The organism is Bradyrhizobium symbiodeficiens, from assembly GCF_002266465.3.
Classification (GTDB): Bacteria; Pseudomonadota; Alphaproteobacteria; order Rhizobiales; family Xanthobacteraceae; genus Bradyrhizobium; species Bradyrhizobium symbiodeficiens.
In genome coordinates this window covers 2476680-2534350 of sequence record NZ_CP029427.2, presented here as the reverse complement: position 1 = coordinate 2534350, position 57671 = coordinate 2476680, and the positions used below count along the sequence as shown (strand labels likewise).

The 57671-nt window shown below is 65.2% G+C and carries 48 protein-coding genes and 2 pseudogenes (2 of these 50 cut by a window edge); 20 read left to right on the top strand and 30 right to left on the bottom strand.

What is annotated here, in order from left to right; genetic code table 11:
- On the bottom strand, nt 1-57 hold the 5' portion of the coding sequence (locus CIT39_RS11565; protein WP_162308450.1) for a B12-binding domain-containing radical SAM protein. Its footprint begins 1530 nt before the window's first position; only the first 57 of its 1587 coding nucleotides appear in the window; the start codon lies at nt 55-57; the stop codon falls past the left edge of the window.
- Nucleotides 58-202: 145 nt separating this feature from the next.
- Nucleotides 203-1585 carry an ethanolamine ammonia-lyase subunit EutB gene (locus CIT39_RS11560; RefSeq protein WP_094975824.1) on the bottom strand — a complete coding sequence of 461 codons (1383 nt, stop codon included), beginning with the start codon at nt 1583-1585 and terminating at the stop codon, nt 203-205.
- Nucleotides 1586-1903: 318 nt separating this feature from the next.
- Between CIT39_RS11560 and CIT39_RS11555 the strand changes: the two genes are divergently transcribed.
- Nucleotides 1904-3643 (top strand): methyl-accepting chemotaxis protein, encoded by a 1740-nt coding sequence (locus tag CIT39_RS11555; protein ID WP_094975234.1) that lies wholly within the window; start codon nt 1904-1906, stop codon nt 3641-3643.
- Nucleotides 3644-3711: 68 nt separating this feature from the next.
- Here the strand turns inward: CIT39_RS11555 and CIT39_RS11550 are convergent, their stop codons facing one another.
- From CIT39_RS11550 to CIT39_RS11515, 8 genes are all read right to left on the bottom strand, one after another.
- On the bottom strand, nt 3712-4593 hold the full coding sequence (locus CIT39_RS11550; RefSeq protein WP_244607564.1) for an alpha/beta fold hydrolase: 882 nt from the start codon (nt 4591-4593) through the stop codon (nt 3712-3714).
- Nucleotides 4594-4834: 241 nt separating this feature from the next.
- Nucleotides 4835-5227, bottom strand: coding sequence for a response regulator (locus tag CIT39_RS11545; protein ID WP_094975236.1), 393 nt, complete (start codon nt 5225-5227; stop codon nt 4835-4837).
- A gap of 247 nt (nt 5228-5474) precedes the next feature.
- Nucleotides 5475-6689 (bottom strand): acyl-CoA dehydrogenase family protein, encoded by a 1215-nt coding sequence (locus tag CIT39_RS11540; RefSeq protein ID WP_109853899.1) that lies wholly within the window; start codon nt 6687-6689, stop codon nt 5475-5477.
- A 177-nt stretch (nt 6690-6866) separates the two neighbouring features.
- Complete coding sequence (locus CIT39_RS11535; protein WP_094975238.1) at nt 6867-8078, bottom strand: ABC transporter substrate-binding protein; 1212 nt, start codon at nt 8076-8078, stop codon at nt 6867-6869.
- Nucleotides 8079-8193: 115 nt separating this feature from the next.
- Nucleotides 8194-8769, bottom strand: a complete 576-nt coding sequence (locus CIT39_RS11530; protein ID WP_094975825.1) for an HdeD family acid-resistance protein — start codon at nt 8767-8769, stop codon at nt 8194-8196.
- A gap of 226 nt (nt 8770-8995) precedes the next feature.
- Entirely contained in the window at nt 8996-9895 is a 900-nt protein-coding gene (locus tag CIT39_RS11525; protein ID WP_094975239.1) for an alpha/beta fold hydrolase, read from the bottom strand.
- A 108-nt stretch (nt 9896-10003) separates the two neighbouring features.
- On the bottom strand, nt 10004-10831 hold the full coding sequence (locus tag CIT39_RS11520; protein WP_094975240.1) for a metal-dependent phosphohydrolase: 828 nt from the start codon (nt 10829-10831) through the stop codon (nt 10004-10006).
- Nucleotides 10832-11054: 223 nt separating this feature from the next.
- Nucleotides 11055-11954 carry a LysR family transcriptional regulator gene (locus tag CIT39_RS11515; RefSeq protein ID WP_094975241.1) on the bottom strand — a complete coding sequence of 300 codons (900 nt, stop codon included), beginning with the start codon at nt 11952-11954 and terminating at the stop codon, nt 11055-11057.
- A 151-nt stretch (nt 11955-12105) separates the two neighbouring features.
- Here CIT39_RS11515 and CIT39_RS11510 point away from each other — a divergent pair, with 151 nt between their 5' ends.
- The 5 genes from CIT39_RS11510 (at nt 12106) to CIT39_RS11490 (ending at nt 17481) form a co-directional block, all read left to right on the top strand.
- On the top strand, nt 12106-13257 hold the full coding sequence (locus CIT39_RS11510; RefSeq protein ID WP_094975242.1) for an ABC transporter ATP-binding protein: 1152 nt from the start codon (nt 12106-12108) through the stop codon (nt 13255-13257).
- Entirely contained in the window at nt 13250-14197 is a 948-nt protein-coding gene (locus tag CIT39_RS11505; RefSeq protein ID WP_094975243.1) for a carbohydrate ABC transporter permease, read from the top strand. Before CIT39_RS11510 ends, CIT39_RS11505 begins: the two co-directional genes overlap by 8 nt.
- Before the next feature lie 320 nt (nt 14198-14517).
- A complete protein-coding gene (locus CIT39_RS11500; RefSeq protein WP_244607621.1) occupies nt 14518-15282 on the top strand; it encodes a carbohydrate ABC transporter permease in 765 nt (254 codons plus the stop codon).
- A 28-nt stretch (nt 15283-15310) separates the two neighbouring features.
- Nucleotides 15311-16591 (top strand): ABC transporter substrate-binding protein, encoded by a 1281-nt coding sequence (locus tag CIT39_RS11495; RefSeq protein WP_094975244.1) that lies wholly within the window; start codon nt 15311-15313, stop codon nt 16589-16591.
- A 65-nt stretch (nt 16592-16656) separates the two neighbouring features.
- Nucleotides 16657-17481, top strand: a complete 825-nt coding sequence (locus CIT39_RS11490; RefSeq protein ID WP_094975245.1) for a phosphodiesterase — start codon at nt 16657-16659, stop codon at nt 17479-17481.
- Nucleotides 17482-17679: 198 nt separating this feature from the next.
- Here CIT39_RS11490 and CIT39_RS11485 read toward each other — a convergent pair whose 3' ends face one another.
- Entirely contained in the window at nt 17680-18549 is an 870-nt protein-coding gene (locus CIT39_RS11485; RefSeq protein WP_094975246.1) for a LysR family transcriptional regulator, read from the bottom strand.
- A 126-nt stretch (nt 18550-18675) separates the two neighbouring features.
- Here CIT39_RS11485 and CIT39_RS11480 point away from each other — a divergent pair, with 126 nt between their 5' ends.
- The 3 genes from CIT39_RS11480 (at nt 18676) to CIT39_RS11470 (ending at nt 20247) form a co-directional block, all read left to right on the top strand.
- Nucleotides 18676-18978: a pirin family protein gene (locus tag CIT39_RS11480; protein WP_244607563.1), complete on the top strand. Its 303-nt coding sequence runs from the start codon at nt 18676-18678 to the stop codon at nt 18976-18978.
- 79 nt (nt 18979-19057) lie between these two features.
- Entirely contained in the window at nt 19058-19423 is a 366-nt protein-coding gene (locus CIT39_RS11475) for a pirin family protein (RefSeq protein WP_244607562.1), read from the top strand.
- Nucleotides 19424-19620: 197 nt separating this feature from the next.
- Nucleotides 19621-20247: an isochorismatase family protein gene (locus tag CIT39_RS11470; protein WP_094975247.1), complete on the top strand. Its 627-nt coding sequence runs from the start codon at nt 19621-19623 to the stop codon at nt 20245-20247.
- Nucleotides 20248-20403: 156 nt separating this feature from the next.
- Here CIT39_RS11470 and CIT39_RS11465 read toward each other — a convergent pair whose 3' ends face one another.
- The 9 genes from CIT39_RS11465 to hpaR form a co-directional block, all read right to left on the bottom strand.
- Entirely contained in the window at nt 20404-21282 is an 879-nt protein-coding gene (locus tag CIT39_RS11465) for a transglutaminase family protein (RefSeq protein ID WP_094975248.1), read from the bottom strand.
- Nucleotides 21279-23801: a circularly permuted type 2 ATP-grasp protein gene (locus CIT39_RS11460; RefSeq protein ID WP_094975249.1), complete on the bottom strand. Its 2523-nt coding sequence runs from the start codon at nt 23799-23801 to the stop codon at nt 21279-21281. Before CIT39_RS11460 ends, CIT39_RS11465 begins: the two co-directional genes overlap by 4 nt.
- A gap of 27 nt (nt 23802-23828) precedes the next feature.
- Nucleotides 23829-27098, bottom strand: a complete 3270-nt coding sequence (locus CIT39_RS11455; protein ID WP_094975250.1) for a transglutaminase family protein — start codon at nt 27096-27098, stop codon at nt 23829-23831.
- A 199-nt stretch (nt 27099-27297) separates the two neighbouring features.
- On the bottom strand, nt 27298-28602 hold the full coding sequence (locus CIT39_RS11450) for a methyl-accepting chemotaxis protein (RefSeq protein WP_162308449.1): 1305 nt from the start codon (nt 28600-28602) through the stop codon (nt 27298-27300).
- A complete protein-coding gene (locus tag CIT39_RS11445) occupies nt 28580-29101 on the bottom strand; it encodes a PAS domain-containing protein (protein WP_094975252.1) in 522 nt (173 codons plus the stop codon). The genes CIT39_RS11450 and CIT39_RS11445 overlap by 23 nt, the downstream gene beginning before the upstream one ends.
- A gap of 181 nt (nt 29102-29282) precedes the next feature.
- Nucleotides 29283-30806: a UxaA family hydrolase gene (locus CIT39_RS11440; protein WP_094975253.1), complete on the bottom strand. Its 1524-nt coding sequence runs from the start codon at nt 30804-30806 to the stop codon at nt 29283-29285.
- A 98-nt stretch (nt 30807-30904) separates the two neighbouring features.
- On the bottom strand, nt 30905-31681 hold the full coding sequence (locus CIT39_RS11435) for an HpcH/HpaI aldolase family protein (protein WP_094975254.1): 777 nt from the start codon (nt 31679-31681) through the stop codon (nt 30905-30907).
- 142 nt (nt 31682-31823) lie between these two features.
- Complete coding sequence (locus tag CIT39_RS11430) at nt 31824-32909, bottom strand: malate/lactate/ureidoglycolate dehydrogenase (protein WP_094975255.1); 1086 nt, start codon at nt 32907-32909, stop codon at nt 31824-31826.
- A gap of 155 nt (nt 32910-33064) precedes the next feature.
- Nucleotides 33065-33607: a homoprotocatechuate degradation operon regulator HpaR gene (hpaR, locus tag CIT39_RS11425; RefSeq protein WP_094975256.1), complete on the bottom strand. Its 543-nt coding sequence runs from the start codon at nt 33605-33607 to the stop codon at nt 33065-33067.
- A 111-nt stretch (nt 33608-33718) separates the two neighbouring features.
- Here hpaR and hpaH point away from each other — a divergent pair, with 111 nt between their 5' ends.
- The 6 genes from hpaH (at nt 33719) to CIT39_RS11395 (ending at nt 40125) form a co-directional block, all read left to right on the top strand.
- Nucleotides 33719-34525, top strand: coding sequence for a 2-oxo-hept-4-ene-1,7-dioate hydratase (gene hpaH / locus CIT39_RS11420; RefSeq protein ID WP_094975257.1), 807 nt, complete (start codon nt 33719-33721; stop codon nt 34523-34525).
- A gap of 32 nt (nt 34526-34557) precedes the next feature.
- Nucleotides 34558-34956: a 5-carboxymethyl-2-hydroxymuconate Delta-isomerase gene (locus tag CIT39_RS11415; RefSeq protein ID WP_094975258.1), complete on the top strand. Its 399-nt coding sequence runs from the start codon at nt 34558-34560 to the stop codon at nt 34954-34956.
- Entirely contained in the window at nt 34949-36487 is a 1539-nt protein-coding gene (hpaE, locus tag CIT39_RS11410; RefSeq protein ID WP_094975259.1) for a 5-carboxymethyl-2-hydroxymuconate semialdehyde dehydrogenase, read from the top strand. Before CIT39_RS11415 ends, hpaE begins: the two co-directional genes overlap by 8 nt.
- 127 nt (nt 36488-36614) lie before the next feature.
- Nucleotides 36615-37598, top strand: coding sequence for a 3,4-dihydroxyphenylacetate 2,3-dioxygenase (gene hpaD / locus CIT39_RS11405; RefSeq protein ID WP_094975827.1), 984 nt, complete (start codon nt 36615-36617; stop codon nt 37596-37598).
- 3 nt (nt 37599-37601) lie between these two features.
- Entirely contained in the window at nt 37602-38471 is an 870-nt protein-coding gene (locus tag CIT39_RS11400) for a fumarylacetoacetate hydrolase family protein (RefSeq protein ID WP_094975260.1), read from the top strand.
- Between the two features lie 25 nt (nt 38472-38496).
- Nucleotides 38497-40125 (top strand): thiamine pyrophosphate-dependent enzyme, encoded by a 1629-nt coding sequence (locus CIT39_RS11395; RefSeq protein WP_094975261.1) that lies wholly within the window; start codon nt 38497-38499, stop codon nt 40123-40125.
- On the opposite strand, the gene CIT39_RS11390 is transcribed toward CIT39_RS11395, so the two are convergent.
- The 5 genes from CIT39_RS11390 to CIT39_RS11370 form a co-directional block, all read right to left on the bottom strand.
- Nucleotides 40103-41344, bottom strand: coding sequence for an MFS transporter (locus CIT39_RS11390; RefSeq protein ID WP_094975262.1), 1242 nt, complete (start codon nt 41342-41344; stop codon nt 40103-40105). The two genes, CIT39_RS11395 and CIT39_RS11390, sit on opposite strands and share 23 nt — an antisense overlap.
- Nucleotides 41345-41399: 55 nt before the next feature.
- Complete coding sequence (gene alkB, locus CIT39_RS11385) at nt 41400-42053, bottom strand: DNA oxidative demethylase AlkB (protein WP_094975263.1); 654 nt, start codon at nt 42051-42053, stop codon at nt 41400-41402.
- Nucleotides 42054-42062: 9 nt separating this feature from the next.
- Nucleotides 42063-42809, bottom strand: coding sequence for a 2OG-Fe(II) oxygenase (locus tag CIT39_RS11380; protein WP_094975264.1), 747 nt, complete (start codon nt 42807-42809; stop codon nt 42063-42065).
- Between the two features lie 177 nt (nt 42810-42986).
- Nucleotides 42987-43673, bottom strand: a complete 687-nt coding sequence (locus CIT39_RS11375) for a DUF2848 domain-containing protein (RefSeq protein ID WP_094975265.1) — start codon at nt 43671-43673, stop codon at nt 42987-42989.
- Complete coding sequence (locus CIT39_RS11370; protein ID WP_094975266.1) at nt 43666-45015, bottom strand: amidase; 1350 nt, start codon at nt 45013-45015, stop codon at nt 43666-43668. Before CIT39_RS11370 ends, CIT39_RS11375 begins: the two co-directional genes overlap by 8 nt.
- A 178-nt stretch (nt 45016-45193) precedes the next feature.
- Here CIT39_RS11370 and CIT39_RS11365 point away from each other — a divergent pair, with 178 nt between their 5' ends.
- The 4 genes and pseudogenes from CIT39_RS11365 to CIT39_RS11350 all read left to right on the top strand — a co-directional run bounded on the left by CIT39_RS11365 (nt 45194) and on the right by CIT39_RS11350 (nt 49054).
- Nucleotides 45194-45607 (top strand): Zn-ribbon domain-containing OB-fold protein, encoded by a 414-nt coding sequence (locus tag CIT39_RS11365; protein ID WP_094975267.1) that lies wholly within the window; start codon nt 45194-45196, stop codon nt 45605-45607.
- Between the two features lie 3 nt (nt 45608-45610).
- Nucleotides 45611-46750, top strand: coding sequence for a thiolase C-terminal domain-containing protein (locus tag CIT39_RS11360; RefSeq protein WP_094975268.1), 1140 nt, complete (start codon nt 45611-45613; stop codon nt 46748-46750).
- Between the two features lie 159 nt (nt 46751-46909).
- Entirely contained in the window at nt 46910-47824 is a 915-nt protein-coding gene (locus CIT39_RS11355; RefSeq protein ID WP_038947755.1) for an SDR family oxidoreductase, read from the top strand.
- 116 nt (nt 47825-47940) lie between these two features.
- Nucleotides 47941-49054 (top strand): annotated as a pseudogene (locus CIT39_RS11350) (SMP-30/gluconolactonase/LRE family protein).
- 132 nt (nt 49055-49186) lie between these two features.
- Here CIT39_RS11350 and ppc read toward each other — a convergent pair.
- On the bottom strand, nt 49187-51979 hold the full coding sequence (ppc, locus tag CIT39_RS11345) for a phosphoenolpyruvate carboxylase (protein ID WP_094975270.1): 2793 nt from the start codon (nt 51977-51979) through the stop codon (nt 49187-49189).
- 859 nt (nt 51980-52838) lie between these two features.
- The gene (locus tag CIT39_RS11340) at nt 52839-54227 is read right to left on the bottom strand and encodes an Lpg1974 family pore-forming outer membrane protein (RefSeq protein WP_244607561.1); all 1389 of its coding nucleotides are present in this window, start codon (nt 54225-54227) and stop codon (nt 52839-52841) included.
- 389 nt (nt 54228-54616) lie between these two features.
- Between CIT39_RS11340 and CIT39_RS11335 the strand changes: the two genes are divergently transcribed.
- On the top strand, nt 54617-55378 hold the full coding sequence (locus CIT39_RS11335) for an outer membrane protein (RefSeq protein WP_094975272.1): 762 nt from the start codon (nt 54617-54619) through the stop codon (nt 55376-55378).
- Between the two features lie 831 nt (nt 55379-56209).
- Here CIT39_RS11335 and CIT39_RS11330 read toward each other — a convergent pair.
- The 3 genes and pseudogenes from CIT39_RS11330 to CIT39_RS11320 all read right to left on the bottom strand — a co-directional run.
- Nucleotides 56210-56614 (bottom strand): YccF domain-containing protein, encoded by a 405-nt coding sequence (locus CIT39_RS11330; RefSeq protein ID WP_094975274.1) that lies wholly within the window; start codon nt 56612-56614, stop codon nt 56210-56212.
- Nucleotides 56615-56695: 81 nt separating this feature from the next.
- On the bottom strand, nt 56696-57490 hold the full coding sequence (locus CIT39_RS11325) for an enoyl-CoA hydratase/isomerase family protein (protein ID WP_094975275.1): 795 nt from the start codon (nt 57488-57490) through the stop codon (nt 56696-56698).
- Between the two features lie 99 nt (nt 57491-57589).
- Nucleotides 57590-57671 (bottom strand): annotated as a pseudogene (locus tag CIT39_RS11320) (acyl-CoA synthetase); it runs 1462 nt beyond the window's last position.

Sequence of the window (57671 nt, the reverse complement as noted above, 5' to 3'; positions counted from 1 at the left end):
GTAGCGCGGAAACACACATAGAATCCGCCGGGACGTTCCGTTACTTGCAGCTCGCATCAAAGCTCCCCCGCCACACTCGATCTGGTTGCGGAAATTGCCAGCCAGACACATAGCGTAATGCTGTCGCCGGAATTTCTCAATATTGTGGCGTGACCATAATCCCGGGAGGCGCAGATAGTTTCCTGAAGGAAAATTTGGCGCCTCAGGCGATCAGCCGCGAGGCAAAATCGGGCAGCAGGCCTGCATCGCCGGCCAGACGGAAATCGGCGCCCGCAAGACCCGACCGCACGAGCCAGTCGTCGAATTCCGGGGCACGGCGCAGACCGAAGACGTCTCGGACATAGAGCGCGTCGTGAAAGGACGTCGACTGGTAGTTCAGCATGACGTCGTCGGCACCAGGGATGCCCATGATGAAGGTGACGCCGGCGGCGGCGAGCAGCGTCAGCAGATTGTCCATGTCGTCCTGGTCCGCCTCGGCGTGGTTGGTGTAGCAGATGTCGATTCCGAGCGGTAGGCCAAGCAATTTGCCGCAGAAATGGTCCTCCAGCCCGGCACGGATGATTTCCTTGCCGTCATAGAGATATTCCGGGCCGATGAAGCCGACCACGCTGTTGACCAGCAGCGGGGCAAAGGCGCGGGCGACTGCATAGGCGCGCGCCTCGCAGGTCTGCTGGTCGACGCCGTGATGGGCGCCCGCCGACAGCGCCGAGCCCTGGCCGGTCTCGAAATACATCACGTTCTGCCCGACGGTGCCGCGCCGCTGCGACAACCCGGCCTCCTGTGCCTCCTTCAGGAGCGCCAGGTCGACGCCGAAACTGCGGTTGGCGGCCTCGGTGCCGGCGACCGACTGGAAGACCAGATCGACCGGCACGCCCTGCCCGATCAGCGACAGCGTCGTCGTGACATGGGTCAGCACGCAGCCTTGCGTCGGGATCTTCAGCCGCGTGATGATCTCGTCGAGCAACCGCAACAATTGCGCGATGACGGCCGGATCGTCACTGGCCGGGTTGATGCCGATGCAGGCATCGCCGGCGCCCAGCAGGATGCCATCGAGGATCGAGGCGGTGATGCCCCTGGCATCGTCGAACGGATGGTTGGGCTGCAGCCGCGTGCTCATCCGCCCCTTCAGGCCGATGGTGTTGCGGAAGGCTGTGACGACCTCGCATTTCCGCGCCGCCAGGATCAGATCCTGGTTGCGCATCAGCTTCGACACCGCGGCGGCCATCTCCGGCGTGATGCCGCCCGCCAGCTTGCGCAGGACCTCCGGCGTGGCGGCATCGGACAGCAGCCAGTCGCGGAAGCCGCCGACCGTCAGGGATGCCACCGGCGCGAAGGCCTTGGCGTCGTGGCTGTCGATGACGAGGCGGGTGACCTCGTCGGCCTCATAGGGGATCACGGCTTCCTGCAGGAACTGGCCGAGCGGAACGTCGGCCAGCGCCATCCGCGCCGCAATCATCTGCTCGGCGGTGCCGGCGGCGATCCCGGCCAGCCGGTCACCGGAGCGCGGCGGCGTCGCCTTGGCAAGGAGATCGCGCAGGTCCGGGAAGGTGTGGGTCGTGGCGTCGATGGTGTGGCGGTAGACCAAGGGCCTCTCCGGGGTGCGTCGGCCGGTGGCCGAGTCCAAAGCGATCTGAAGGCGATCCCGATCTCAGGAATACGCGCTTGGCGGCCAGCATGCACGCCGACCTTTTGGGGCACCCCCGCGAATTGACGGAGCGATTTTCCGGAAACCGATCAAACACAGACAAGCAGCTGAAATCCTTGGTCATTCCGCCAAACCGGCGTCCCTCCCCGCGGCTCCCGCGTTAACGCCGCGTCCATCTTCGTTCTGCATAGTTTTGCATTAAATTCGAACGACCCCCGCTCACCGGCCGCTTCAGGCCATTCCGGGCCCCTGAACATCATGACATCAGACCGATCTGGGAATGCCGCCAAGCTGGCCGGCCGTTTCACGCTTGCCGCCAAGCTCTATGCGATCTTCGCGCTGTTCGCGCTGCTCACGGCGGCGATGGCGATGCTGTCCGACTACAACAGCCGCCGCGGCGCCGACCTGACCAGCGCGATCGAGACGGCGAACGCCGCCGCGCTGAACGTCGAGCGCGTCAACTCGCTGGTCTATGCGGTGGTCATGGAATCCCGCGGCGTCTACATGTCGACCGAGCCCGCCGTGGTGAAGAAATACGGCGAGGGCCTGCTCAAGTTCAACGCGCAGATCCTGGACGTCGTGAAGCGCTGGGAGACCATCGTCAAGGCCGACGATGCCGAGCAGTTCGCCACCTTCAAGAAGCGCATCGAGCAGTTCGTCGAGTTCCGCAAGGAGCTGGTGCGACGCGGCGTCGAGATCAACGCGGCCGCGGGCCGGGAATGGGGCGACAACGATGCCAACCGCGCGGTGCGCTCGGCGCTGAACAAGGACCTCGAGGCGCTGTCCAAGGTCTATGCCGGACGCGCCAAGCAGATCGCGCGCGAGACGGAGACCAATCGCACCCTGTCCTTCGTGCTGACCTGCCTCGGCGGCGTGGCGCTGGCCCTGGTCGTGATCGGCATCATCATCATCGCCCGCTCGGTCGCCCGCCCGCTCGCCACGATCACCGCAACCATCAAGCAGGTCGCCGACGGCGCCGAGAATGTCGTGGTGCCCCACTCCGACCGCGCCGACGAGATCGGCGCGCTCGCGCGCGCGATCCAGGTGTTCCAGGAGGCGATGGGCCGCAACCGCAACCTCGCCTCCGAGGTCTCGCAGGGCTCCGCCGCGCGCGAGGAGCGCGCCCGCCACATCGAGCAATCCGTCGAGGAATTTCGCGGGGCGATCGGCGCTATCATGCGCGGCCTCAGCGACAACGCCTCCACCATGCGCAAGACCGCGCAGACCATCACCCGCGTCACCGCAGACGCCTCCAGCCGTGCCGGCACGGCGGCGAACGCCACCGAGCAGGCCTCGCACAACGTCACGGCGGTGGCAGGCGCGGCCGAGGAGCTGTCGGCCTCGGTGGTGGAGATCGGCCGCCAGGTGCGGCAGAGCGCCGGCGCGGTCGAGCAGACCGGCCAGCGCACCGAGAAGTCGATCTCCGAGATCGAGAGCCTTGCCGCAGCCACGCAGCGCATCGACGGCGTGCTGAACCTGATCCAGGCCATCGCCGAGCAGACCAATCTGCTGGCGCTCAACGCCACCATCGAAGCCGCGCGCGCCGGCGAAGCCGGTCGCGGCTTTGCCGTGGTCGCCCACGAAGTGAAGGCGCTCGCGGGCCAGACCGCCAAGGCCACCGCGGAGATCAGCGAGAACGTCGCGATGATTCAGGCCTCGACCCGCAACGCGGTCGATGCCGTGCGCGAGATCGGCGGCGCGGTGCGCGAGATCAACGAGGTCACCTCCGCGATCGCCGGCGCCATCGGCCAGCAGGACGCCGCCACGCGCGAGATCTCGTCCAACGCGCAAAGTGCAGCGCAAGGCAACGAGACGCTGGTCGCCAACATCACCTCGCTGCGCGATGCCATCGGCGAGACCGATACGGCAGCCTCCTCCGTGCTGACCGCGGCGGGGAGCCTGACCGAAACCGCGGACACGCTGTCGCGGGAAGTGGAGAAGTTCTTCCAGAACTTGCGGTCGGGAGCCGCAGACGGCCGTATCGCCAAGGCGGGATGATCAAGGCGGGATGACCGCACGTCCGCCACGTCGAACACCATCGCCGAAAACGGCCAACCAGCTCGCCGTCATTTCCCGTCGAGGAAAGCGCGCACCTTGCTCACGGTCTGCGCCGGCTGCTCCTCCATGATCCAATGTCCGGAGCCGGTGATGATGCCGCCGTCGACCTTGGTGCCGACCTCGCGGATGACCGCGACCTGCTGATCGCCAAAGGACTTTTCGGCGCCGAGGGCGAGGATCGGCATGTTCAACTTGTTCGCGGCGAAAACCTTGTTGTCCTTGGCGTCCTGCCCGAACGCCGCGAACTGCTCGAAGGCGTAATGCATGTTGCCAGGCCGTGCGTAGAGCTTCGCATAATGGTTGCGCGTCGCCTCGTCGATGGCCTTGGGATCGGCCGACAGGTCGTTGTAGAACCGGTCGAGATAGATGCGCTCGCGGCCCTTGACCAGGCGATCGACGTCGGGGCCGCGGAAGTTGAAATGCCACAGCATGGGGCTTTTCAGGATTTCGTCCCAGGGACCGATGCCCGGCAGCGGCGCGTCGATGACGACCCATTTGGTGATGCGATCGGGATATTGCGCCGCGAGCGCATAGCCCACCATGTTGCCGATGTCGTGCGTCACCAGATCGGCCTTCTGGACGTTGAGCTTGTCCATGACCATGGCGATGTCGACGCCCTGGTTTTTCTTGTCGTAGCCCCCCGCGGGTTGCGACGAAAGCCCCATCCCGCGCAGGTCGGGAACGATCACGGTGTGGTCCTTGTAGAGCGCCTTGGCGAGCGGCGCCCACATGTCGCCGGTATCGCCGAAGCCATGCAGGAGCACGACTGCCGGTCCCTTTCCGCCGACGCGGACATGCAGGGTGACACCATTGACCGAAATGCGTTCGATCCTGAAAGCCGCGGGAAAGGGCTCGACGGCTGCAAGAGCCGATGGGCCGCTACAGATCATCAACAAGGTCAGGAGAGAGACAAGAACGGCCGCGATGGATCGCGCGCCGGACGACCGGCCGGCTGGGGCAGAACTGTGCATTGTCGAGTTGCTCGCTGATATGCCGAGCGCAACAACGTCGGCAGTGCCTGCATCACATTAGTCGCCCCACCATAAAGCACCATGCTACCTTTGCACAACTGCTCCTAACGCTCAGCTCGCCAGCTTCTTCTCTTTTGCGAATGGGCTGAGGCACTCCGCCTCATTCGTGAGGCGGCGGCGTCTGGTTGAGGAGCTGCGACACGGCTGTCACGACTTGCGCTGGTGCGAATGGCTTTTGCAAAAGCATGCTGTTCGGCACACCGTGCGAAGGCCACTGATCGGCACCTGCTCCGGTCATGTAGATCACCGGCATATCGGGATTGAGCTCTCTGGCGCGTTTCGCGACGTCCCATCCCGTGAGCGCGCCTTGAAGATGAATGTCCGTGACCAGCGCACGGTAATTGTTCTCGTCGCCTTGGAGCAGGGTCACAGCCTCTTCCCCCGATGAGGCAACCTCGCTTTCAAAGCCACCCTCGGAAAGCGCGCCCTGAACCAAATCTTGAATGAGGAAGTCGTCCTCAACGACGAGAATTACCAAGACAGGACCCTGCACGCCTCAACCCTCCAGCCGCCACCACGCGGGCGTTAAGTCCAAAAGTGAACATTTGTTCCCGTGAGGCAAGGCACGCTTGGTCAGCCCGAACCAGTTCGCCGCAACCGCAGTGGCAGCTTGGCAGCCCTTTCAATCACGAGATGAACGACGCGGCGCTTCACGCGCGGCGCGCAGTGCAGCCTCGACCCGCCGGCGCGCGCCGTGCATTGCATTCACATCCAAGCGCGGACGGTGGACGCTGACGTCCCTAGCCCATCACCCCCCCGCGCTTGATCAGCTCCTTCCCCACCGCCGCCAGATGAACCTGGTCCGGTCCGTCGCCGATGCGGATGAAACGGGCGTAGACATAGGCGCGGGCCAGGAACGTATCCTGCGAGACGCCGGCGGCGCCGTGGATCTGGATGGCGCGGTCGATGACGCGGGCGGCCATGCCGGGCACCACGATCTTGGCCGCCGCGATCAGGTCGCGCGCGGCCTTGTTGCCCTCGCGGTCCATCTTGTCGGCGGCCTGAAGCGTGAGCAACCGTGCCTGCGCGATCTCGCAGAAGGAGTTGGCGATGTCCTCGCGCACCGAGCCCTGCTCTGCGAGCGGCTTGCCGAAGGCCACGCGGGAGACGGCGCGCCCGCACATCAATTCGAGCGCGCGCTGGGCGCAGCCGATCAGCCGCATGCAATGGTGGATGCGGCCGGGCCCTAACCTCCCCTGCGCGATCTCGAAGCCGCGTCCCTCGCCGAGCAGGATGTTCTCGACGGGCACGCGGACGTTCTCGTAGACGATCTCGGGATGGCCGCTGGGGGCGTCATCATAGCCATAGGTGAGCATGTCTCTGATGATGCGGACGCCCGGCGTGTTTCTGGGCACCAGGATCATGGATTGCTGGCGGTGGCGGTCGGGATCGTCAGGCGCGGTCTTGCCCATCACGATCAGGATCTCGCAATCCTCGTTCATCGCGCCTGATGTGAACCATTTGCGGCCGTTGATGACGTAGTCGTCCCCGTCGCGCGTGATGGCGCACTGGATGTTGGTGGCATCGCTGGAGGCGACCTGCGGCTCGGTCATCGAGAAGCCGGAGCGGATCCGCCCCTCCAGCAGCGGCTTCAGCCAACGCTCCTGCTGCGCCTTGGTGGCGTAGTTCGCGAGCACCTCCATGTTGCCGACGTCGGGCGCGGAGCAGTTGAAGACCTCGGGCGCCCACAGGATGCGGCCCATGATCTCCTTCACGGGGGCATATTCGAGATTGGTCAGACCCGGTCCGTGCTCGCCGGAGAGAAACAGATTCCACAGCCCCTGCTCCCGCGCCAGCCGCTTCAGGTCCTGCAGCACCGGCGGCGTCTTGTAGCGCGAAGCTTCCGGCTTCACCTGCTCGTAATAGAGCTCCTCGACCGGCTCGACATGCGCTTGCATGAAGCGCCGAACGCGCTCCTGCAGCTCCAGCGAACGGGCGGAGTGTTGGAAGTCCATTTTAATCCTCCGCTCGCCGACCATCGCGCCGGTGTCGTAGGGTGGGCAAAGCGAAGCGTGCCCACGATTTCTCTCGATCATAATTGATAGGTGGTGGGCACGGCGCAAGGGCGCCTTTGCCCACCCTACGATTCCGAGCTCGCGGAGAGAGCCCACTCACCCGGTTTGCTCGCCCCCTCACGTCCCTTTCAACAGCTCGCTCGCGACCACCCAGTCGTTGCCGTCGAATTGCAGCATGTAACCGTCCTTGATCGGACGGAAATCCTGCGGCGTGGTGTTGAGGGTGATGCCGGGCATCAGCAGCGACAGCGGCACGTTCTTGAGGTTCGCGGCCTGCGCCATGATGTTCTCGCGCGTCAGATTGTCCTTGCACTGCTTGAGCAGCACCACCAGCGCCTCGGCGACGGTGTAGCCGTAGAGGCCGGCAACGTTGTTGACGTCGGCATTGGGCAGGCGCTTCTTCATGAAGTCGATATAGGCCGTCATCGCCGGATCGTTCTTCGGCTGCTCGACGAAGGGCTTGAGGGAGCCGAGCGAGAGCACGCCCTTGCCGGCGTCGAGGCCCGCCGGCACCATCACGGTCGCCTTGTTGGCGCAGCCGCTGGCGAGGAAGCGCGTCGGCTGCCAGCCGACCTCGTGCGCTTTCCGGATCGCCTGCGCGCAGGCGCGCGGCGTCACCGAATAGATCATGAAGACGTCGGCCTTGGTGTTCGCCAGCGTCAGCACCTGGGAATCGACCGTGGGATCGGCGACCTCGAAGCTCGAGGCCATCGCGATCGCCTTGTCGGCGTCGGCGCCGAGCGCTTCCTTGACCCCGCGAAGATATTCCTTGCCGGCGTCATCGTTCTGATAGAGCACCGCGAAGCGCGCATTCGGGTTCTTGGCGCGGGCATAGGCGACGTCGATGGCGGCCTCGCTGGTGTAGTTCGGCGCCCAGGGCAGCGCCATCGACCAGGGCATGTTGGCTGGATCGTTCCACTTCGATGCAGAGCTGATCAGGAAGAGCTGCGGCACCTTGTTGCTGTTCAGATATTTTGCGATCGCCGAGCTCGGCGCCGTGCCCATGGTCGCGAAGATGAAGGCGACGCCGTCGCCTTCGACGAGGCGCCGCGCGGCCTCCATCGTCTTCGGCGGCGAGAACGCGTCATCCAGCGAGATCAGATTGAGCTTGCGGCCGTTCACGCCGCCCTTCTCGTTGACCTCGTCGAAATAGGCCGCGATCACCTTGCCGGTGATGCTGAGCGGCGAGGCCGGCCCGCTATAGGGCATGGTGTTGCCGATCTTGATCTCGGTATCGCTGACTCCCGGACCGTAGGATTTTTGCGCGGAGACTGGCGTGGACAGGCAGGCGGCAGAGATCGCTGCGGCCAGGGCCAAGGCGGCTTTCATGGTTTCTCCCGGTGATCATCGTCCGCGCGGGGCGGCCGCGCGACGTGCTGCTTTTTGTCAGCACGTCAGATCAGCGGAGTTCCGCAAGATGGTCTTGCGTCGAGTTGCTGATGGCCTAGCCGCGCCGCTTTAAGCTGAAGCCCAGGCTGATCCAGCCGGCGCCGGCCATGATCAGGTCGAGGCCGAGGAACAGACCGAGGATGTAGACGCTGTTCACCGGCCAGCGCGCGACGATCAGAAGGCCCAGCAGCAGCGTGATGGCGCCCGACAGTGCCACCCACACCCACGGGCTTTCACGCTTCATGTTGAAAGCGAGAAACAGCCTGACGGCGCCCGACGCGATCAGCGAGGCGCCGAGAAACAGCGTCAGCAGAACGGCGGCGAACAGCGGATTCGCGAAGGTGAGGAATCCCGCGACGACGTAGAGCACGCCGAGCAAGGCCCAGACCAGGAACTTGCCCCAGCTCTTCATCTGGAATGCGCCGATCATTTCGGCGGCGCCGGCGACGATCATCATCGCTCCGACCACGATCACGCTCGCCACCGTCGCCATCACCACGCTGCCGAGCGCGACGAAGCCGGCGATGAGATAGACGAAGCCGAGCGCGACGATCCAGCCCCATTTGGCATGCAAGGCCGCAATGCCGGAGCCGAGGCTGGCATGGTGAGACGTATCCGAAGCACTTGTCATGGCGGCCACTCCTGCATGCGAGACCCGGAACGCAGCCGAGAACAGCATCCGCCGCTCCGGGACGAGCGCCAGCAGAGCAGCACCCGGCGGCGGCAACATTGACGCAAGTCAAGCCCGATCGCGAGCTTACGCCGGCGCGCCCCCCAGCATCGTGACGACGGCGTCGAAAACGATGGAGATCGCGATAAATTGAAGGCCCCGAACGGGCGAGCGCGCTTGCGGCCTCTCAGCGGGAACGCTCTGCCGCTTCGTACAGGTCCAGAACCGCCTGCGCCCATTCGGCCGGGCGCTCCTGCGGCAAATTATGACCGGCATTTGTGAAGACACGCCGCTCGAAGGGGCCCTCGAACTTGCGCGCGTGATGGCCGGTGCCGGGATTGACGCCGTCGCTGTCGCCGTCGATCGCGATGGTCGGAACGCGGATCGGCGGCTGGCTTGCGAGCTTCGCCTCGATTCCCGCATAGGCAGGGTCGCCCTCGACCAGCGCGTAGCGGTGGCGGTAGGAGTGGATCACGACGTCGACGAAGTCAGGATTGTCGAACGACGCCGCGCTCCGTTCGAACGTCGCGTCGTCGAACGCCCATTTCGGCGACCACATCGCCCAGAGCTGGCGGGCAAAGCCGCGCCGGTTGCGCTCCAACGCGCGGCGACCGCGCTCGTTGTGGAAGAGATATTGATACCAGAGCGCAGCCTCCTCCGGCGGCGAGGCCGGCTCCATGGCGCGGGCGATGTTCTGGATGTTGTAGGAATTGCCGGAGACGAGCCCGACCACTCGCTCCGGATGGAGCGCCGAGACCACGCAGGCCGCGCGGCCGCCCCAATCATAGCCGCCGACGACGGCACGCCCGATGCCGAGCGCGTCCATGAAGGCCAGCAGATCGGCCCCGAGCGCCGCCTGCTCGCCGGAGCGCGGCGTGTCGGCGAAGCGAAACCGCGTCGGGCCATAGCCGCGCAGCCAGGGCACCAGAACGCGCGCGCCGGCTCGTGCCATGATCGGCGCGGTCTCCGCATAGGCGTTCACGTCATAGGGAAAGCCGTGCCCCATGATGCAGGGCCAGCCGTCGGGCGCGCCATATTCGCGATAGGTGATGTCGAGGACGTCCGTGGCGATCGTTTTTTCTTGCATGATGATTCACGGAGTTGAAGGGCCGTAGCCCGGATGAGCGTAGCGACATCCGGGCTCTTGCACCACCGGCCCCGGACATCGCTTCGCTCATCCGGGCTACGAAGGGACCTACCGCTGCGGTCCCGACAGCGAGATGTCGCGCTCGGCGCGGAACACGTTGCTGTAGAGATTGGCGATCCATTGCCGGCCGATCTCGGTCTTGTTCAGATAGCCGATCTCGGTCTGGATGTGCGGTGCAACGCTATTCCAATAGAACTGTGGATAGCGGTTCACGATGTCGGCCGGCGAATCGTAGCCGAGCTGGCGATTGATGCCGACCTCCTCGAACTCGTAATAGAGCGCGTTGGCCTTGCGCAGATAGTTGGGATCGCCGAGCTGACCGATGAAATCGGCGGCGCGCAGGATCGAGGCTTCGTCGTCGTAGTCCTGGCCCTGCTGCGCGGGAAACCGCGTGCCCTCGATGGCGCGGGCGATGCGTTCAGGATCGAGTCCGGGAATATGCCGCAGCCGCCGCGTCACATACAGCTTCGAGCGATCGACGTGATACATCATCAGGCTCGCGTCCGATGCACCGCGCGGTAGTGAGATCTTGGTGTTGGCCGCGTCGATGACGAAGCCGTCGGCGTCGTCCTCCTCGAACAGCCCGCGCACATAGCCGATGTCGTGGGCGAGGCAGGCGATCAGGACGTGGACGTAATCCTCGGCCGACAGATGGGTATGAAGACTCCGGCCGCTGAGGATGGAATGACCGGCCAGCGTCACCAGCATCGTGTGCTCGATGTTGTGATAGAGCGCATCGCTGTTGCCGATGCATTCCATCGCGGTCCGGGTCGCGCTCTCGACGATGCTTGCGGAGGTCTCGTCGTACCGGCGACGCATGAACGTACCGAGCAACTTCTCCAGAGATTCGGCTGCCAGCCTCGGTAACGTCATCATGGATGCAATCCCGTCCGCCGCTGGCGTCCCATGCCATCTCCCGACGTCTCATTCTTGTGCTCGACGCAGGGACCAGCATAGCCCATCTTGGGCCGGCTGACCAAATTCCGCATCTAAATTTCGTAAATATGTTACATTGCCGCTGCGCAACATATCGGTTGCAGTCACGGCTCGCCACACCCTGTAGGCGACCACGCAGGAAGGCCTCGGCCCGACGGCCGCTTCACGGGGCGGACAGGATGTCGGCACCGTCCGCCGAGCGCGACAGACTTCTGGCCAGATAGAACAACTCGACCAGCTTGCCGCGTTTGCCGGCCAGCGAGAAGATGTATTCGGGCGTTTCCGCCTCGATTTCCGCGATCGCCACCTTGGCGATGCGATCGATACGGCTCGAGCCGTGCTCCCAAACGAAGCCCACACCGAGCCGATTGGCGACCGCCTCCAGCATTCCCTCGCGCGTGTTGACGACGATCGCCGGAGTGGCGCGCAGATTGACGGCGCGAAACGCCCTGTCCACGACGCGCTGGGTCGCGGAATCCCGGGTCCGAAACACCAGCGGATATTGCATCAGGCTGAGGGCGGACACGCGGGATTCCCGGCTGAGGTCGTGAAAGGGATGGCAGATCGCGACGACGCGCTGCTGCACGCAGGGCTCGCGACGGAAGCGGTTGTCCTGCGGCACCTCCGGCAGCACGGCGACGTCGACGCGCTGGTCGACCACCGCCGCCATGATCGCCGACCAGCTCCCGATCTCGATGTTGATCCGGATTTTCGGATACAGATTGCGGAACGCCGCGATCAGCGCCATCCCCGGCATGGCGTTGCCTAGCCCGATGCGGATTTCGCCCCCCGTCAGCTCGTCGCGCTGCGCCAGGATGGCCATCGCATCCGCCTCGATCGCCTGCATGCGGCTCGTTGCAGCATAGAGCCTCCTGCACAACGGCGTCGCGATCAGGCTCTGTCCGTGCCGATCGAACAGGGCAACGGCGAACGCGGCCTCGAGGTCGCGCACCAGTTGCGCAACGGCGGGCTGCGACACGCCCAACTTCCTGGCCGCAGCGGCAAAGCTGCCGGTGTCGAACACAGCATTGACCGCCCTGACACGCGACGACGTCAACGCCACGACAACGACTCCACGACCGATATCCCGGCCTCACGGACCGGCAAAAGCAAAACCTGGGATCAGCATAGGCAATGCCATTGACCGTTATGTGAATGTCAGATGCCGTCCCTACTCCTCGTGCGCCGCAACAGGCAGCAGGGGACCCGCGCGAATGGCGCAAATCGAGCTTTCCGCAATCCGCAAATCCTTCGACGGGACCGACGTCCTGAAGGGCATCGATTTCCGGATCGAGGACGGCGAGTTCATCTCGCTGGTCGGTCCCTCCGGCTGCGGCAAGTCGACCCTGCTCCGCATCATTGCCGGGCTCGAGCCGCAGAATTCCGGGCAAATCCACATCGACGGCCGCCCCGTAGACGGCATTCGCCCGAGCGCGCGCAATCTGGCAATGGTATTCCAGTCCTATGCGCTCTATCCGCATTTGAGTACCTTCGACAACATTGCGGTGCCGTTGCGCATGCGGCGCCTCTCCGCGATCGAACGGCTGCCGCTGCTCGGCCCGCTGCTGCCGGGCCGGCGCGCCAAGGAACGGGGCATCCGCGCCGACATCGAGACCATCGCCGAGCAGCTCGACATCGCGCCGTTGCTGCGGCGCAAGCCCGGACAATTGTCCGGCGGACAGCGGCAACGCGTCGCAGTCGGACGCGCCATGGTGCGCGAGCCCCTCGCCTTCCTGTTCGACGAACCGCTCTCCAATCTCGACGCGAAGCTGCGCGTCCACATGCGCGCCGAGCTCGCCGAGCTGCATCGCCGCCTCAAGGCGACGTTCGTCTACGTCACGCACGACCAGGCCGAGGCGATGACCATGTCGAGCCGGATCGCCGTCATGATGGGCGGTGAGCTGATCCAGGCCGGCACGCCCGCGGAAATCTACAACGACCCCGGCGACATCCGTGTCGCCGAGTTCATCGGCAGCCCGAAGATCAACATCCTGCCCGGCCGCATCAGGAAAGACGGCGGCATCGATGTGCTGGGGACCGCCCTGCGACTTGCGTGCGGCGCGACCGCGGGCGAATGCCGCGTCGGCGTGCGCCCGGAGCGGATCGAACTCGGCACGGGGCCGTTCTCCGGTAGCGTCGTCCATCTCGAAAACCTCGGCGCAGAGGCCTTCGTGCACCTTGCGATCGGAGACGCCGGGTTGCGCCTGATCGCGCGGCTCGCCGACGTCAGGCACTTGCCCGCGATGGGAAGTCCCGCAGCCTTCGGCTTCGCGCCCGACGCCGTGCGGGTCTTCGATCCGGCCGGAAAGCGCATTCCGCTGAGAGTGGAGCTGTCCGAGCGCATCCGAGAGCCCGCCCATGTCTGACGGCTCGATGACCATCGACGCGGCTGTCGTGCCCGCCCGCACTGCGAGGCGCGCCCTGCCGGCTCATGGCAGCCGGCGCACATACGCCGCGTACGCCCTGGTGGCGCCAGCCGCAGCGCTCATGCTGGTGATGTTGCTCGGTCCGCTCGCCGGCGTGATCGCCCTGTCCTTCACCGACTATCAGCTAGGCGCGCCGCATTTCTCCTGGATCGGGCTCGCCAACTATCAGGACCTGTTCGCCGACAAAGTGTTCTGGACCGCACTGCGCAACACGCTGACCTATGTCGTGATCGTGGTGCCCGGCGCCGTGATCGCAGGCCTTGCGATCGCGCTTTTGATCCAGAGCGGCACCAGCCTGCGCAGCCTCTACCGGACGATCTATTTTCTGCCGGTCATGGCGACCCTGATCGCGATGGCGGTGGTGTGGGAATTCATGCTGCATCCGCAATTCGGCCTGGTGAACGGGCTGTTGCGCAACGCGGGCCTGCCGGCCTTCGCCTGGCTGCAGGACCGCAGCACCGCCCTTTATGCGCTGTGCGCGATCGGCATCTGGCAGGCTGTCGGCTTCAACATGGTGCTGTTCCTCGCCGGCCTCGTCTCCATCCCCAAGCAGCTGTACGAAGCGGCCGAAATCGACGGTGCGTCGAGCGGCTGGGCTCGCTTCCGCCTCGTGACATGGCCGATGCTCGGGCCGGTCACGACCTTCGTCGTCGTCATCTCCGGCATCCGCTCCTTCCAAGTGTTCGACACGGTGCACGTGCTGACCAAGGGCGGCCCGTCGAAATCCACCGAGGTGCTGATCCACACCATGTACACGGAAGGCTTCGAGTTCTTCCGTTCCGGCTACGCCGCGGCGATCACGGTCGTCTTCCTGGTCTTCGTTCTCGCACTCACGCTGATCAAGTCGAGGCTCGCCGATCGCGGCGTGCATTACACATGAGCAACACGCATTCCTCCCCGTTGCAGGCAGGGCAATCGCATATGGATTTCACTGGGATCGCGGGCTTGCTCCGCCTCTCCCGCTTGCGGGAGAGGCCGACGCGCTCGCAGAGCGCGGCGGGTGAGGGTTCTCTCCACCCGGGGACATCCTCCGCAATTCCTGGCAATCCCGATGCGGAGACAGCCCCCACCCCAGCCCTCCCCCGCAAGCGGGAGAGGGAGCCGACTGCCATTGCCGCCGCATCCGGCACACCATATGCGACGGCCCTGCCGTTGCACGCGGTCCTCCGTCACGTGCTCCTGATCGCGGGCGCCGCGATCATGCTCGCGCCCTTCATCTGGATGATCTCGACCGCATCCAAGCCGCAGACCGAGGTCTTCTCCAGCGAGCTGCACCTGATCCCGCACCAGTTCGCGCTGTGGGACAATTTGCGCGAGGCGTTTGCCAAGGCCAATCTGCTGCGCTTCCTGCTCAACGGCGTCATCGTCACGGTCTCGATCTTCGTGCTGCAGATCATGGTGGCGCTGCCGGCGGCCTATGCGCTCGCGAAACTTCGCTTCCTCGGCCGCGAGACGCTGTTTGCGCTCGTGCTGTTCGGGATCCTGATCCCGCCGCAGGCGACCGCGATCCCGGTCTTCCTGCTGCTGCACGAGGTCGGCCTGCTCGACAGCTATGCCGCGCTCGTCCTGCCCTTCACGATCTCGGTCTTCGGCATCTTCCTGATGCGCCAGTTCTTCAAGACCGTGCCGGACGATCTCGTCGATGCCGCCCGCATGGACGGCATCTCCGAATTCGGCATCGTCTGGCGGGTGATGCTGCCGGCCGCGATCCCGGCCGTCACCGCCTTCGGCATCTTCTCCGTGGTTGCGCATTGGAACGACTATTTCTGGCCGCTGATCGTGCTCAACAGCGAGCAACTGCGTACGCCGCCGCTTGCGGTCGCGCATTTCCGCAACAACGAGGCCGGCACCAGCTACGGCCCGCTGATGGCCGCGGCGATGGTGATCATCGCCCCGCTCGTGATCGCTTTCCTCTTTGCCCAGCGCCGCTTCATCGAGGGCATCACCCTCACCGGGATCAAGTAACCACGTCACCTCAAACAGGAGTCTATCCATGCTGAAGTCCATCATCGCCGCGGCGGCTCTGTCGCTCGCGGCCGGCTCTGCGCTCGCGCAGACCAAGACCGAGATCGTGATGCAGTATCCCTATCCGGAGCTGTTCACCGAGACCCACAAGCGCATCGCCGAGGAGTTTGCCAAGGTGCACCCGGAGATCAAGGTCACCATGCGCGCGCCTTACGAATCTTACGAGGACGCCACCCAGAAGGTGTTGCGCGAAGCCGTCACCAATCAGATGCCCGACGTGTCGTTCCAAGGACTGAACCGCATCCGCGTTCTGGTCGACAAGAACATCCCGGCCGAGCTCGGCGGCTACATCGCCGCCGAAAAGGATTTCGACAAGCAGGGCTTCCACCAGGCGATGTATGACATCGGCACCGCCGGCGGCAAGGTCTACGCCCTCCCGTTCGCGATCTCGCTGCCGATCGTCTACGTCAATCTCGACCTCGTGAAACAGGCAGGCGGCGACGTGGACCATCTGCCCAAGAGCTGGGACGAACTGATCGCGCTCGCCAGGAAGATCAAGGCGCTCGGCAACGACACCAACGGCGTCACCTATGCCTGGGACATCACCGGCAATTGGCTGTGGCAAGCCCCGGTCTTCGCGCGCGGCGGCACCATGCTCAATGCCGACGAGACCAAGGTCGCCTTCGACGGACCGGAAGGCAAGTTCGCCATCAACATGATCGCGCGGCTCGTCAACGAGGGCGGCATGCCCAATCTCGACCAGCCGTCGATGCGCGCGGCGTTCGCGGCCGGCAAGACCGGCTTCCACATCACTTCGACTTCGGACCTCAACAAGGTCACGCAGATGACCGGCGGCAAGTTCGCGTTGAAGACGATTCCATTCCCGGACGTGGCCTCCCCGAACGGCAGGTTGCCGGCCGGCGGCAATGTCGTGCTGATCCTCGCCAAGGACAAGGCCAAGCGCGACGCGGCCTGGGAAGCGGTGAAGTTCTGGACCGGCGCCAAGGGCGCCGCGATCATGGCGGAGACCACCGGCTACATGCCGCCCAACAAGGTCGCCAACGATGTCTATCTGAAGGACTTCTACGTCAAGAACCCCAACAACTACACCGCGGTCGGCCAGCTCCCGCTGCTCACCAAATGGTACGCCTTCCCCGGCGACAACGGCCTGAAGATCACCGACGTGATCAAGGATCACCTCAACTCGATCATCTCGGGCGCCCGCGCCAAGGAGCCCGAAGCCGTTCTCGCCGACATGACGGCGGATGTGCAGAAGCTGCTGCCGAAGACCACCGGCGCCGCACGCTGAGCATCACGACACCGCCAACCACGGGGCGCCGCCGGCGCCCCGTGCCGCAGGAACTGGAAAGAACGATGAAGCTGCTGCACTTGAGCGACATTCACATGACCGCGCCCGGCTCGACCATCGGCGGGCGCGATCCGCGCGCCAATTTCGAGCGGGCGCTGGCGCATGCCATGAAGGATCACCACGACGCCGAGTTGATGGTGATCACCGGCGATCTCTCGGATTGGGGCGACGCCGCCGACTATCACTGGCTCAAGCAGCGCCTCGACGAATATCCGCTGCCGGTCCGGCTCTGCATCGGCAACCATGACCGACGTGCCGCATTCCTGAGCGTCTTCCCCGATCTCGCCGACGAGAACGGCTTCGTCCAGGGCATCCACGACACCGCCGCCGGCCGCTGCCTGTTCCTCGACACCGCGCATCCGGACACGCATGCCGGCCGCTATTGCGACGATCGCCTCGGCTGGCTCGAGGCACGGCTTGCCGAGCATGACGGGCCGTTCCTGCTGTTCATGCACCACAACCCGATGCCGGTGCATCTCGCCCCCTTCGACCAGATTCGCCTGCTCGACGACGCACCGTTCCGGCGTCTCGTCGGCCGCAACCGGTCAAGGATCCGTCACGTTTTCTTCGGGCATTGTCACTTGCCTCTGGCCGGTTCGGTTGCGGGCGTTCCCGTCTCATCGCTGCGCGGCACCAACCATGCAAGCTATCCGCTGTTCTCCGAGACCAGGCTGCTGAGCGCGTCCGACCTGCCGCAATCCTATGGCGTGGTGTTTTTCGGCGAAGACTATGTGACCGTGCACATGGTGGAATACGGCTACGACGGTCCGATCCGCATCGAAGGTTCGCCCGACTATCAGGCCTGGAATCGCGAGACCATGGTGCGGTGACCGGCGACCGCCGGCCGTTTGCAGGGCGTCTGCTCATAAACCCACGCTGCACTTCTTGTAGGTCCGCTCCGGCGCGTTGGCGTCCCTCACCGTAGGTCGGAGATGGGCCACAAGCAGCCCTGAGCCCGCATTTTCGTAAAGATCAACTGCGGGCCAGAAGGCAAACTCTGCAAGGGTAGTGCAAGAGGGAGATCGAAGCTACGCCGCTCTAGCGAACCGATTGACGAGCAACTCGATGAAAGCCCTGACCTTGCGCGCGAGATGTTGTCCGGGCGAACGTACAAGGAAGATGCCCACCTCGGGCAATTGGTACCGGGTCATGATTGGCGTGATTCTGCCTGCCTCGGCATAGGTGGCAGCGATAACATCGGGTAGCGCGCCGATCCCTACGCCGGCCGCAATTGCTTCCGCAATGGCTAGCGCGCTGTCCGACTTGAATCGGCCTTGCGGGTTGACCGTGATCGTCTTCCTGCCTTCGGAGAACTTCCAGCTCTCGGTGCCGATCATGACGGCCTGGTGGCCGACCACGTCTTCCGGCTTCTCCGGAGCGCTCTGCGCGGCGAGGTACTGCGGGCTCGCGTACAGGCTGACGGAGAATGAGCCGATGCGGCGTGCAACCAGATTGGAATCCGGAAGGTAGCCAACGCGGATCCCGCAATCGAAGCCCTCGGCCACCAGGTCGACGTAGCGGTCGCTGTAACGGGTGTGGACCTGCAAGAGCGGATGTTGCGCGGCGAACGCTGCTATCGCAGGTGCGAAGTGCTGGCCGAACGATGCCGGTCCCGCCACGCGCAAGAGCCCCCTGAGGTCGCCGTCCGGCGAGAGTTCCTCGCGTGCCGCGTCGATTTCGCTGCAGATCCGGACCGCATGCTCGCGGAACGATACCCCGGCTTCGGTCAGAACGGCGCCCCGCGTATTGCGGGACAGAAGCTGGCTGCCGAGTTCGTCCTCGAGGCGGAATAGCCGGCGGCTGATGATCGACTTGGCCAAGCCGAGCCGACGCGCAGCGGACGAGACGCCGCCGGCGTCTGCGACTTCCACGAAGGTCCGAAGGTCTTCCAATTCCATGACGACGTTCCAGTTTTCGTTACACGGCATACCACATGGTGCGACTACTGTGCCCGATTCCGTAACGCTAGCTTGGTTCTGGTTAATGCGGCGACGCCGCTGCCAAAGCAGGAAAGGATCAAGCCCATGAAGACGATCAAGATGAAGCGCGGGATCAGGCGCGGCGACCCGGGCCGAGGTTTCTCCCTGGAGATCCTGTACCCTGGCCTGACCTTCGGTGAGGATGACAGCGGGATCGGCGCGATGGGCCGCATCGACCGCGCACGCATTCATCCCGGCCACACCATCGCAATGCATCCCCATCGCGACGATGAGATCCTGACCTACGTTCGAGTCGGATCGATGCTCCACAAGGACACTGTCGGCCACCGCGAGGAAATCCGGCCGGCTCGCTTGATGATGATGAACGCCGGGCACCTTCCAACATGAAGAGACGATCCTCGGCAGCGAACCGCAGGAAGCTTTGCAGATCTTCCTGCGCCCCCGCGCACCGTCGTTGGATCCGAGAGTGCAATTCCACGACTTCGGCGAAGCCGAGAGCCGCGATACCTGGCGGCTTCTCGCAGCTCCCGAAGGCGCTCCATTCGAAGTCCGGTCGCAAGCCTGGGTGCACGATACCCATCTCACCGCCGGCACGACACTGGCGCTTCCGAATATCCCGGCACACGCTCCTGTCCGGCTGCTCTACGTCTTCTCCGGTGAAGCCCGCATCGGCGGCCTGCCCCTGCAGACAGGCGAAGGTGCGTTTCTGGCCGATGACGAGACCTCGGTCGAGGCGAGGTCCGATACCGACCTTGTGCTGATCGCAACTGACTCGAGCGCATCCGTGTTCAAGGGCGGCATGTTCAGCGGAAATGTACTCGTCCACGCCTGAACTAATTACATTTGAGACAAAGGGCCGGGGCTTCCGTGGGGACGCTCCGGCCTTTGCCGTTTGCGCCTATGCAGCCCCCTGCCTGGCGTTCCTCATTTCGAGACGCGGGGTGTCGATCCTGCTGGCTAGTGAGCCGACATCGGCAACGGCATGTTGGATGTGTCGAAAGCAATCGACCCAACCCGAAAGGATAGACCATGTCGTACGATCGCCTGACTGCAGACAACACCGCCGTCCTCTTCGTCGACCACCAGACCGGCCTCGCGAACGGTGTGCAGACCCAGAGCCCGCCCGAATTCATCAACAACGTGAAGGCGCTCGTCACCATCGCGCAGATCTACAAGCTGCCGGCGGTCGTCACCACCAGCGCCCACGACGGCCCGAACGGCCCTATCATGCCGGTCGTCGAACACGGCCTGCCGAACGCAGCGATTGTACACCGTCCCGGCCAGATCAACGCTTTCGACAACGAGGACTTCGCCGCGGCCGTGAAGAAGACGGGGCGCAAGAAGCTTCTGATCGCGGGCATCTCGACGGAGGTCTGCGTCGCCTTCGCCGCCCTGTCTGCGAAGCACCTCGGTTACGACGTCTACGCCGTGCTCGACGCCTCCGGCACCTGGAGCAAGCTCGTCGAGGACGCTGCGGTCGCCCGCATGGTGCAAGCCGGCATCGTGCCGATCACCTGGGTCGCGGTCGGCGCCGAACTCCTCGGCTCCTGGGCGTCGCCGACCGGCGAGGCGCACGCCCAATTGATGGGCGACCACCTGCCATTTTCAGCTAACAACATGGCGGGATACCTCTCCGCAAAAGGGGCGTCGCGTTGAATGGAGTCAGATCGATTTAGAGATGCGAATAATGCGGCCGCTCTGAGTGAACGGAGCGGCCGCGCGACTTGAGCTTCGCGTCACAACCTGCCGATCACATTCAAGATGGCAGACCTCCGCTGTGCGTTGCTAGACCGACGCGTATGAGTCCACGCCCTACTCCACCAGCAGCACGTCGACGGCGACGCCGAGCTTCTGCTTCGGCGAGCCGACGATGATGCCGTCGACCGGCGAGACGTCGGAGAAGTCGCGCCCGACCGCAAGCACGATATGGTCGTTGCCGACCAGCACATCGTTGGTCGGGTCGAAATCGATCCAGCCAAGCTCCGCCCCGCACCACAGCGACACCCAGGCATGGGTGGCATCCGCGCCTTGCAAACGCGGCTGGCCAGCCGGCGGAATCGTGCGCAGATAGCCGCTGACATAGGCCGCCGGCAGGCCGAGCCCGCGCAGCCCTGCGATCATCACATGGGCAAAGTCCTGGCAGACGCCGTGTCGCTTATCGAAGACCTCGTTGAGCGGCGTCGAGATCACCGTCGCCTTGGGATCGTAGCGAAACTCGGTGCGGATGCGATGCATGAGATCGACCGCGCCCTTGAGGATACCCGCGCCCGGTGCAAAGCTCGCCGCCGCATAGGCGCTGACCGGACGCAGCACCGGCACGAGCGGGCTCGCGAAGACATAACCGACAGGCGAGGACGGCCCAAGGCTGGTGGCCTCGAAGGCGATGTCGCGGATGCTCTCCCAGGACGGGCTGACGGCGTCGCGCGCCGGCGGCTTGCGCGACACCGAGACACGCGAACGCGAATCGATGCGCAAATTGCGATGCGCGGCCTCGATCACGATGCTCTCCGTCAGCGTGCCGAAGAAGTCGCGGCGCACGTTGCGCTCGGACGGCCGCGGACGGATCTCGACCTTGTGCGAGATCAGCTCCTGGCCGCCGCCGCTTTTCGGCTCGAGCCGCAGCGTGCATCGGGCGAAGCTGACCGCACTCTCATATTCGTAGGTGGTGACGTGCCTGATGTCGTAGATCACGCCAGCCCCGTCAGCTTTTCCGGCCGGCTGGCATTGGTGCCGTGCGGGAAGTAATGCAGCCCGATCGCGTCGGCGAGGCTGAGCAGATCCTGCTCCAGCGCGAACAGGGTCTTGACTTCGAGTTTCTCGGCATCCGCGGTGGCCAGCATCGCCTGAACCGTCACCGCAAGCCGCTGCGGCTGCTCGATCAGGCCATGCTCCTTCAGGCTGGGCAATGCCGCGATATGCTCGTTCAGCGTCGTCACCTGGAACGCCACCGAACGCGGATTGTAGGGATCGAGCACCGCGAGGTCGCGCACCGGCGCCAGGATCGGCGCCAGCAGATAGCGCGAGCGATAGGTGATCTGCGAATCCACCAGGGTCAGCAGGATGTCGAGATCCTCGTCGCCGGCCTCGTCATAGGCGAACTGCCGGGCGAAGCGCGCGGTGTTGATGGCACGCTCGGCGCGGCGGCCGACATCGAGGAAGCGCCAGCCGGCGGCGCGATTCATGTTTTCCTGCGCAAGACCCGCAAAGCTCGCAAGCTCCTGCAAGGTCAGCTCGGCCGCGCTCAGCACGCTGTCGTCGTCTTCGACCTCGTAGGAGAGCCGGTCGGCCATTTCGGTGATGACCTGCCAGGCATCGGGCGACAGCCGCTCGCGCAAGGAGGTCGCCGTGCGCTGTGCCGCACGCACCAGCGACAACGCCGAGCCCGGCTGCTCCGTGCTCTGCAACGCTTCGGCGGCGATGCGCCCGGGCGTCGCGCGCGAGGCTTGCGAGATCGCGCCCCAGGCTACCAGCAGGCGCTGGATTCGTTCGGCCGATTGCAGTGAGGCCGCGGTGCCCTTGTTGGGGCCGCTCGGCGAGCCCACCGCCCGCACCAGCCGCAGCGTCGCCTCGGCGCGCTCGAGATAGCGGCCGAGCCAGAACAGATTGTCGGCCGCGCGGCTCGGCAGCACGCCGGCGATGCGGCGGATCCGCACCTTGTCGGTCGCCGGCAGCAGCGTCGCGGTCGGGACCTTCTTCTCCGAGACCACCCAGACGTCGGCGGCGCGCGCACCGTCGCCCATCGACACGGCGCGCGCATCCGCCTGCTCGGCAATCCGGCAGAAGCCGCCGGGCATGATGGCCCAGCCGTCCGGCGTTGCGGCGGCAAACACGCGCAGCACGAAGGGACGCGGCGTGAGCTGCCCGTGCTCCCACACCGGCATGGTGGAGAGACGCACCACCTCCTGGCCGACATAATCCATGCCGCGCGCGCCGATGGCATCGACCAGGCGCTGACGCCCGGCGGCGTCGAGCTCGCTGGCAAGCACCGGACCGTTGCTGTCAAAGCCGGGCACGCCGCGCCGGTAGGCGCCTTCGATCGCGACCTCGTCGAGCCGCGACAACACCTCGTCACGCGCGGATTTCTGACCGCACCACCAGGTCGCGATGTGCGGCATCTTCAGCTCTTCGCCGAGCAGGCGGCGGCTGAGCGCCGGCAGGAAGCCGAGCAGCGCCCTCGCCTCCAGCACGCCCGAGCCCGGCATGTTGGCGACGACGACACCATCCTTGCGCAGCACGTCGATCAGGCCGGGCACGCCGAGATGCGAGGACGCATCGAGCTCGAGCGGATCGAGCGAATTGGAATCGACACGGCGCAGCAGCACGTCGAGCCGCTTCAGCCCCGCGACCGTGCGAATGTGGATGCGATTGTCGCTGACCGCGAGATCGTCGCCCTCGACCAGCAGGAAGCCGAGATAGCGCGCCAGCGTCGCATGCTCGAAATAGGTCTCGCTGAAACTGCCGGGGGTGAGCACGCCGATGCGCGGCTCGTCGCGGTCGGCGCGCGCGCGAAGACTGTCGCGGAATGCCTCGAAGAACGGCGCGACGCGCGGCACGTTCATCGACTTGTAGAGGTCGGAGAAGGCGCGCGACAGCACGAGGCGGTTTTCCAGCGCATAGCCCGCGCCCGACGGCGCCTGCGTGCGGTCGCCGAGCACCCACCAGCGGCCATCAGGCCCGCGCCCGACGTCGGCGGCATAGAGCGAGAGATAGCGCCCGCCCGGCGGCGGCACGCCGCAGACGGGACGGAGATATTCGGGGCTGCCGGCGATCGCGCCCGCGGGCAGCGCGCCTTCGGCGACCAGCCGCCCCTCGCCATAGATGTCGCGCAGCACGCGCTCGAGCAGCTCGGCGCGCTGGGTAATGCCGGCGGAGAGCTGCTTCCAGTCGGCCTCGTCGATCAGGAGCGGCAGATGGCTGAGCGACCAGGGCCGGTCGGCGCTGTCGCCGGGGGCCCGGTAGGTGACGCCGGCCTCGCGGAGGTGGCGGTCGGCCATGCCGAAGCGCCGCTCGACCTCATCAGTCGCAAGCGCGCCGAAGGCATCGAAAAAGCGGTTCCAGACCGGTCGCGGGACGCCGTCGGCGCCGAGGAATTCGTCGGGAATGCCGGGCAGGCGGCGATAGTCGCGGATCCATTGCGCAAGCCGGCGCTGGCCTTCGCGCGGTCCTTGCGCCTTACCCGCCTTGTCCTGTTCGGCTGCGCCCTCGGCCATGCGCCTCTCCCTGCCCCACCCTCATACTCATTGCAGGAGCGGGGTCCGCAAGTCGAGGGTCAGCGGAAACTCATTTGTGCGTTCCTCGGGCGGCGGCTGCATCGGTCCCGGCGTATGACCGTGGTCCTGGAAGCGCGCCAGCCGCCGCGCCTCGGCTTCGTAGGTGTTGACCGGCTTGGTGTCGTAGCTGCGCCCGCCCGGATGGGCGACGTGGTAGACGCAGCCGCCGAGCGAGCGGCCGTTCCAGGTATCGATGAGATCAAAGGTCAGGGGCGCGTGCACCGGGATGGTCGGGTGCAGGCCGGAGGCCGGCTGCCAGGCCTTGAAGCGGACCCCGGCCACGGCCTCGGCGGAGCGGCCGGTCGAGGTCATCGGCAGGCGGCGGCCGTTGCAGGTGACGATGTGGCGGCCCTCGACGAACCCCTCCGCCTTGACCTGGAGCCGCTCGACCGAGCTATCGACATAGCGCACGGTGCCGCCGGCCGAGCCCTCCTCGCCGAGCACATGCCAGGGTTCCAGCGCCTGGCGCAATTCGAGCGTCACGCCGCCTTGATGGACGCGGCCGAAGGCGGGAAAGCGGAATTCGAGCTGGGCCAGATACCATTCCGGCTCGAACGGATAGCCGGAGCTCTTGAGATCCGAGAGTACGTCCTGAAAGTCTTCCCAGATGAAATGCGGCAGCATGAAGCGGTCGTGCAGCGCGGTGCCCCAGCGCACGAATTTGCCCTGCTGCGGCTCGCGCCAGAACTTTGCGATCAGCGCGCGGATCAAGAGCTGCTGCGCCAGCGACATGCGCGGATCCGGCGGCATTTCGAGCGCGCGGAATTCGACGAGGCCGAGGCGGCCGGTGGGACCATCCGGCGAATAGAGCTTGTCGATGCAGATCTCGGCGCGGTGGGTGTTGCCGGTGATGTCGACGAGCAAATGCCGGAACAGCCGGTCCACCAGCCACAGCGGCACCTGGTAGCCCGGCGGCGGCACGTGCGAGAGCGCGATCTCGAGCTCGTACATGCTGTCGTGACGGGCCTCGTCGAGGCGCGGCGCCTGGCTGGTCGGACCGATGAACAGGCCGGAGAAGAAGTAGGACAGCGACGGATGCCGCTGCCAGTACAGCACGAGGCTCTTGAGCAGATCGGGCCGGCGCAGGAACGGCGAGTCCTGCGGGCTCGAGCCTCCGATCACGACGTGATTGCCGCCGCCGGTGCCGGTGTGGCGGCCGTCGACCAGGAAGCGGTTGGCGCCGAGCCGCACCTTCCCGGCGTCCTCATAGAGGCCAGTGGTGATCTCGACCGCCTCGCGCCAGCTCGTCGCCGGCTGGATGTTGATCTCGAGGACGCCGGGATCCGGTGTGACCTTGATGACCTCGATGCGCGGGTCGAACGGCGGCGCATAGCCTTCGACATGGACCTGGAGCTGCATCTCCTCGGCCGTGGCTTCGACCGCCGCGATCATCTCGAGATAATCCTCGATACGCTCGACCGGCGGCATGAAGGCGCAGATCACGCCATCGCGGACCTCGATCGACAGCGCAGTGCGGACGGGGACGGTCGTGTTGAGCTTCTCGGACGCGACCCGCGGCGGCGCCTTCGGGCGCTCCGGCAGCGTGAACACCGGCAGCTTGCCGCGCGCCTCCATCGGGTCCTGCTCGACGATGTAGGGATATTCGCTGGGCGGGACGTGGCCGAGCGAGCCGATCGGCAAGCGCAGGCCGAGCGGGGAGTCGCCCGGCATCAGGAACAGATGATTGCGCCGGAGTTGCCAACGCTCGCTGCGCCAGCGCGGCGGCGCGTTCCAGCGTTGCACCGGCAGCACGAAGCCGCGCGGCGCGCGGAGGCCCTGATCGAACACCCGCGCCATGCGCGCGCGCTCCTCCGGATTGGACAATTTGGAATCGGAGGGATCGACGTTGAGAGGTAGCTCGGCCTCCTTCATCAGCCAATAGGCGGTATCCTCATAGGCCGGAATGATGTAGCCGGGATCGAGCCCGAGCCGGGCCGCCGTGCCCTCCATGAAATCCTCGGCGTCTTCGGTCTGGGCACGCAGCGGATTTTCGATGCTGGCGATGAGGTCCGCGTTCTTCCAGACCGGCACGCCGTCCTTGCGCCAGTACAGGCCAAAGGCCCAGCGCGGCAGGCTCTCGCCCGGATACCATTTGCCCTGACCGTAATGCAGCAGCCCGCCCGCACCGAAGCGCGTGCGCAGACGGCGGATCAGATCGTCGGCGAGCGCGCGCTTGGTGGGGCCGACGGCCTCGGTATTCCATTCGGCAGCTTCGAGATCGTCGACCGAGACGAAGGTGGGTTCACCTCCCATGGTGAGCCGCACGTCCTGCAAGGCGAGATCGCCGTCCACCTGCTCGCCGAGATCGTTGAGCCGCGTCCAGGAATCGTCCGAGAACGGCTTGGTGATGCGCGGCGCCTCGCGGATGCGCCGAACGCTCATGTCGAAATCGAACTCGACCTCGGCAAAGCCGGCACCGCCGGAGATCGGCGCTGCGGACCGATAATGCGGCGTGGCGGCGACCGGGATGTGCCCCTCACCCGCGAGCATGCCGGAGGTCGCGTCGAACCCGATCCAGCCCGCGCCCGGCAGGTAGACCTCGGCCCAGGCATGCAGATCGGTGAAGTCGTTCTCGACCTCGGGCGGCCCCTCGATCGGATCGATGTCGGGACGGATCTGGATCAGATAGCCGGAGACGAAGCGCGCGGCGAGGCCGAGATGACGGAAGGTCTGGATCAGGAGCCAGGCGGAGTCGCGGCATGAGCCGGCCGCGGAGGTGAGCGTCTCCTCCGGCGTCTGCACGCCCGGCTCCATGCGGATGACGTAGCTGATCCTCTGCTGCAGCTCCCTGTTCAGATCAACCAGGAAGTTGACCGTGTTCGGGGCTTCGCGCGGGATCGAGGCGAGATATTTTGCGAACGCAGGGTCGGGCTTGATGGTCTCCAGATAAGGCGCCAGCTCCGTTTTCAGATCCTTCGGATAGTTGAACGGAAAGCTGTCGGCGTAGGGCTCGACGAAGAAGTCGAACGGATTGACCGTGGTCATCTGCGCCGTGAAATCGACCTCGATCTTCAGCTCGGTCGTCTTCTCCGGGAAGACGTAACGCGCGATCCAATTGCCTAGCGGATCCTGCTGCCAGTTCACGAAATGATTGGATGGCGTGACCTTGAGCGAATAGCTCATGATCGGCGTCCGCGTGTGCGGCGCCGGGCGCAGGCGGATGGTCTGCGGGCCGAGGTCGATCGGTCGGTCGTATTTGTAGTGGGTGACGTGGTGTAATGCGACGTAGATCGACACGGGGTGCAATGCTCCAGCAGCTTTTTTTGAGCAGAACACCTGATGTCAGCGCGATCAAGCACTAACAACGGGCAGAGGGTGCCTAGGACAGGGGCGAATGGTGAGTAGCGAATGGCGAGTAGCCAAAGATTTACTCTATTCGCTACTCCCTATTCGCTATTCACCCCTAGATCGTCCCCATACTGGAACGCCGGGCGCCCTACGCGGCGGATGTCAGCCGCTGCAGGAACTGCGTCACCTCGCGGCGAAGCGTCTCGACTTCGCCGTGGACGCGCTCGGAGGCGCTGTTGACGCGGCTGGCGACGCGGCCGGTGTCGGCTGCGGCTTCGCTGATGCCGGTGACGTTCGAGGACACCTGCGAGGTGCCGGCGGAGGCGTCCTGGACGCTGCGCGCGATCTCGCGTGTCGCGGAGCCCTGCTGCTCGATCGAGGCCGCAATGCTTGCGGTGATGCCGTCGATCTCCGCGATGGTCTGCGCGATGGCTTCGACGGCCGCGACCGAGTTGCTGGTCGATTGCTGCATCTCGCCGACCTTGGCGCTGATCTCCTCGGTCGCCTTCGCGGTCTGGTTGGCGAGGCTCTTGACCTCGGACGCCACCACGGCGAAGCCGCGGCCGGCCTCGCCTGCCCGCGCCGCCTCGATCGTGGCGTTGAGCGCCAGCAGGTTGGTCTGCGAGGCGATTTCGCTGATCAGCTTGACGACGTCGCCGATCCGCATCGCGGCCTCCGCGAGGCTGCGAATCTCGCTGCCGGCACGATTGGCTTCGTCGACGGCGCGCCCGGTGCTCGTGGTCGAGCCGGCCACCTGGCGGCTGATCTCCGCGATCGAGGATGCGAGCTGTTCCGCGGCGCTCGCCACCGTCGCAACGTTGCTCGAGGCCTGATCGGACGCACTGCGCATGCCGGAGGTCTGGCGGTTCGTCGTCTCCGCCGCGGACGCCATCTGGCCGGCGTCGGATTCGAGGTCGGTCGCGGCGCTCATCAGGCTGCCTGCGACTTCGTCGAGATGCGTGCCGAACTGCTTTGCGAGGCCGGCGATCTCGACCACGCGGCGGCCGAGGCTGTCGGTGCCAGCATTGATGACGGTTGCCGAGCGGCGGAACGAGCCGGGCAATCCGCGCGCCAGGATCTTGCGGAAATACTTGCCGCGGCTGGCATAGTCCATCGATGCCGAAGCCTCGCGGACGAAGGCGTCGGCGATGTCGAGCATGTCGTTGACCGATTTCTGGATGGCGCCGATCCGCCCGGCCTGCCGCTCGCTCAGGATCCGCGCTTCGAGATCGCCGCGTGCCGCCTTGCGGCAGACATCGGCCACCTCATCGACGGCCACCGCCGTGCGATGCTGGCACCAGAGCGCGTAGCCGAGCAGCAGGATCGCGGCACCGAGCGGCGCGGCACTGACGATTCCGGACCAGCCGAGCAGCGAGAGGACGAACGCGGCGGTGGCGAGAAGACACGCGCCGGCGGTCGCGGCCTGCGCCTTAGAGAGAGAGGACAAATTCATCGTAGCCGACACCGTTTTGCTTGAGCAGACCGACCATCATTTCGAAGCTTGCACGCATGCCGTCCTTGGCATTGGCGTGGCGCGCCTCTTCCGCGCAGAGTGCCTTGTAGATCGGCTTGATGCGCTCGACCGGCGAAGGATCGGGTTTGCGTCGATTGGAGTGATAGCCCGTGATGTTGCCGCGATCGTCGAGCGTCGGGGTGACATGGGCGAACACCCAATAATGGCTGCCGTCTCCCGCGAGATTGAGGACGTAGGCGAAGATTTCCTGCTTGGTCTGGAGCGTATCCCACAGCAGCTTGAAGACGCAGCGCGGCATGTCCGGATGGCGGATCAGGCTGTGGGGCGCACCCATCAGCTGCTTCCAGGGGTATTTCGCCATGCGGATGAAGACGTCATTGGCGTAGGTGATGCGGCCCTTGAGATCGGTCTTCGACACGATCAGCTCCTCCTCACCGAGGAGATTCTCCACGCCAGTCGGCCGTACCGCATGCGTCATCGTTGACGATTCCTCACGAAGGGCAGCGCCCTCGAAGGAGTCGCCCGCATGCTATCGGAATACGGCAGGAAACATTAAACATGCGTGACTGCGGGAACCCGTGCAGTCATCGGATACCTACGTAAGACTACTTAGTCCCCTGCTCGTTCTGTAAATTCCCGGGCGAGGCTCGCCCGCGCCGTTACATGGTCGCGCCCAGCACCCAGGGCGCGAACTCGGCGCCGCCGAAATCGAAGCTCTCGCTCTTGGTCGGCTGACCCGAGGCGGTCTTGAGGATGAGATCGAAAATGCGCTGGCCGCATTGCTCGACGCTCTCCTCGCCTTCGAGGATGGTGCCGCAATTGACGTCCATGTCGTCTTCCATGCGCTTGTACATGGGCGTGTTGGTCGCGAGCTTGATCGAGGGCGCCGGCTTGCAGCCGAACACGCTGCCGCGACCCGTGGTGAAACAGACGAGATTGGCGCCGCCCGCGACCTGCCCGGTCGCCGCGACTGGATCGTAGCCGGGCGTGTCCATGAACACGAAACCCTTCTTGGTGATGGGCTCGGCGTAACGCAGTACCTCGACGAGATTGGTGGTGCCCGCCTTCGCCATCGCGCCGAGTGACTTCTCCAGGATCGTGGTGAGCCCACCGGCCTTGTTGCCGGGGCTCGGATTGGCGTTCATCTCGGCGCCTTCGCGCGTCGTGTATTCGTCCCACCAGCGCATCAGGTCGACCAGCTTCTCGCCGACCTCGCGGCTGACGGCGCGGCGCGTCAAGAGATGCTCGGCGCCGTAGGTCTCCGGCGTCTCCGACAGGATCACGGTGCCGCCGTGGCGCACGATGAGATCGCTCGCGGCGCCAAGCGCGGGATTGGCCGACACGCCGGAATAGCCGTCCGAGCCACCGCATTGCAGCGCCACGGTCAATTCGCTCACCGGCACGGACTCGCGGCTCACCTTGTTGGAATCCGCCAGCGCCTCGCGCACGAAGGCGATGCCGGCCTCCACCGTCTTGCGGGTGCCGCCGACCTCCTGGATGTCCATCGCGCGCAGGCGTCCCGCGAGCTTCTGCTCCTCCATCAGCCCGCCGATCTGGTTCACCTCGCAGCCGAGGCCAAGCACGATCACATGCGAGAAGTTCACGTGCCGCGCATAACCGCCGAGCGTGCGGCGGAGCAGCGCCAGAGGCTCGTTCTGCGTCATGCCGCAGCCGGTCTTGTGGGTCAGCGCGACCACGCCGTCGACATTGGGAAAATCGGCCAGCGGATTGTCGCCGGTGAAGGGGTTCTTCTTGAAGACATCGGCGACGAGGCTTGCGACATGCGCGCTGCAGTTCACCGAGGTGAGGATGCCGATATAGTTGCGCGTGGCGACGCGGCCGTCCGGGCGGCGAATGCCCTCGAAAGTCGCCGGCAGGTCGAAATTGGGCGTCGGCTTGACGTCGGCGCAATAGGCATAGTCCTTGGCGAAATCGCCCATGCCGATGTTCTGCACGTGCACGTGCTGGCCCGGCGCGATCGGGATGGTCGCAAAGCCGATGATCTGGCCGTAACGGATGACAGGCTCGCCCATTGAGATCGGCTTGATCGCGACCTTGTGGCCGGAGGGGATGCGCTCGACCGTGGTCACGCCGTCTGCGACGACCGTTCCCGGCGGTAGGCTGGCGCGCGCGATCAGCACGCCATCATCGGGATGCAGGCGGATGACGGGGCTGATGGTCATGGGAGGTCTCCTTGGGAGGCGAATAGCGAGTGGTGAGTGGCGAATGGAAAAAGGGAGTAGCCCTATTCGCTACTCCCCATTCGCCATTCGCAAGTTTCTTAGGCCTTGCCGCCCGAATCCTTGCGGGTGGCATTGACCTGCATCTTGGCGTAGGTGGTCATCAGGCCGACCTCGTTCGAGAGCGTCACCAGCTTGAAGCCCATGTTAATGGCGCGTGCAGCACCTTCGGCGCCGCTGCAATGGATGCCCGGGTTGAGGCCGCGCTTGCCGCATTCCTTGATGATCTTCTCGTAGATCGCGAGGATCTCGGGCTCGCTGCGGTCGAGCTTGGGCTCGAGGCCGTACGAGAAGCCGAGGTCGGACGGTCCGATATAGACGCCGTCGATGCCCTCGACGTCGAGGATCGCTTCCATGTTCTCGACCGCGGTCTTGGTCTCCATCATCGGCAGCAGGATGGTGTCGGCATTCGCGGTCTTCTGGTAGGAGCCCGCGGTGCCGTACATGCCGGCGCGGATCGGGCCGTTGGAGCGGACGCCCTGCGGCGGATATTTCGAATAGGAGACGAGGTTCCTGGCTTCCTGCGCCGTGTTGACCATCGGGCAGATCACGCCATAGGCGCCGCCGTCCAGCACCTTGCCGATGATGCCGGGCTCGTTCCAGGGCACGCGGACCATGGGCGTGACAGGATGCTTGTCCATCGCCTGGAAGCACTGCACCATCGAGAGATAATCCTGCACGCCATGCTGCATGTCGACGGTGACGCTGTCGAAGCCGCATTGCGCGATCATCTCGGCCGAGAAGCCGGAGGGTATCGCGAGCCACGCGTTGACCACGGCCTTGCCCGACTTCCAGATTTCCTTGACCTTGTTCGCCACGTTGCCTTCCTTCTTGTTGTTTGGACCGTCTTATTTGGACCGCGTTATTTGGACCATCGTCACCATGACGAGCGCCGCGACAGCACAATCCCGCTGTTACCGCGAACCGGGCCGCCGCGCTACGCTCGCAATGGCGCAAGACCTATGCGGTCGCCCTCTGGATGCTGACTTCGCTGACGCCGACCTCGCGGGCGGTGTTCACTATCGCCGCCCAGGTGTCATCCGGCAAGGGGATGCCGTTTTGGGTGCGCTCGGCCCTCGTTCTCCGCTCGGGATCGCCGGGAATCAGCACCTGATCGACCCCGGCCGCCGGCTTGGTGGCGCGGATGAAATCGACATAGCGCGAGACCTCGCCGTCGAAAAGGTTGGAGGTGTCGACCACTTTCGGATCGACATAGAACGCCAGCATGCCGTTGGCAAAGCGCCGTCCGCCCGACGTGGCCCCGGTTCCGGTCAGCGCGCCGCCAAGTAGCTCGCAGATAAAGGCAAGGCCCGAGCCCTTGTGCTCGCCGAAGGCGCGGATGGCGCCCGTTCCCCTGGTGTGATCGCGCGGCCCATCAGGCGTGAACGGCCCGTAGAGCACGACCGGATCCTCGCTTAAGCTCCCGTCGGAATCGACCAGCGCCCCCTTCGGCAGCTTCTTGCCGCCGCGGCTTGCCACCAGCACCTTGCCCTCGGCCACGACAGAGGTCGCAAAGTCCAGCACGATCGGATCCTGGCCCGCGCGGGGGATGCCGACGCAATATGGCGCGGTGGAGAGCCGCTTCTCGACGCCGCCGAATGGCGCCACCAGCAGCGAGCCCGCGGCATTGACGAAATGCACGGAGATGAGGCCTTCGGCGGCAGCCATCTCGGCCCAGTCGCCGACGCGGCCGATATGGCCGGCATTGCGCAGTGCGACCGCGGCAAGTCCGGCCTTCCTGCACTTCTCGATGCCGATCCTGACCGCCTGCGGCGTCACGGTCTGGCCGTAACCGAACCTACCGTCGACCACGGCGAGCGAGGGCGTGTCCAGCACCAATTCGGCGGCCTGGTTGGGCACGACCATGCCGGTCTTCTGCCAGCGGATGTAGACGGGAACGCGGATCACGCCGTGGCTGTCATGGCCCGTCAGATTGGCCGTCGTGAGATAGGTCGCGATCCGCTTCGCCTCTTCCGGCGAGGACTGCGCATGCGCGAAGACTTCGGTGACGAAGTCGATCAGCCTCTGAACCTGAATGGTGACCATGAAAGTCCGCGCGCCTCCTGGTTCCGGCGGAGCGCGCTCGACGCGGCGTTCTCCGTCCCGGTGCCGATTTTGCATCGATCGGCTTGGGCGGCAGTTTGCGCGAACAAATCAGCGGATGTCCATGGCCGTTGCCGCACGCTCGCGCATATCAGCATTCACTCCTCGGCACTTGCCTCCTCGGCGCCGCCAAGCTCTGCAAGACTCAGTTCGAGCGCGCCGAGCATCTCCTGCAACTCCGCGAGCTTGCGTGCACCGAACCGTCGCGTGATCTCGGCATAGATCGCCTCCGAATTCGGCGCCACCGAGGCCATCAGCTTCACGCCCTCTTTCGAGATCGAGACCATGCTGCGGCGCTGGTCCGCCTTGGCCGTCTTGCGCTCGATCAGGTTGCGCGCCTCGAGATCGCGCAGGATGCGCGACAGGCTCGGCCCGAGCAGGAACGCCGTGCGCGCGAGTTCCGTGACCTCGACCGCGTCGATCGCGGCCAGTGCACGCAGGATGCGCCATTGCTGCTCGGTCAAGCCGTGCTCGCGCAGGGAGGGGCGAAATTGTCGCATCACCGCTTCGCGGGCCCGCAGCAGCGACATCGGCAGGGAGCGCGAGAAATCGCGCATCGGCACCTGCCTTGCGGCAGGCCTTGCGATAGGTCCTGCGGCAGGCGCGCTTCCGTTGGCTGGATCAGCCGGTCTCTTCACCATGATGCCCTTTCAAACCGCAAGACGTTTGCAGTGCAGCAAGCCGGAATTGTGTTTGACGCATTCACTTAACATGTTAAGTATCTTCCGGCACCCCAATTTGTAAGATCACAAATGGCGCTTTCCAACGACGATATCCAAGCTTGCGCGAGGCGTCTGCACCAAGCGGAGAAGACCCGCGTGCAGATCCGGCAGCTGTCGCAGGATTTCCCCGGCATCACCATCGCCGACGCCTACGCGATTCAGAAGGCCTGGGTCGACGTCAAGATCGCCGAGGGGCGCATCGTCAAGGGCCACAAGATCGGCCTGACCTCGAAGGCGATGCAGAGCGCGCTTGACATCGACGAGCCGGATTCCGGCGTGCTGCTCGACGACATGTTCTTCGCCGATGGCGGCATCATTCCGACCGGGCGCTTCATCGCCACGCGGGTCGAGGCCGAGCTCGCCTTCGTCATGAGCAAGCGGCTCGCAGGGCCTGATAGCACGCTGTTCGACGTGCTCAATGCTACCGACTTCGTGGTTCCCGCGCTGGAGATTCTGGACACGCGGATCGAGCGCGTCGATCCCAGGACGAAAGCGACGCGAAAGATCTTCGACACCATCGCCGACAATGCGGCGAATGCCGGCATCGTGCTCGGCGGACGGCCGATCCGGCCGTTGGACGCAGACTTGCGCTGGATCGGCGCGCTGTGCTTTCGGAACGGCCAGCTCGAGGAGACCGGCCTTGCCGCCGGCGTGCTCAATCACCCGGCGACCGCCGTGGCCTGGCTCGCCAACAAGATCGCGCCGCTCGGCCTTGCGCTGGAGCCCGGACAGGTCGTGCTTGCCGGCTCCTTCATCCGTCCGATCGAGACCCGCAAGGGCGACACAATTCAAGCCGATTATGGCGCCTACGGCTCGGTGAGCTGCTACTTCGCGTAAAGCAACAAGACGACACAGGGAGTGAAACCGCGATGCCGCATTTCACCATCGAATATTCCGCCAATCTCGACGGACGTCTCGATATGAAGCTGGTCTGCGAAGTCGTGCGCAAGGCGGCAGTCGAGACCGGCATCTTCCCGCTCGGCGGCATCCGCGTCCGCGCCATCAGGTGCGAGCACTATGCGATCGCCGACGCGCGAAACGACTATGGGTTTCTCGACATGGTGCTGCGCATCGGCGAGGGCCGCGACCTCAAGACGCGCCAGCAGGCCGGCGAGCACGTCTTCCAGGCACTCTCCCGCCATCTCGATCCCGTCTTCGCCGCCAGCAAATTCGCTTTGTCGTTCGACATGCAGATCAACGACAAGGACACCAGCTGGAAGCGCAACAACATCCACGACGCCCTGAAAGTGGAAACCGCCCATGGATAAGACCAGCCCCAAAGCCGATGTGTTCCAGGCCAACCGCGACCGCGTCGCACCGCTGCTGGAGAAGCTGCGCACTGAGGGCATCAGCCACATGATCGACGGCAAGACCGTTGCCTCGATCTCCGGCGAGACCTTTGAAACGAAGTCGCCGGTCGACGGCACGACGCTCGCGAGCGTCGCGCGCGGCACTGCCGAGGACATCGACCGCGCCGCAACGGCCGCGGCGCTCGCCTTCAAGTCCTGGCGCGACATGGGCCCGGCGATGCGGAAGAAGCTGCTGCACCGCGTCGCCGACGCGATCGAGGACAATGCCGAGGACATCGCGGTGCTCGAATGCATCGACACCGGCCAGGCCTATCGCTTCATGGCCAAGGCCGCGATCCGCGCCGCCGAGAATTTCCGCTTCTTTGCCGACAAATGCGCGGAGGCGCGCGACGGCCTCAACACGCCGAGCGACGAGCACTGGAACATCTCGACGCGCGTGCCGATCGGCCCGGTCGGCGTGATCACGCCGTGGAACACGCCGTTCATGCTCTCGACCTGGAAGATCGCCCCTGCCCTCGCTGCGGGGTGCACGGTCGTGCACAAGCCGGCGGAGTGGTCGCCGGTCACCGCGGACATGCTCGGAAAGCTCGTCAAGCAGGCCGGCGTTCCCGACGGCGTGCTCAACACCGTCCACGGCTTCGGCGAAGAGGCCGGCAAGGCGCTGACCGAGCATCCCGCCATCAAGGCGATCGGCTTCGTCGGCGAGAGCGCGACGGGCTCGGCGATCATGGTGCAGGGCGCGCCGACGCTGAAGCGCGTGCATTTCGAGCTCGGCGGCAAGAATCCTGTGATCGTGTTCGACGACGCCGATCTCGACCGCGCGCTCGATGCCGTCGTGTTCATGATCTACTCGCTCAACGGCGAGCGCTGCACGTCATCGAGCCGCCTCCTGGTTCACGCCGGCATCGCGGACAAGTTCACGGAGAAGCTCACCGCGCGCGTGAAGGCGCTGAAGGTCGGCCATCCCCTCGATCCCGCCACCGAGATCGGACCGCTGATCCACGAACGCCATCTGGCAAAGGTCTGCTCCTATTTCGACGTCGCGCGCCAGGACGGCGCCGTGATCGCCGTTGGTGGCAAGGCCCATGACGGCCCGGGCGGCGGACATTATGTCGAGCCCACCCTGGTCACCGGCGCGCACGGCAAGATGCGGGTTGCCCAGGAGGAGGTGTTCGGCCCGTTTCTCACCGTGCTGCCCTTCAGGGACGAAGCTGAAGCCATCGAGATCGCCAACGACATCCGCTATGGCCTGACCGGCTATGTCTGGACCAACGACGTCGGCCGTGCGCTGCGCGTCGCCGACGCGCTCGAAGCCGGCATGATCTGGCTCAACTCGGAAAACGTGCGCCATCTGCCGACGCCGTTCGGCGGCATGAAGGCCTCCGGCATCGGCCGCGACGGCGGCGATTACTCGTTCGACTTCTACATGGAAACCAAGCACGTCTCGCTGGCGCGGGGCACGCACAAGATTCAGAAACTGGGAATCTGATCGTCTTTCCGGGGCGATGCGTAGCATCGAACCCGGAATCCATCGCGCAGCAGAGTTCGTCGAGGAATGGATTCCGGGCTCGCGCTTCGCGCGCCCCGGAATGACAGGGACCGAGAGGGGAAACGCAATGCCCATACCGCAACACGTCTTCGAGCCGCCGTTCAACATCATCCGCTCCAGTCACGTCGTGCTCGACGTGACCGATCTGAAGCTGAGCCGGGAGTTCTACGAGACCACCGTCGGCCTGCATGTCGAGGACGCCGACGACAACGTCGTCTACCTGCGTGCCGCCGAGGAGCATCAGCATCACTCGCTGGTGCTGCGGAAAGCCGCGGTGCCCGCTTGCGCGCGGCTCGGCTTCAAGGTCGGCAACGACGGAGATCTCGACAAGGCTGCCGCCTTCCTGTCCGAGAACGGCCTCGGATACGCCTTCGTCGATCAGCCGTTCCAGGGCCGTACCCTGCAGTTCACCGATCCCTTCGGCTTCCAGATCGAGCTCTATGCGTCGATGGACCGTCGACCGCATCTCTTGCGCCGCTATGATCTCTACAGGGGCTGCCACCCGCAGCGGCTCGATCATTTCAATGTCTTCGCCGCCGAGGTGCAGGACACGGTCGAGTTCTACGCGCGGCTCGGCTTCCGCCTCACCGAATACGCCGAGGAAGATGGACCGAACGGGCGCATCGCGGCCGCCTGGATGCATCGCAAGGGCAATGTCCACGACTTCGCCATCACCAACGGCAAGGGCCCTCGCCTGCACCATTTCGCCTATTGGACGCCGACGGCGATGAACATCATCCATCTCTGCGACGTCATGGCGTCCCAGGGCTTCGTGAAGAACATCGAGCGCGGCCCGGGACGCCACGGCATCTCGAATGCGTTTTTCCTCTATGTGCGCGACCCTGATGGACACCGCCTCGAGCTCTACACCAGCGATTACTTCACTGGCGATCACGACCATGAGCCGCTGCGCTGGTCGCTGCGCGATCCGCGGCGCCAGACGCTGTGGGGCGCACCCGCGCCGCGCTCCTGGTTCGAGCAGGGCTCGCCGTTCTCAGGGCAGACCGTGCGCGAGCCGAAATTCGTGGCCGACGTGCTGGTGGCGGATTGAGCCATGAAGCTTCCGCGCCTCGCCACCTATTCCATAAAGGGTGATGTCGGCTTCGGTGCCGTCCTGGAGGGCGGCATCGTCGACCTCTCCACACGTTACTCCAAGGACTATCCGACGCTGCGCGATGTGATCGCGGCCGGCAAGCTCGTGAGCCTTGCCGAGGAAGCCGCCGGTCGCACACCGGACCACGCGTTCGACGACATCACCTGGCTGCCGCCGGTGCCCGCGCCCGAGAAGATCATCTGCATCGGCGTCAACTACCCTGATCGTAACGCCGAGTATAAGGACGGTCAGGACGCGCCGAAATACCCGAGCATGTTCATGCGCTCGCCCCGCTCCTTCGTCGGCCACGACACGCCGCTGGTGCGCCCGCGCGCCTCCGCGCAGCTCGACTATGAAGGCGAGATCGTGCTGGTGATCGGCAAGGCGGGCCGGCACATCCCCGAAAGCAGCGCGCTCGACCACATCGCCGCGCTCACGCTCTGCAACGAAGGCTCGGTGCGCGACTGGCTGCGCCACGCCAAGTTCAACGTCACCCAGGGTAAGAATTTTGATTCCAGCGGCAGCCTCGGCCCCTGGCTGGTACCTTACGTCAGGGAATCTCAGATCGCGGACATCAGGCTGACCACGCAAGTCAACGGCGAGCTCAGGCAGGACGACCGCACCAGCCGGCTGATGTTTCCGTTCCGCACCCTCATCAACTATATCTCCACCTTCGCAACGCTCGTCCCCGGCGATATCATCGTCACGGGCACGCCGACCGGCGCCGGTGCCCGGTTCGATCCGCCGCGGTACCTGAAGCCCGGCGACGTCGTCGAGGTCGCGGCCGAAGGCATCGGCACGCTGCGCAACGGCGTCGTCGACGAAGCCTGAACAACCATCGAAGTGGAATAGTGCAATGACGACCCTCACCGGCGGCGAAGCGATCGTAAGCGGGCTTGTCGCCCACGGCGTCGACACCGTGTTCGGTCTGCCCGGCGCGCAGGTCTACGGCTTGTTCGACGCCTTCCACCAGGCCCAGCTCAAGGTGATCGGCGCCCGGCACGAACAGGCCTGCGGTTACATGGCGTTCGGCTATGCGCGCTCCAGCGGCAGGCCCGGCGTGTTCAGCGTGGTGCCCGGCCCCGGCGTGCTCAATGCCAGCGCCGCACTGCTCACCGCGTTCGGCTGCAACGAGCCGGTGCTGTGCGTCACCGGGCAGGTACCGACGCAATTCCTCGGCAAGGGCCGCGGCCATCTGCACGAGATGCCGGACCAGCTTGCGACCCTGCGCACCTATGTGAAATGGGCCGACCGGATCGAATATCCCGGCAATGCACCGACCACCGTGGCGCGCGCCTTCCAGGAGATGATGTCGGGACGGCGCGGCCCCGCCTCGGTCGAGATGCCCTGGGACGTCTTCACCCAGCGCGCGGACACGGCCGCAGCGCAGGTGCTGGAGCCGCTGCCCGCCCCGCAGCCCGATCCCGATCTCGTGAAGCAGGCGGCGGCGCTGATCAAGGCGAGCAAGGCACCGATGATCTTCGTCGGCAGCGGCGCGATCGAGGCCGGCGAGGAGATCCTCGAGCTCGCCGAGATGATCGATGCGCCCGTGGTCGCCTTCCGCAGCGGCCGCGGCATCGTCTCCAATGCGCACGAGCTCGGGCTGACCATGGCGGCCGCCTACAAGCTGTGGCCGACAACCGATCTGATGATCGCCATCGGTACGCGCGCGGAGCTGCCGGCATCGGGCTTCCGCTGGCCCTATCAACCGAGCGGATTGAAATCCATTCGCATCGACATCGATCCGGTCGAGATGCGCCGGGTGGTCGTTGACACCGCCATCGTCGCCGATGCCCAGGCCGGAACGGCCGATCTCGTCGCGGCCGTGAAGAAGGCCGGCTATGCGCGGACCCGGGGCCGGCGGGAGGACATCCGCCAGGCCACCGCGACCGCGCAAGCCGAGATCCAGCGCATCCAGCCGCAGATGGCCTATCTCGACATCCTGCGCGAGGTGCTGCCGGCGAATGCGATCGTGACCGATGAACTGTCGCAATTCGGCTTCGCCTCCTGGTACGGCTTTCCGGTCTACCAGCCGCGCACCTTCATCACCTCGGGCTATCAGGGCACGCTCGGCTCGGGCTTCCCGACCGCGCTCGGGGCCAAGGTCGCCAATCCCGACAAGCCGGTGGTCGCGATCACCGGCGATGGCGGCTTCATGTTCGGCGTGCAGGAGCTATCAACCGCCGTGCAGTTCAACATCGGCGTGGTGACGCTGGTGTTCAACAACAACGCCTACGGCAATGTCCGCCGCGATCAGCGCGAACGCTTCGACGGCCGCGTGGTCGCCTCCGACCTCGTCAATCCCGACTTCGTCAAGCTCGCGGAGTCCTTCGGCGTTGCGGCGGCGCGTGTCACCGCGCCGGATCAGTTCAAGGCAGCGATGGAGAAGGCGCTTAGCCACAGCGGGCCATACCTGATCTCGGTGGAAGTGGCGCGGGATTCCGAAGTGAGCCCGTGGGCGTTCATTCACCCGCCGAAGCCTTGAGGCTCGGCACTCCCTGTAGCCGTGCAGCCGCGATCACCAGCAGGCCGGCGCCTGCGACCGACCAGCAGGCGACCGGTGCCCAGTGCAATAGCGGCGCATAGTCAGGGATCTTCTGCAGGCCACCGGCGACCGCCGCCATCCGCGCGAAGGTGCCGAGCGCCAGCGCGGAGAACACGAGGCCCGTGACCTTGCCCTCCGCGCCGGTCGAGCCAATCGCAAGCGCGGCCGAGATCGCGCTCATGAGCATGCAGCCCCAGGCCGCGCCGGCGAGGAACTGCGCGGCGATCAGCGTATTGAGGCTGCCGGCAAGCTCCGCCGCGGCGATCGCGACCGCACCGAGCAATCCGGCGGCGCCCATCACGATCAGGCCGCCGCGATGCTTGACGACGAGGCTCGCCGGAAACATCGCGATGTTGAAGCCGATCCAGAACACCGGCATCAGCCATTGCAAATCGCCGGACTTGGCGAAGCGCAGGTAGAACGGCGCGCTGTTCATGGCGAAGTGCAACTGATAGCCGAGCGCCAATGCAACCATCGCGACGATGAAGACGATCGGCACGAAGCCCAGCGGCTTGGCCGCCTCGGCCGGCGCCGGCAGCGAGGTATCACGCGCCACGTCATGCTCAATCCGCGACAGGGCGAGCGCCGTGAGCAGCAACACGACGCCGGAGATCACGAATGGCAGCCGCGCATCGTGGTCCCGCAGCACGACGCCGAGATAGGGCGAGACCGCGCCGGCAACGCCGTAGCCGAGCATCGCCAGCGCCGCGAGGAACGGCACCTGCGGCTTCGAACGGTATTTGCCGAGCAGCGTCAGCGGCGGCGCGCGCAAGGCAGACGAGGTGACCGACCAGACCACGATCAGCGCGATGAGCCAGACCTGCGCTGCCGCGCCGACGCCGGCCACGAAGGGCATCGCGACGAACGCGCCGCAGGAGATCGCGGCCACCAGCCCGACGAACAAGCCAAGCCTGCCGACGTAGGGCGCGAGCTTGTCCGCGGCGATCCCCATCGCCGTATCGGCGATGGTGAAGATCGCCTGGTCCAGCATCAGGATGAGGATGACAGCGGATGGCGCGATGCCGACCTCGGCGGCAAGCTTTGGCAGATAGATGACGTAGGTGGTCCAGCCCAGCGTGAACACCAGTTGCAGCGCGGCCAGATAAAGGCCGGTGCGATTGGCCGTCCCGATGTCGGCCGAGAGCTGTGTGGTCGTCATGTCGCGGTCTCCCCCGTTGCCGAGCTTAGACGAACGAGGCGGGTGAGGAAACGCGTCAGCGCGTTCTGCGGAAGGTCAAATTGATTCTTTTCCGTCCCAGCAACCCATGCTCGCCGTCGGCAAGCGGCGCGACGCCGTGATAGGCGAGCCTGCTGGCCCCGCCCCAAACCACGACATCGCCATGGACCAGGCGGAAGCGTCGCGGCTTGTCGGCGCGCGCCATGCCGCCGAACAGGAAGGTCGCGGGCAATCCCAGCGAGACCGAGACGATCGGCGCCGAATAATCGAGCTCATCCTTGTCCTGATGCAGCGACAGCCGCGTGCCGACCTCGTAGCGATTGACGAGGCAGGCATCAGGCGCGAAGTTTTGGAAGCCACCCTGCTCCGCCGCGCCGCGCGCGAGATCGCGGAGCACTGGCGGCATAGCCGGCCATGGCGCGCCGGTGCGCGGATCGATGGGATCGTAGCGATAGCCGGTGTGATCGGTGATCCAGCCGCGCTCGCCGCAATTGGTCATCGCCACCGACATCAGATGACCGCCGGGCGTGGTCATGCGCCGGAAAGGCGACTGCGCCACGATGGCGCGCACGGCGGCGATCAGCTCGGTCTCGATCGGCTTGACGAAGCCGCGCAGCAGCACGGCGCCGTCGGCGATCTCCTCGCGCGACGGCTGCGCCTCAGCAACGCTATCGAACAGATCAGCCGTCAATCGCAGCGCTCATTTGGCATCGTGAAAGATCACACCCAGCGTATGGCGCCGGCCGGACCTGATCCGGCTGACGCCATGGCGTAGATTAACGCGATACGTGCCACGTGTCCCCTGCACCGGGCGGTGATGCACAGCGAAGGCGACGGCGTCACCCTGCGCCAGCGGCACCACCTCGGTGCGGGACTGCATTCGCGGCCGCTGCTCAGTCAGCACGAATTCGCCGCCGGTGAAGTCGCGGTCGGGCTCGGAGAGCAGGATCGCAACCTGGAGCGGGAACACATGCTCGCCGTAGAGATCCTGATGCAGGCAATTGTAATCGCCGGCGTCGTATTGCAGCAGCAGCGGTGTTGGTCGTGTCTGGCCGGCCTCGTGGCAGCGCTTGAGGAAAGCCGCATGCGAGGCTGGATAGCGGATGTCGATCCCCATCGCCTCGTTCCAGCGGTTGGCGACGCCTTGAAGATGCGCGTACAGCGCCGGCCGCAATTGCGCGATCAGATCGGGCAGCGGATAGGCGAAGTATTTGTACTCGCCGCGGCCGAAGCCATGCCGACCCATGGCGATGCGGCTGCGGAAATGCGCATCGTCCGGATAGAGCGCGGCAATCTCGCGGCATTGGTCCGGCGTCAACAGGCCCTTCAGGACCGCGCAGCCTTGAGAGTCGAGTTCGGCGGAGATCTCGGGCCAGTCGAGGGCGTCGATATGGGCGGCGGGGTTGATCGCTTCATCGATTGCAGGAGCACGTCTCGCGATTGCCATAGCGATATCCATCCTTTCGTCATTCCGGGGCGCGACGCAGTCGCGAGCCCGGAATCCATTCCTCCACCGGTTCTGCTGCACGATGGATTCCGGGCTCGCGCCAAGAGGCGCGCCCCGGAATGACGGATAATGTTTGGCAGATCGTAGCGACGACGACCACCCGATTTCCGGCTGGACCTAGCCCCGCACCGGCAGCGTCGTCACGTCATACCCGTGCCTGATCGTCCGCTTCAGCACGGGATCTTCCAGCTCGAAGTCGAATCGCTCCGCCGGGCGGATGCCGCCCTTCGCCGCGAACGTGCCGCCGAACATGGCGCAGCCGTCGGGGAATTTGCCGCCTTCGAAGCCGCGCGCGATGAGATCGGCGACCGGCAGCATCGCGTCCAGCGTGCCCTCCTGGTAGAGCACGCGCTCGCCCTTGATGGTGGCATAGGAGCGCAGGATCATCTTGTCCCAATGGCCGATGACGTCCTCCAGCTCCCACAGCGTGGAGGCGATCGGCTTGTCGCACATCTGCTTGGACACCGTGACGTTGTAGGCCTCAACCTTGCGATCGGTATGGTCGGAGCCGCAGCCGACGAAGATGCGGCCCTGCCAGCCGATCAGCACGAACTCGACCTCGCCGGAGGAATCGCCGCCGGTGCATTCGATGCTGTCTTCCTGGGTCAGCCGCCGCGCCGCGCCGCGATAGTAGATCGGCGTCGAGGCCGGCGGGACGATGCCCATCTCCTGCAGCTCTTTGATGTGTTTGTCGCGGGCGACCGGATCGCGGCCGGTCCAGCCGGCGATGACCATCTGGTCGATCGCAAGCGTCAGCGGCGTGGTGGTGTCCTGGGCGTCGACGGTGAAAGTGAGGTCAAACACGAATGACGGCCTCCATGCCGGCAGCAAGTTCGAAGATGCGGCGGTCGGTGCCGCCCGCACCGGCCAACATCAGGCCGACGGGAATTTCGCCCTCGCGATGCGCGGGCAGCGAGATGGCGCAGCCATCGATCATGTTGATCAGGGTGCAATTGCGCAATGCGCGCAGATTCTCCCTGGTGAACGCCTTGTCGTCGGCGAGATCGGCGATCTTCGGCGGCGTGTTGGCGGTGGTCGGCAGCACCAGAGCATCATAGGGCGCGATGCGCGCGTTGACGCGGGCGATCAGCGAGCGGCGCTCGTTGAGGAGATCGATGTAGTCGGCCGCACTCTGCGTCTCGCCGCGCATGATCCGCACGGAGACGCGGGGATCGTAGACGTCGCCCTTCGCCGTGATGAGATAGCGATGCCAGGCGTAGCTCTCGGAGGCCGCAAAGCCGCCCTTCGCGTTCATCGGCCCGATGTCGTGGAATTCCGTCATCTCGATGCGCTCGATGATCGCGCCGTGGTCGGAAAGCGTCTTCAGGGCGCGTTCGAACGTCTCGGCCACCTCTGCGTCGAGATCGTCGAGCGCGATCGTGGTCGGCACCGCCAGCCGCATGCCCTGGATCGGACGCGGCTTCAGCGGGGCAATCGGCTCGTTGGCGAGCACGGCGTCGAGTATGGCACAGCAACTGACCGATCGTGCCAGCGGCCCGATGCTGTCGAGCGAGAACGACAGCGGCACCGCGCCATCGAGCGGCACGCGCCGCTGCGTCGGCTTGTAGCCGACGATGCCGTTATAGGCCGCCGGAATCCGGCAGGAGCCGCCGGTGTCGGTGCCGAGCGCCCCATGCGCCATGCCGTCCAGCACAGACACCGCCGCGCCCGAGGACGAGCCGCCGGGCACATGTCCCACGGTCCGGTTCCAGGCTCCCTTCGGAGTGCCGTAATGCGGATTGATGCCGATGCCGGAATAGGCGAACTCGGTCATGTTGGTGCGCCCGATCACGACAAAGCCGGCCCTGCGCAGCCGCGCCACCGTCGCCGCATCCTGCTCGGCCGGCGAGGAATCGTCGAGGGCTCGGGAGCCGGCGCGCGTCACCTGGCCCCTGATGTCGAACAGGTCCTTGATCGAGACCGGGATGCCGGCATAGCGCGACGGCGCCGCCTTGGCCTTGCGCAAGCCGTCCATCGCGTCCGCCGCGGCGAGCGCGGCGTCCTTGTCGACATGGAGGAAGGTGCGCTGGCCCTCCCCGGCGGGATCGGCGATCTTGGCGATGCAGGCTTCGACCAGCTTGCTGGCGGTGGTGCGGCCGCTTTCGAGGTCTTCGGCGAGCTTCGCCAGTGTCGGGAATTCGGGCATGTCTGTCTCACGGAATATTGTCGCGCGCAATCTATAGCGCTGCCTCAGTTCGACACAAGCATTGTGCGCATGATGGCATGCATGCGTATTGCTGGACCGTTGACGCACCATGGTCGATTGTCCCATCAAGATCGAAACGGGCGGGCGTGAGCCTGAACCTTTGGGAGGAGCTGCCGACATGGCCGAACCGCAGCGCGCGCGACCGAAACCGACGCCGGAGACCCAGCATTTCTGGGACGGCACCAAAGCCGGCGAATTGCGCCTGCAGCGCTGCGACGCCTGCGCGCATGTCTATTTCCCGCCGCGCCCGTTCTGCCCGTCCTGCGCCTCGCGCAAGGTCTCCGTCTTCAAGGCGAGCGGCAAGGGCTTCCTCTACAGCTACGTGATCAACCACCGTCCGGCCGCGCCCGGCTTCACGCCGCCTTATGCAATCGCGGTGGTGGAGCTTGCCGAGGGCCCGCGGATGATGAGCAACATCATCGACTGCCCGCAGACTCCCGAGGCGCTCGAGCTCGACATGAAGCTCGAGGTCGCCTTCGAGACGCTCGACGACAAGATCACCCTCCCCGTGTTCCGTCCGGCGAAGGGATAGGCCATGCGCAGCAATCAGGTTGCCGTCGTCGGCGCGGCCGAGACCACCGAGCTCGGTGTCATCCCCAATGCCTCGCAGCTCCAGCTTCACGCGGATGCGGCGCTCAACGCCATTGCTGATGCCGGGCTCAAGCTGTCCGATATCGACGGCTTCGCCACCGCGGTCGAAACGCCGCAGCAGGTCTGCCACTACCTCGGCATCAGGCCTACCTGGGTGGACGGCACCTCGGTCGGCGGCTGCTCCTTCATGCTGCATGTTCGCCACGCCGCGGCGGCGATCGAGGCCGGCCTGTGCAAGACCGTGCTGATCACCCATGCCGAGAGCGGCAAGTCGATGATCGGCAAGCAGCCGCGCTCGACACCGGCGGACAGCCTCAACGGCCAGTTCGAGGCGCCGTTCGGTGTCTACGGTCCGCCCAGCATGTTCCCGATCCCCGTGCTGCGCTTCATGAAGACCTACGGCATCACGCATGAGCAACTCGCTTCGGTGGCCGTGGTGCAGCGCGAATGGGCGGCGAAGAATCCGCGGGCGATGATGAAGGACCCGATCACGGTCGCCGACGTGCTCAATTCGCGCATGATCGCCTATCCGTTCCGACTGCTGCAATGCTGCCTCGTCACCGACGGCGGCGGCGCGCTGATCCTGACCTCGGCCGACCGCGCCAAGGACTTTCCGCGCAAACCCGTCTACATCATGGGCACCGGCGAGAGCGTGGAAACGCCGATGGTCAGCCAGATGGAGACCTTCAACTCCTCGCGCGCGTTCAAGACCGCGGGACCGCTCGCTTTCAAGGAAGCCGGCATCGCTCACAAGGACGTCGATCATCTCATGATCTACGACGCGTTTGCGCATCTGCCGCTGTTCGGCCTCGGCGACCTCGGCTTCATGCCGCATGAGGAGACCGGAAAGTTCATCACGGACGGCAACACGCGGCCCGGCGGCAAGCTTCCGCTCAACACCAATGGCGGCGGACTGAGCTACATGCATTCGGGCATGTACGGCATGTACGCGCTGCAGGAGAGCGTGCGGCAGATGCGCGGCATCGCGCCCGCGCAGGTGCCGAACGCGACAATTTCGGTGTGCCACGGCGTCGGCGGCATGTTCGCCGCGAGTGGCACGATCGTGTTTACGAACGAGAGGTAGTGGCTGTCATTCCGGGGCGGCGCGAAGCGACGAGCTATGATGCGCAATTTCGCATCTGAGAATCCATAACCACGATCGGGAGTATGGATTCCGGGCCTGCGCCTTTCGGCGCATCCCGGAATGACGGCGGAATTTGGAACGGCTAGCGGAGAATCCCACATGAGCAAATCACTGCAAGACAAGGTCATCATCGTCACCGGCGCAGGCCGCGGCATCGGGCGCGAGATCGCGCTGCTCTGTGCGGCGGAGGGCGCCAAGGTCGTCGTCAACGATCCCGGCGGAGCCTCGGACGGCGCCGGCTCGAACGCGGCGCCCGCCGAGGAGGTCGTCGAGGAGATCAAGAAGCGTGGCGGCACTGCGGTCGCCAATTTCGAGTCGGTCGCCGAAGCGATCCCCGCGAGCAAGATCGTGAAGACCGCGACCGATCATTTCGGCCGGCTCGACGGTGTCGTCAACAATGCCGGCATCCTGCGCGACATGATCTTCCACAAGATGAGCGTGGAGGCGTTCGAGGCCGTCATCAAGGTGCATCTGATGGGCTCGTTCTATGTCAGCCACGCCGCCGCGCGCATCTTCCGCGAGCAGGAGTCGGGCTCCTTCGTGCACTTTACCTCGACCTCCGGCCTGATCGGCAATTTCGGCCAGGCCAATTACGCCGCCGCCAAGCTCGGCATCGTCGGGCTCTCCAAGTCGATCGCGCTCGACATGGGCCGCTTCAACGTCCGCTCCAACTGCGTCTCGCCATTCGCCTGGACCCGCATGATCGGCACCATCCCGACCGAGACCGAAGCGGAGAAGGCGCGGGTCGAGAAGATCAAGCAGATGGGGCCTGAGAAGATCGCGCCGCTCTGCGGCTATCTGATCTCCGACTCCGCCAAGGACGTCACCGGCCAGATATTCGGCGTGCGCATGAACGAGATCTTCCTGTTCAGCCAGAACCGTCCGATCCGCTCGGTGCAGCGGAGCGAAGGCTGGACACCGCAGTCGATCGCCGAACACGGCATGCCGGCGCTGAAGGGCTCGTTCTACAAGCTGGATCGCTCGGCTGACATCTTCACCTGGGATCCGGTCTAGCCGCATTTCCGGCATCCCTGCCCTGCGATCTCCGGTTGTCTTGCCCGGAGATCGCCCCGGTTTACGCCTGAATGCGGGCGAATGGTGTCCTCCCAACACAACCTTGGGAGGAAGCCATGACAAGAATACTGACCAACTCCGACGACACGACCGCAGGCGGTGGTCTCGACCGCCGCGCGCTGCTGCAGGGTGCAGCGACACTCGCCGCATCGACCCTGCTCGCCTCCAATGCCGACGCCCGCGACTTCGGCGCAAATGCCGAGCCGCAGCGCTATCCCGACCCCGACATTATCGCCATCGACCCCAAGCGTTTCAAAGCCAAGGTCGGCAACACCGCGATCAAGCGGCTCTACACCGGCTGCCTCTGGGCGGAAGGGCCGGCATGGAATGCGCAGGGACAATATCTCGTCTGGAGCGACATCCCCGCCAACCGGCAGCTGCGCTATCTCGACGACGACGGCCACATCTCCGAGCAGTTCCACAAGCCGTCGAACGAGGCCAATGGCAATTCGTTCGACACCGAGGGACGCCAGCTCAGCGCCGAGCGCACGCGTCTTGTCCGCTACGAGCACGACGGTTCGGTGACGTCGCTGGCCGAAACAGGCCAACGGCAAGCCGCTCAACGGCCCCAACGACATGGTGGTGCATCCCAACGACAAGGCGATCTGGTTCACCGATCCCGGCTACGGCGCGATCAGCATCTACGAGGGCAAGCTCGCCAACACCGGCTCGCTGCAGCCGCACCAGAAGGAAGCGGTCTATCGCCTGGACACCCAGACCGGACAGGTGGCGAAGGTCGCCGACGAGCCGTTCAAGCCGAACGGCATCGCGTTCTCGCACGACTACAAGAAGCTCTATGTCTGCGACACCGGCATCACGCATTACCCGCAGGCCGAGAACGTGGTGTGGTCCTACGACATCGACGGTGCCAAGCTGTCCAATCCGAAGAAGCTGATCGACATGAAGCTCGAGGGCAAGTCGGGCTTCCCTGACGGCTTGCGCGTCGACACCGAGGGCAACATCTGGGTCGGCGCCGGCTGGGTCGGCCCGGGTTATGACGGCGTGCAGGTGTTCGCGCCTAACGATGGCGCGCGGATCGGGCAGATCCTGTTGCCGGAGACCTGCGCCAATGTCTGCTTCGGCGGCAAGAAGCGCAACCGCCTGTTCATGACCGCAAGCCAGTCGCTCTATGCGGTCTATGTGGAAACGCAAGGCGCGCATTTCTGTTGAGTGCGTGCTCTCTCATCCTCGTCATAGCCGGGCTTGTCCCGGCCATCCACGACTTGACGTGCGGCACGAAAAACGTGGATGCCCGGGACAAGCCCGGGCATGACGACTGAGGGTGTGGTCGCGGCGTTGCCCCTAACCCGTATTCCTCAGCCCCGCCGAGATCCCGTTGATCGTCAACTGAATCCCGCGCAGCACCTGCTCGTCCGGGTTCTGCGCGCGGTGCTCCTTCAATAGCTCGACCTGCACGTGGTTGAGCGGATCGAGATAGGGGAAGCGGTGGCGCACCGAGCGCTCCAGCAGCGGATTGCCCTGCAGCAGCCGGTCCTGGCCCATGATGTCGAGCAGCGTCTCGATGCAGGAATGCCATTCGCGGCGGATGCGGCCGAAAATCTTCTCGCGCAAGGCTTCGTCCGGCACCAGCTCGGCATAGCGTGACGCAATCGCGATCGAGCTTTTGGCCAGCACCATGTCCATGTTCGAGAGCAGCATGCGGAAGAACGGCCATTCCTGATAGAGCTCCTTCAGGAACGGCATGCCCTTGTCGGGATGCTCCGCGATCCACTGCTCGACTGCGCTGCCAAAGCCGTACCAGCCCGGCAGCATCAGGCGGCATTGCGCCCAGGAGAACACCCAGGGGATGGCGCGCAGATCCTCGATCGCGCGGGTCTTCTTGCGCGAGGCCGGACGGCTGCCGATGTTCAGCGTCGCGATCTCGTTGATGACGGTCGAGGACCAGAAATAATCGACGAAGCCGTCGGTCTCGTAGACGAGGCCGCGATAGGCTTTGAAGGCGAGGTTCGACAGCTCGTCCATCGTCGTCAGATATTCGCGGCGCGGCGCGCTCTGGCGCGGATGCAGCAGGCTCGCCTCCAGCGTCGCGGCCGCGAGGATCTCCAGATTGTTGCGGCCGACTTCGGCGTTGGAATATTTCGAGGAGATGATCTCGCCCTGCTCGGTGATGCGGATCTGGCCGTTCACGGCGCCGCCGGGCTGGGCGATGATCGCGTCATAGCTCGGACCACCGCCGCGGCCGACCGAGCCGCCGCGGCCGTGGAACAGGCGCAGGCGCACGTGATGGCGCTCGAACACCTCGACGAGGCCGATCTCGGCCTTGTAGAGCTCCCAGCCCGAGGTGACGAAGCCGCCATCCTTGTTGCTGTCGGAATAGCCGAGCATGACCTCCTGCACGCCGCCACAACTGTCGACGAGGCGACGGTAATCGTGCAGCGACAGCATGCGGTCCATGATGACGCTTGATGCCTGCAAATCCTCGATGGTCTCGAACAGCGGCACGATGTTGATGGCGCTGCGCCCGGAAGGATGGACGAGGCCGACCTCCTTCAACAGCACGGCCACTTCGAGCATGTCGGACATGCTCTTGCACATCGAGATGATGCATTGGGGGATGGAGTCCGAGCCGAACTTCGCGTGCGCTTCCGCGGCGCCATGGAAGACGTTGAGCTCGCCCATGGTCTCGTCGCTGTACTTGACGAATGGGGACACCAGCGCGCGGGGGCTGCGCAACTCGTTGGTCAGCAGCGAGATACGCGCGTCTTCGCCGAGCGCGAGATAGGACATGCCGGGATTGGCGGCATCCATCAGCTCGGCGATGGTGCGCTCGTGTACCGCCGAGTTCTGGCGGATGTCGAGCCGTGCGAGATGGAAGCCGAAGCAATCGACCGCGCGCCGCAGCAGCCGCAGCCGGCCGCGCGCGATGACGCGGGCGTTGTTGGCGATCAGGGAACGATGCAGCACGTCGAGATCGGCCTGCAGCTCCTTGACGCTCCCATACGGCGCGCCCTTTCCGACCGGCCGGCGGGTGATCTCGACCTGGAGCTTTTCGGCGGTGGCTGTCAGGCGGGCATAGATGCCGGAGACCGCGAGACGATAGGGCTCGCCGATCCGGTGCGGCGAGGTGTCGGGCGAACGCTCCGCAAGCTTGCGCAGCTCCTCGGAAACGTCGGCGAGATGCGCTGCGATCGACAATTCCGAACCGAGCACATGCAGCTCTTCCAGATAGAACTGCATGACCCGGCTCGACTGCAGCCGCAGCGTGCCGCGCATCACGTCGGCGGTGACGAAGGGGTTGCCGTCGCGGTCGCCGCCGATCCAGCTGCCCATGCGCAGAAACGAGGCGAGTTCGGAGGCTGTCTGCTCGCCGCCCTCCTCCAGCCGGTCCTCCAGCGCGTTGACGAGGCGCGGCACCTCGCGCAGGAAGGTGTAATCGTAGAACGACAGGCCGTTGGCGACCTCGTCGAGCACGGTGAGCTTGGTCCGGCGCAAGAGATTGGTCTGCCACAGCGTCAGTACCTCGCGGCGAAGCTGCTCGTCGCTGGCATCAGCCTCCTCCGCGGTCAGCGCCACGCGCTCGCGGCGGTCGAGCAGGCCGGCGACCTCCATCTCGCGGTCCATGGTGCTCTTGCGGCGGACTTCGGTCGGGTGCGCAGTCAGGACCGGGCTGACCAGCGCGGACTTGAAGAAGCTGCGGAGCTGATCGGGACCGATGCCCGCGGCCTTGGCATGGGCCAGCGTCTCGGCCAGCACGCCGGTGCTCTTGCCGGCGCTGCGAGCCCGCATCTGGCGGATGTTGTTCTGGTCCTCGGCGATGTTGGCAAGGTGGGAGAAATAGCTGAAGGCGCGGACGATCCGCACCGTCTCGGAGGTCGACATGCTGTCGAGGATCTGCTCGAGCTCACGGCGGGCGAGCCGGTCCTCGTCGCGGTGGAACCTGATCGAGGTCTGGCGGATGCGCTCGACCAGGTCGAACACATCGGCACCCTCCTGGTCGCGTACGGTGTCGCCGAGGATGCGTCCGAGCAGGCGAATGTCGTCCCGCAGCCGGGCGTCGGCCTCCAACGCCTGGACGTCCTCGGGACGGTTGGTGCGCGGTTCGGTGCTGTCGGCTGATACGGTCTGGAGGGACATGGCTCGCTCCTTGGTTCGAGCTCGCTTGGATGCCCGGCACGGCGAGTGTGCGATATTTTTCTGCCGCAGTGCAAGATGAACTTGGTGGCGGCGCACAGTGCCGGCGTGCTCGTGTCCCGGACGCGCTGCAATGCCCCTCAGCATTGCGGCGCAGAGCCGGGGCACGGGGCCGGCATCCGTTCAGCCGTAAACATACCTTCGCGATCTCGCGGCGCATTCCGCCCGAGATTTGCTGTCCGTTTCGCCCTCGTCGAGAACAAGGGCGCAGGGAAGGCCGGGCGCCGGCTGGCACCCAGGGTCCGCACGCGAAAGACGCACGCGGGGTTGACCACAGGTGTTGCCGGTCCCCCGGCCTTCCCTGCGCGATGGTGTTACGGCTTATGGCGCGCTCTCCCCGGGGAGCGGTGCACTATTGCCCCCGTCGCCTTGCGGATCACTGATGCGCGCGCCCGGTCGGGCAACTCACACCACCGCAAGCCTTGACGCCAGCCTTCGGGCGTCAGGACCACACGCTTTTGCCGTCCGCGGACGTCCCGCCCCGGACAGTCGGAGGCTCGCGCGTGCTCGCCCCCAACGCCGAAACGAAACGCTGTAACCGCGCCGTGTCGTGCCGCGGATCGCGATGGCTCACAGGGGTCGCCCGCCCTGCCATCACCTCACGCGCCGGCGCTGCCGCGTCCATCGCATCCCAGCCTACGTATCGTGACGATCGCGAAACGCCCCTTTGGCGGGCCGGGATGCTGTGCGGTTTAACCGAAGAAGCGAATTCGGTCAATCAGAATATTTTCAAGCCTGTCACTTGACCTGCATGCGGTGTGTTTCGCCCATCAAGTGGCGCCCGTCCCTGAAAAATCCGGCCTCAATAGAAGGCCCAGCTCGCCGTCACATACGGGCCGTGGTTCGTGAAATTGCTCAGCTGGTGTTGCTGCGTCGCGAGGTAAATGCCGACGGGCGGAAGCGTCAGGCTGGTCGGGACTTGGGTCAATGCATATGAATTGACCGCACCGAAATAGACTGCGGCCTTGTAGCCGGTCTCGATCTTGAACAATCCGTAAGCGGTCGGCGCAAAGGTATAGGAGGTGGCCAATTTGCCGTCGATGCTGGGAACCACTCGCGTCGCATTGGGAGAGCTGATGTACTGGCTGGAAAGCCCGAACGCTGGAGACAGCGTGGTGAAGTCCATCCCGCTCTGCGCAGTACCGATCAGGACCGCGCCGGCCATCTCGCCGATGAACTGGAAGTCGCCGATGCCGAACTGACCCTTGATGCCGACGCGGGGCCCGGCGCCGGTGAACAGGGAGTTGACCGTATAGCCGGAGGAGGCCGCGCCACCCGGGCTCGCGAACAGGCCCGACAGATTTTGGCCGATCCGCGCAGCCGATACACCGCCGAACGCCCGCATCTGAAACGAGCACTCGGCGCAGAATGTGTATCCGGCGTCCAGGTTGACGACGTCAAGGGCGGTTTTCACCGAACCACTCCCGTTCTTGTAAAGGGCCGATTCCGGCCCGATCAGATAGGGCGGTCCCACCATTTCCGTCGGCGAAGCAAAGAACGAATCCGTCGCGGTGTTGCGCAGGTGTGTCCAGTTCAGCTGGATGTCCCTGGACTCGTCGCCCATGTAGCGGGCGCCAAAGCTGAAGGATGGCGTGAAGTTCGGCTTGAGCGACTGATTTCGCCAGTGCGGTGTCACCACCGGCAGAGGATTGGTCAGCGTGCCATATTCGAGATTGCCGGCACCCGGTTGCAGGAACGAAGCCGATCCGCTGATTTCGAAGCGCGGCGCATTCGCCCGTCGCGGACCGACATAGCCGAGATCGGCGGCCATGCTGTTTGGGCCTGCCGATGGCGGCAACACGACGAGCGCCGGACCGGAGCTCGAATCCGCCGGCCGAGATTGCAGCTTCGCCGTCTTGGGCGTTTCCTTGAGTGTTTCCTTGGGCGTTTCGAGACGGCTAAGCCGCGCGCGCAAGGCGGCATTTTCTCTTTCCAGCGCATCGAGACGCTCGGAAATTTTGTCGGCGAACGCAGAACCCGGCACTGCCGCGACGCTCACTCCAACACATGCAAGCAACGCGAATTTTCTGACACTGTTCATGGCCCGCGCTCCCTGAGAGACATCAAGGCGTCGACCCGCAATTCGTCGTAACGTCAGCCCTCGACCAGAGGCTCCGACGAAGCGACCGAATCGATCAAGATCCCTGCCTGGTGCAACGCTAGGCGCATTCAGCAGGACAAGGTGATCCATATTGAATATCTGCGTAGAATGTCGGGAGGTGTGCTTTTGCGGTATGCATCGCGCGCGTGTGATGCAGACTCACGAGGGCCGCCTCCATCATTTTACGGGCATCAGCGCGCGGCGGACGGCTTCGACTCGCATTCGTGCAGGTTCTGGTTGCTTCGCCTCGAAGGCGCAGTGATCGGATATTGCACGACCGAGGCAAAGCGCCTGAGCCAACGAGCTGCAGATTTCAGAAGGTCCGGCCTGTCTGCTTGCTGCTTCTGTCACTCTTTCGATAAGTCGCCTGCATTCGGTTGAGTACTGTACCAAATGAGTGACAAGATTTCGGGCGGCGAAGCGTAGGCTGCTCGCGGTAATTGATTCGTTGGCGGAAAACTCGTCCCAGAGGATGCATCATGAAGACATTGCTGCTCGGTACCGTCGGCGCGCTCGCAATGGTCACGTCGGCTTCTGCCGCAGACGTGGCTACCCGTCCCTACACCAAGGCGCCCACGATTATGAGCGCCATGTACGACTGGAGCGGCTTCTACATTGGCGCCAACGGCGGGTGGGGATCGAGCCACAAGTGCTGGGATTTCAGCAATGCGGCCGGTGCCTTCAACGTTTCCGAGGGATGCCACGATGCTACCGGCGGCACCGCCGGCGGCCAGGTCGGGTATCGCTTTCAGAGCTCCAGCATCGTGTTCGGCATCGAAGCCCAGGGCAATTGGGCCAACTTCCGCGGCAGCAATCAGAGCATCCCGTTCCCGGCCGTCGTCAACGCCACGCAGGTCGACGCTTTCGGAATGTTCACCGGCCACATCGGCTATGCCTGGAACAACACGCTGCTTTATCTGAAGGGTGGCGCCGCTCTGACCTCCGATCGCTATCGCGGCTATCTGACTGCCAACGGCGCCCAGATCAGCGACACCGTCAACGACACCCGTTGGGGTGGCGTGATCGGACTAGGCCTGGAATACGGCTTCGCGCCCAATTGGTCCGCCGCGATCGAATACGACCACATGTTCATGCAGGACAGGTTCATCACCTTCACCAACAACGGCACGCTCGCACCGGCAGGGACAGCCTACGCCAGCGACCGCATTCATCAGGACGTCGACCTCGTCACCGTCCGCGTCAATTATCGTTGGGGCGGCGCGGTCATCGCCAAATACTAATTGGACGGGGCGGTCGTTGTTTCCATCGACGATCGCCGCCCCCGAGGCAATGCCGGGCGTCGGGGATTCTCAAGGTCGAGCTTCGGCAGGTTCACGCGCGGGCTGGCGGTCACATAGTCGCGGCCAGTTTCCGGCGCCGAGTTGAACAGGCCAGAGACCGCCTTGCGCATGTGCGGCGCATTGCCGACCGGGCGGACGCCGAACTCACCGCGAGCATGTCGTTCGACAGGGTGGCAATGTCGCGCTCGGTGACTTGGCCTGGCACCTTGGTGCCGGGCCGTGGCGTACCGCGTTGGGCCCAGGGCGCCGTTGCAGACAAACATCCATCCCTTCTTCACAAGATGTTGAGTTGTTGTCGCATAGTGTCCGCGACGGCAGCGGCTGCGGTGATCGACCGATCCTTGCAAGCCTGCGCTCCAGCAAAGGTACAAAAAATGTCGAATAGAACAGGACGGTTGATGGCCGGTGTGACGTTGATCGCGTTGTCGACGCTGATGCCGATTTCGCTTGGGGCCGGCTTTGCCGAGGCCGCCGTTTACTGCACGTCGGCGGGCGTGCCGGCCGGTTGTGTGGCGCGGCCCGCGGCAGCGGCAGGCGCACCGGGTAGGGTCGGCGTCGCAGGCGTTGGTGCTGGCGCACCAGGTGCCGGCGTCCGCGCAGGCACGCCCATGAACCGCGGTGGTCCGGTCAACCGCGCAGGTCGCCGCTAGCGCGGGATGTCGTTAACCTCTCCCGCCTGCGGGGGAGGTCTCGGCGCTCTCGAATATATCGCGAGCAGTAGCCAGTCGAACGGTTTGATGGATTTTGCTGACGCTCTACCCATCCGACGCCCTAAGCCGGCACGATCACCTTGCCGATCGGCCAGAGCGCGATGCCCGCGAGCTTCAGATGGGCCCAAGCGAAGGGAATGCCGATGATGGTGATCGCGAGCGCCAGCGCGGTCAATAAGTGGCCGAGCGCCAGCCACCAGCCGGCCAGCACGAACCAGATGATGTTGCCGATCACCCCGAGCGGGCCGGTGCCGGTATCCTCGATACCAGTGACGTCGTAGCGGTTGACCGCACGCGAGCCGAACGGCAGCAGCGTGTAGACGGCGATGTTGAACGCCGCCCGCGCCCACGGCAGGCCGACGATGGTGATGGCCATGATGACCGCGGCAATCACCCAGCCGAACGCCATCCAGGCGCCGCCGAAGAGGATCCAGAGGATGTTGAGGAGCATGGAAACGGGAGACATGGGATGATCCGGAGGTGGATGATGTCGTCTATATAGGTTCGGAATCTGTCCCTGCTAAGACGGTCCGATAGCCGCAGCCGGCTACCGCCCCTCGAATTTCGGCTCGCGCTTCTCCATGAACGCCTTCATGCCCTCGGCCATGTCCTGCGTCTTGAACAGCGGCAGGAGCTGGAGATAGACGTGATGAACGTGGTCGTGGAAGTTCTCGTTGAGGCCCATCCGCATCATGCGCTTGGAGGCCTGCACCGCGAGCGGCGCGTTGGCGGCGATTTCGCGGGCGATCGCAGTCGTGCGGCTCATCAGCTCGGCATCCGGCACGACCTCGTTGGCGAGGCCCCATTCCAGGCACTCGCGCGCGCTCAGCGTGCGGCCGGTGAAGATCAGCTCGGAGGCCTTGGCCCAGCCGAGCATGCGCGGCAGCAGCCAGGTGCCGCCGGATTCCGGCACCACGCCGCGCTTGACGAAGGCGGCGGCGAGCTTTGAGGACTCCGCCATGATGCGGATGTCGCAGCCGAGCGCGGTGTCCATGCCGTAGCCCGCCGCGCCGCCGTTGACGGCGCAGATGGTCGGCTTGTCCATCGCCTGCAACACCGTCGGCGGCGTATTGCGGAGATTGATCGTGGTCGGCGAGGACGCCGCGCTGAGGCCGTTGCCGTCGCGCTCCTTGCGCAGGTCGAGGCCGGCGCAGAACGCCCTGCCCTTGCCGGTGAGGATCACGACGCGGACGTCCTTGTCCTCATTGGCTTCGGTCAAGAGCCGCGCCAGATCGTTGAGCATCGGGCCGGAGATCGTGTTCATGCGCTCCGGCGCGTTCAGCGTGATGGTCGCGACGTGGTCGGCGATTGTGTAGAGGACTTCGTTGGCGGCGTCGGTCATGAAAGCCCCTTGCTCTTGTAGCCCGGATGAGCGAAGCGACATCCGGGGCGGTGTTCGCGTTGTCCCGGGTATCGCTGCGCTCACCCGGGCTACGTAGCGTCAAATCTTCCGCCCCGCCTGCTCCCAATAGGGATCGCGCAGGCGGCGCTTGAAGATCTTGCCGGAATCTTCACGCGGCAGG

Coding starts and splice junctions, on each gene's coding strand:
- CIT39_RS11495 (WP_094975244.1), top strand. CDS start 15,311: ATGCTGAAGTCCATCATCGCCGCGGCGGCTCTGTCGCTCGCGGCCGGC.
- CIT39_RS11335 (WP_094975272.1), top strand. CDS start 54,617: ATGAAGACATTGCTGCTCGGTACCGTCGGCGCGCTCGCAATGGTCACG.
- CIT39_RS11530 (WP_094975825.1), bottom strand. CDS start 8,769: ATGACAAGTGCTTCGGATACGTCTCACCATGCCAGCCTCGGCTCCGGC.
- CIT39_RS11510 (WP_094975242.1), top strand. CDS start 12,106: ATGGCGCAAATCGAGCTTTCCGCAATCCGCAAATCCTTCGACGGGACC.
- CIT39_RS11430 (WP_094975255.1), bottom strand. CDS start 32,909: ATGGTCACCATTCAGGTTCAGAGGCTGATCGACTTCGTCACCGAAGTC.
- CIT39_RS11525 (WP_094975239.1), bottom strand. CDS start 9,895: ATGCAAGAAAAAACGATCGCCACGGACGTCCTCGACATCACCTATCGC.
- CIT39_RS11400 (WP_094975260.1), top strand. CDS start 37,602: ATGAAGCTTCCGCGCCTCGCCACCTATTCCATAAAGGGTGATGTCGGC.
- CIT39_RS11415 (WP_094975258.1), top strand. CDS start 34,558: ATGCCGCATTTCACCATCGAATATTCCGCCAATCTCGACGGACGTCTC.
- CIT39_RS11500 (WP_244607621.1), top strand. CDS start 14,518: ATGCTCGCGCCCTTCATCTGGATGATCTCGACCGCATCCAAGCCGCAG.
- hpaH (WP_094975257.1), top strand. CDS start 33,719: ATGGCGCTTTCCAACGACGATATCCAAGCTTGCGCGAGGCGTCTGCAC.
- CIT39_RS11355 (WP_038947755.1), top strand. CDS start 46,910: ATGAGCAAATCACTGCAAGACAAGGTCATCATCGTCACCGGCGCAGGC.
- CIT39_RS11470 (WP_094975247.1), top strand. CDS start 19,621: ATGTCGTACGATCGCCTGACTGCAGACAACACCGCCGTCCTCTTCGTC.
- hpaD (WP_094975827.1), top strand. CDS start 36,615: ATGCCCATACCGCAACACGTCTTCGAGCCGCCGTTCAACATCATCCGC.
- CIT39_RS11380 (WP_094975264.1), bottom strand. CDS start 42,809: ATGGCAATCGCGAGACGTGCTCCTGCAATCGATGAAGCGATCAACCCC.
- ppc (WP_094975270.1), bottom strand. CDS start 51,979: ATGTCCCTCCAGACCGTATCAGCCGACAGCACCGAACCGCGCACCAAC.
- CIT39_RS11365 (WP_094975267.1), top strand. CDS start 45,194: ATGGCCGAACCGCAGCGCGCGCGACCGAAACCGACGCCGGAGACCCAG.
- CIT39_RS11325 (WP_094975275.1), bottom strand. CDS start 57,490: ATGACCGACGCCGCCAACGAAGTCCTCTACACAATCGCCGACCACGTC.
- CIT39_RS11540 (WP_109853899.1), bottom strand. CDS start 6,689: ATGGACTTCCAACACTCCGCCCGTTCGCTGGAGCTGCAGGAGCGCGTT.
- CIT39_RS11550 (WP_244607564.1), bottom strand. CDS start 4,593: ATGATCTGTAGCGGCCCATCGGCTCTTGCAGCCGTCGAGCCCTTTCCC.
- CIT39_RS11490 (WP_094975245.1), top strand. CDS start 16,657: ATGAAGCTGCTGCACTTGAGCGACATTCACATGACCGCGCCCGGCTCG.
- CIT39_RS11370 (WP_094975266.1), bottom strand. CDS start 45,015: ATGCCCGAATTCCCGACACTGGCGAAGCTCGCCGAAGACCTCGAAAGC.
- CIT39_RS11485 (WP_094975246.1), bottom strand. CDS start 18,549: ATGGAATTGGAAGACCTTCGGACCTTCGTGGAAGTCGCAGACGCCGGC.
- CIT39_RS11390 (WP_094975262.1), bottom strand. CDS start 41,344: ATGACGACCACACAGCTCTCGGCCGACATCGGGACGGCCAATCGCACC.
- CIT39_RS11360 (WP_094975268.1), top strand. CDS start 45,611: ATGCGCAGCAATCAGGTTGCCGTCGTCGGCGCGGCCGAGACCACCGAG.
- CIT39_RS11480 (WP_244607563.1), top strand. CDS start 18,676: ATGAAGACGATCAAGATGAAGCGCGGGATCAGGCGCGGCGACCCGGGC.
- CIT39_RS11330 (WP_094975274.1), bottom strand. CDS start 56,614: ATGTCTCCCGTTTCCATGCTCCTCAACATCCTCTGGATCCTCTTCGGC.
- CIT39_RS11440 (WP_094975253.1), bottom strand. CDS start 30,806: ATGACCATCAGCCCCGTCATCCGCCTGCATCCCGATGATGGCGTGCTG.
- CIT39_RS11505 (WP_094975243.1), top strand. CDS start 13,250: ATGTCTGACGGCTCGATGACCATCGACGCGGCTGTCGTGCCCGCCCGC.
- CIT39_RS11340 (WP_244607561.1), bottom strand. CDS start 54,227: ATGGATCACCTTGTCCTGCTGAATGCGCCTAGCGTTGCACCAGGCAGG.
- hpaE (WP_094975259.1), top strand. CDS start 34,949: ATGGATAAGACCAGCCCCAAAGCCGATGTGTTCCAGGCCAACCGCGAC.
- CIT39_RS11395 (WP_094975261.1), top strand. CDS start 38,497: ATGACGACCCTCACCGGCGGCGAAGCGATCGTAAGCGGGCTTGTCGCC.
- CIT39_RS11445 (WP_094975252.1), bottom strand. CDS start 29,101: ATGACGCATGCGGTACGGCCGACTGGCGTGGAGAATCTCCTCGGTGAG.
- CIT39_RS11460 (WP_094975249.1), bottom strand. CDS start 23,801: ATGGCCGAGGGCGCAGCCGAACAGGACAAGGCGGGTAAGGCGCAAGGA.
- CIT39_RS11535 (WP_094975238.1), bottom strand. CDS start 8,078: ATGAAAGCCGCCTTGGCCCTGGCCGCAGCGATCTCTGCCGCCTGCCTG.
- hpaR (WP_094975256.1), bottom strand. CDS start 33,607: ATGGTGAAGAGACCGGCTGATCCAGCCAACGGAAGCGCGCCTGCCGCA.
- CIT39_RS11555 (WP_094975234.1), top strand. CDS start 1,904: ATGACATCAGACCGATCTGGGAATGCCGCCAAGCTGGCCGGCCGTTTC.
- CIT39_RS11520 (WP_094975240.1), bottom strand. CDS start 10,831: ATGATGACGTTACCGAGGCTGGCAGCCGAATCTCTGGAGAAGTTGCTC.
- CIT39_RS11450 (WP_162308449.1), bottom strand. CDS start 28,602: ATGAATTTGTCCTCTCTCTCTAAGGCGCAGGCCGCGACCGCCGGCGCG.